The organism is Sphingobium sp. FG58 (assembly GCF_057809055.1).
In genome coordinates, this window is sequence record NZ_JBMDJF010000024.1 from 1 (window position 1) to 46772 (window position 46772).

A 46772-nucleotide genomic window follows, 5' to 3' on the forward strand; every position below is an offset into this window, starting at 1 on the left:
TTTCGCCGCTTTGGGAATCCCCCACGTGAGTCAGCATCACGGACGGATGGTATTACAAGACCTGACGACCCGGAAGGTATCCCTCTTTCCTGGGAGCGCGCCAGCATAGGGCCAAAGGGTATTACATGGTCCTTCGTCCCTTATGAACTTGGAGGATATTTGTCCGGTGGAAGCACGACAATCTCGTGGTCGACCTTACAGCCCTATCTTCGTAGCGACCTGCCGTTTTAGGCTGATACGATACGGCTTACTCCAGAATGAATATTCACATCTGCTACGTTAGTTGTCGCATGATCGATCGGCCTGATGCCCACCCTGCATCGCCGTTCCTGCGACGACCGAAAATCAGGCCCTTTGCGCCACCACAGACCCTCTGCATGGGGGCGTGATCTTTCCACGAAGCCAGATGCGCTCCGTAACCCGATTCAATCAGATGCGGGTGCTCGTTTGGGACCACCGCACTGCCGTCATGATCTACCACCATATCCGGCCCTTCAACCGCTGCCGCGAGCGCCCGCATTTCCAGCTCAAGGACATTATCCTTCAAGAAACGCTGGGCTCTAGCCGAACATGTATCTTTCGTTTTGCAGCTCAGAAAATACCGGCATGGTGAAGGTCGTCCGGGCGACAAACGCCTCGCGCGTCAGCAGCGCAGCGACATAGGGCGGTTGGCGACGGCAAGGATACCGCGCCGCTCCCCCCATTCCTTGACGCTGCCCCAGTCGGGCGGCCGCCATGGTCGCAGCGCCGGGCCGAGGTCAGGGGTGCCATAATGAAACGATCATCGACCGCATCAACACCATTGCCACGGCATGACGCTGCATCATATGGCTGAGGCCCTTTACCTGCGGTGTCCGGCCCTTGAGGGTCGGGTTGTCTTCCAAGGATCGGGAAATCCGGTGATGACGGTAGATTCCGACATTAGGGTGCCGTCGTCCAGTTCCATCAACGGGATCTTCATGATCGGGTTCTCGGCCCGAAAGCTCGATTGCTTCTGCTCGTTAGATATGGGGTCGATACTAACGAACTCGACCTTGTCCGTAAGCCCTTTCTCGGCCAGCACGATGCGAACCCGGGCGGGGCGCCTTCACGATCACGTATCTTCATCATAAAGTCCTAGAAATTGACCCCGGCGGTGAAGCCCCATGTCTTGGGTGCGGCCGGTAGATACGGATAGCCCGTCGCACCGACCTGCGTGCCGGCGTACGAGAGGATCTTTTCGTTGGCGATATTGCGGCTCCAGACCGATACACTGAAAGTGTCATTCGATTTCAGTGTCAGCTGGGCATTCACCATGTGATAGGCTGGCTGCCGCAGAAAGTTGTTCGGCTCGAAATAAATACCGCTGCTATAATTGTAATCGGCCGACGCCGTCACCTGCCCGATAGACGTGGAGGCGCTATATTGCGCGCCGACATGTCCGGTGAATTTGGCACCATATGGTGTTCGGTTACCGGATGCGTCGATGCTACGCAGCGGGCTGACCGAGCCGAAGGGGGGGAGGGGGTTGATTGGCCCGTCGGGCGCGCCGAGATAGCGGCGATAGGTCGAGTCGAGCACGGTCGCGCCAAAGTCGATCGTCAGACCCTGCGTAACGCGCACCAGACCGTCGAACTCGACACCCCGCGTGCGCGCCTTCTGCGCATTTGCCAGAACGGTTACGTTCCCAATGAGTAACTGCACCTGAGGGTTCGTGATGTCGTACCAGAATGCTGAAATGTTAAAGCGCACACGGCGATCAAATAGCTCGCTTTTGATACCGATTTCATATGCATCGACAACCTCGGCCTTTGTGGCGTTGGGATCGAAGCCGAGCAGGTTGAATACACCCGACTTGTACCCGCGACTGAACGACCCGAAGATCATCGCTTCGTCTGTAAACTGATAATCCACCGCTGCTCGGAACGTGAGCCTGTCATTGTCATACTTGCCAGGCATAATTGCGCTCGACAGTACCTGAACATTGCCCAACGTGATTGTCGTCGATCCGGTCCCCTTAAGATCATCCTTGGTGTAGCGGAGGCCGCCCGTCAGTTTGACGTTGGGTAAGACTTCGACATTGGCCTGGGCATAGCCAGCATAAGACTTTGCAGATTGTCGCGCACCCAGCCTGAGCTCGTTCAGGTTTCCGTCGCCGATAACGTCACCGGGAAAGAATTGCTGCCCCTGGAAATTCAAGGCATCGATCTTGGTCGTGGTGTCGTAGTAGAACAGACCCAAAATCCACTGGACCCCGCCAGGTGTGGAATTGGCAAGCTGAAACTCCTGCGTATACTGATCGATGCTGACCGGGAACCGCCCGTAACCATCCGGTCTCGGTCCATTGTCCAGGTCAAACCGCAGATCTTCCTTGTCATGCAGATATGCTGAGATACTGCTGAATTCTGCGAACCCGAGATCCTGCCGCACCTTGATCGAGCCGCCCCAGGACTGCTGGTGCGAATAGGGATCGATATCGGTGTTCAAGTCATAAAAGCGGTTGGGTGTTGCTCGATCGAACGGCGCCGACTGGAAGCCCTGAGACGTGCCCGGTACAAAACTGCCCTGTGCAGAAGAGTTCGAATAGGCATAGAAGCCGCTAAGGGTAATCTTGGTCCGATCGGTCGGCTCGATCAGCAGCTTGCTGCGGACGGTGAAGTCGTCGTGGTAGGCGGCGCGGTTGCCGGTCGCGCGATTGACACCATAACCATCATCCTGCCTGCGGCCGGCGACCGAAAGGTCGATCGCCGCGCCATCGCCAAGGCCGGCGGTCATGTACAGGTCGCCAGTCAGTGTGTCGAAGGCGCCGTATCCGAGATGTGCCTTGCCGCTGAATTCCTGCGAGGGATCCTGCGTGATGATCTGGACGACCCCTCCGCTGGCATTGCGGCCGAAGAGCGTACCTTGCGGGCCTTTCAGGACTTCGACCCGCTCGATGTTGCTGAGAGAGAAGAAGCCGGAGGATAGCCGTGTAAAATAGACGCCGTCGACGTACACCGCGACGCTGCCTTCATTACCGGGATTGTTTGCTGAATTTCCGATTCCACGGAGAAAGGGCAGAACCACACCATTCTGTACGGGAAGCGATAGGCTGGGAGCCAGGCCCGCGACGTCTAGAAGCGACGTCACGCCGCGCGCCTCGAGCGAGCCGGCTGTAAATGCGGTCACCGAAACAGGCACGGACTGAAGGTTCTCCGATCGTTTCTGTGCGGTGACGACGATATCTTCCAATTGGGTGGCATCTGCCTGGCCCGCTCCATCGCCCGTCGGCACTGCGGTTTGTGCAAAAGCCGGTTGTGAACCGAGAACGGCCAGCACCGAAGCACCAGCCAGCAAAAGACGACAAATCCGTCCGCTCATGATTTCCTCTCCCTTCAGTAGATCAGCATTTTTGCTGATTCCCAGTCGAGACACGCTAACGTCGTCGTTTCGCGACCGATCCGGTCCGTTTGACGAAGCGTTTCCCGACTCCCTACCTGTCGGCAGGTAGTGGCGGCGTATGACTTCCCGTATCCGATGTCAACGGCTATAGCGCGATCTTGAAGGGACCGATTTAAGCATGGCTGATACAAGAGACACGATTTTGGCGGCGGCGATGCCGATCGTCCAGGCACGTGGCTATAATGGCTTGAGTTTCCGGGAACTGGCGAAGGTCGTCGGGATCAAGAGCGCCAGCATTCATTATCATTTTCCTTCCAAGGCTGACCTCGGAGCGGCATTGGTCCGTCGATACCGAGAATATGTGCGCGACGGATTCAGAACGATAAGCGATCATTTGCCGGACCTCGCGGCCTGTTTGAATGCGTATGTAAACGGGTTTAGGCAGACGCTGGAAAACGGCAATCGCATGTGCCTCTGCGGTCTCCTTGGCGCAGAGTATGATGAATTGCCGGATCCCGTCAAAGACGAGATCGAAGGGTTCGTGGAAGACAATGTTACTTGGGTGGCAGGGATGATCTCTGCCTCACGAGCGGTGTCCCAAGAAAATGCTCGATCGCGCGCGTTGGCCATTTATGCCGCACTTTCCGGCGCGCAACTGATCGCACGGAGCAGAGGCGATATTTCGATATTCGATGCGGTCGCGCAGAGTTATAGGACGTGCGGTATTCTGGCGGATGGCGAGGCCGCGGAAGGACAATAGGGAAACACCGGTCACCTGGGTTGCCTTGAGCGCTGTACATCCAACGCGCAGCGGCACGGCGGATGAACGCGGTTCATTCAGCGTGCGGGCTGAGAGCGGATCCGATCGATGACGGGTTGGAGCAGATCGAGATAATCTCGCGCCAACTGGCGCAAGTCCTTGGTCGCTCCCTCGCTGCTCCATTCGGTAATTGCCTGAACGACGGCGATCACGAGGATCGTGCGCAGCAGTCGAACCTGGCCGTCGCCGGTCGGGCGGCCGAGGCGGCGGGCGAGTTCCTCATCCACAGTATCGGTGCGATGCTCGGCCGAAGGGACGAGGTATTGGCCGCGGATCGCGGGAACTTCCTCCAGCAGTCGCTGGGTCTGGCGGGCGTGCTCAGGACTCATCGACATGTCCGTTAACATTTCGTCTATCGCGTAACGATAAGTATCCAATAGTGGTTCGTTGCAAGGGCGTTCGGCTATTCTTTCGCCGATCCGGCGTTCGATGGCTTCGATCCCATGCGCGAGGATTGCGTCCTTCCCCTTGAAGTGACGGAAGAGCGTGCGAAGCGAAATCCCGGCCTCTTCGCAGATGTCCTTTAGGGACATTTCGTCATATCCCTGATCGCTGAACCTGCGCAGCGCGATGCGGTGTATTTCGGTGATCAGATCGGTCCGCCGACGATCTCGGATCCCGCCCGCGACTTGTCCGTATTCGATTCGCGCCACGATGCACCCCTTTGCCGCTCTTGTAGCACGAGACCTGCTTAGGGAAACCAGTGTGGTGGCCAGAGCCAAGGCCAGCATAAGGCGGCATCAACACGAATCTTCAAGCTGCTGCGGGCAGCGATGGGCGCGATGTCGTCGTCTCTACCGTGCTCGGTCCGGCTGAGGAGATTCAGCCGAATCGCTTAAATATTTCGAGCGAACAGCCCGCGCCCAATCTGCAGGACCACGGTAATAACGAGGTTATTGAGCCTGTCGATTGCGATACAAAATTCCGCAAGGGCGTCTTGGCGCTCAATGGACAGACGGCACCAATGCCCTGCTGATGTGCGCTCCGGTAGCCGAGGCAGAATGCGCCGGGACGTAGAACAGTTGGTCGACAAACTGCTCGGCCTCGACGAATGGCCTCCAAGACACGAAACCTGACGATGACGTTTGGAGCGACTTATCTGGATTCGAAGTATCGAAGCTATCTGGGCGCACCGAGCGGGCCACCTAATCCCGCCGCTCCGTTTGGTTCCGTATCGCCACAGATCGCGATCGACGCATCCGGCAATCGCACGCCGATGGCGGCCAAGTTTACCGCTGTCGCGGGTCTGCAATATACCATGGAAACTTCGGTCGGGACGTGGGACCTGTCGACCGATTACGCCTATAATGTTTTTTTTTGGGAACCGGACAACTTCCTGAAGCAAAAGCCCTACCACCTCGTCAATGCGCAGGTCCGTCTGCGTCCCGGGGACAAGCTCAGCATCGCAGCGTGGGTGAAAAACCTTGTTGACGAGAAAATAGCTGTCTTCGCGGCCACTCAAGAAGGGCCAGCAGGCTGGCTATCCCTCCGTGGCAGGCCCACCGCGTACCTACGGCTTCACCTTGGCCTTCGAATTCGGAACATCCCGCCAATGGGTCCGCGATGAGACGCCGGTTGGCCGTTCATCGACGTCGCGCGCATATTTCGGTGCTTCGCTGATGCATTTGCAACCGGCAAAAAAAGCCATCCGTCGCTTCGGCAATCCAAGGCAGATGGCGACGCTTGACCGAGTGTGGCAGACGAATGCGCTGCAATTGGCAAACACCGTTATCGTTACTCGGCGCGAACCCGGTCGATGACGGGCTGCAGAAGATCGAGATATCCATGCGCTAGCCGGTGCAGGTCGTTCGCTACGCCGTCGCTTGTCCACTCGGTCATCGCCTGTACGACGGCTATGACGAGGATCGTGCGTAGCAGTCGTACCTGCCCGTCGCCGGTCGTGCGACCAAGACGGTGGGCGAGCTCTTCATCTATGGCGTCGGTCCGATGTTCGTTCGACGGTACGAGATACTGGCCCCGTATCGCGGGAACTTCCTGGAGTAGCCGCTGGACAAGGCGCGCGTGATCCGGCCTCGCTGACATTTCGGTCAGCATTTCATCAATTGCGTAACGATACGCATCAATTAGTGGCTCGCTGCGGGGGCGTTCGGATATTCTTTCCCAGATTCGGCGTTCGATAGCCTCAATGCCGTGGGCGAGTATTGCGTCTTTGCCCTTGAAGTGACGGAAGAGGGTGCGAAGCGAAATACCAGCCTCTTCGCAGATATCTTTCAGAGCCATTTGGTCATAGCCTTGCTCGCTGAACTTGCGCAGCGCGATGCGGTGTATTTCGGCAATCAGGTCGGCGCGCCGACGATCTCTAATTCCGCCCGAGACATTTCCGTGTTCGATACCCACCACACTACGCCCCTTCACCGTTCCTTTAGCAAGAACGCCAGATTGTAAATGGGTTTGGTGCATAGGGTCCTCCCGCCCCAATGAGCAAGCTTGCCGCGTCGGTCGTATCCTGAATTGATAGGTCAGTGGAAACGCGGCGGATCTGATGCCGACCAAAAGCGTACTGTTTGGAGGCCTTTGGGTCCTCTTTCTAGGCGCTCTAAACCAACGGCGTCGCCTTTGGTCTGGATTCCAAGTTTGGCTGACGCGCTCGATCGGAACCACAAACCAAACAACGAAAACCTGCCATGTTTTGGCGACTTGACACGGATAGGCATATTTTGCATCAGTCATGGATTGCCGGGCTGGACACCAGAGGCGGTTTCTAATCAAGATGAACCTAATACAAGCTCACTTTGATAAAAATCCGATAGCCTGCATCTAAATATGTAAACCCGCTTTGAGTTTGTTGGCGCAATCACATCCTCGCCTACACGTCTTCCGGAGACATCGGTTCGCGAATTTCTTGCTAGTTCTATTAGATTGGTTTCAGGGTGGTGAGTTATGTTGTCTTCTCGTCGGATTAGGGTTGGGATTATAGGAGCGAGCGCGAACAAATTCGCTTGGGCTTCGACCGCGCATGTGCCCGCTCTAAAATCGCTGCCCGAATATGAGCTGGTCGCGGTCGCCTCGCGTAATCAGGCCAACGCGGACGCGGCGGCCGTTGCCCACGGGATTTCGCGCGCGTACGGCGACTATCTGGAAATGGTGCGCCAGCCCGATCTGGACATGATCTGTGTCAGTACCAGTTCGGTCGACCACCATGCGCTGATCATGCGGGCAATCGAGGCAGGCAAGCATGTATTCTGCGAGTGGCCATTCGGGACGAACATTGGTCAAGCGCTCGAGATGCGCGATTTCGCTCGGGCCAAGGGGGTGCGCACACTCGTGGGGCTGCAGACGCGCTACGCGCCGATCGTCCGCTACGTGCGCGACCTGATCGCTGAGGGTTTTATCGGCAAGCTTTACGCAGTCACTTTCGGCCGATCGAACGACCAGATGGCGCAGATGGATCTCACGCCCGAGTACCGCGATTTCCTTGAGTCAGCGAAAGCGGGTTTGCGCATCATGGGCGGGCACGGGTTCGACACGCTTGCCGCCTATGTCGGCGAATTGACCGACGTCCAATCCTATATGGAAACTGAGATGGATCGTGTCCGCCTGACCACGGGCGAGGTTGTCCCACTGACGGACAAGGATCATATCCTGGTGCAGGGGCGGCTTGCCGACAATGCTGTCGTCTCGGTTCTGCTTAAGCAGAACAGCCCGACCTACCAACCTTTTTTCCTGGAAATCAGTGGTTCTTCGGGGGCCATCATCATCACGGCGAGCAGCGACATAGACTATCGTGAACGCCACCCCGGAGTGCCGTTCGATTTCGAGATGTTCGGTACGTCGGCGCTTGGAAAGCCAACGCAGCCCATGGCCGTTCCAGCGCGATACCGACTGGTGCCAGACGAAACGCCGCCTGGTCCATCAATCGATGCCGCGCACATGTTTAGGCACTTTGCTGAGGCGCTTGTGACCGGCAGCAGATGCGATACCGACTTCGACCACGGCGTCCATCGGCACGAGTTGCTGGAAACAATCGTCCACGCCGCCGAAAAGGGTCAGCGTATGGTGTATGCGCCAACTTGACTTCAACTTGTTCCTGCTACTGACATAGCCGACGCCAAGGAGGTTCAGCCGGGGAAGGGCAAGCCATCCAATGGCCGCGTCAGCGCAGATCCAGCGATCACTTCTCTCTTCGCGGCGACGCTGTCAAAATCCGGGTATCCCTTGCCGTTCTTGAGCAAGAGATGCGTCATCGGCTACGGCAGCAGTTCCGATGTCTTTCGTACCAGGATCGCGGCGAGCCATGCCTCCGCGGCGAGGAGAGGGCCTAGCTGGATGCCAAAACCCGTCGATCCGAGCTCGCGATATCTTTGAAATCAACCGCGAGGAGGCCCGCGTCGGTGCGTTCATCAAACTGTAAGAGGTCGCGCGATCTTGACGCACGCTTCCGAAAACTCTCGCCCAAAAATTGAAAGCGTTGTCGCTGGCAAAGCTGGTTGGTCCGATTAGGGTTACCCTTTCGAAGGTGTCGCCAAATGCGAACAAGCGAGATCGGCGTCTTCGCAATACTCATCCGCTGCAATGCTCGAGGAAAATCCAGCGCGTAGCAAATGACTGGGTGGGCAATATACAGAAGGGGAGGATTTATGACGATGAAAATCTCGGCAGCAATGTTACTTACCGGAGTGACCATGTCTGCCATCACATCGGCAGCGGAGGCGCAAACCGCGCCGGCGCCGGTCACGAATGAGGCTGCGACGAACAACGATTTAGATGAAATTGTCGTCACGGCGCAGCGCCGCGAGCAGGCGCTGTCCGACGTTCCCCTCTCAATTGCGTCGGTCAGCGGCGCCGCATTGGCTACGCGCAATGTGACGTCGGTGGATGATCTGAGTAAGCTCGTCCCTGGGCTTTCAGTCAGCGATAGCGGCTTCTCGACACCAATATACACATTGCGCGGCGTCGGCGTGAACGAACCGTCGATTGGTTCGAACAGCTCTGTCGCGATATATGTCGATGAGATTCCGCTGGTATATCCGATAATGACGCAGGGCGTTGCGCTCGATCTGCAACGACTGGAAGTTCTTAAGGGACCGCAGGGCACGCTTTACGGACAGAACTCGACGGCGGGTGCGATCAATTACATCGCAAATAAGCCAACCAACAGTTTCGAGGCGGGCATTACCGGTACCTTCGGTCGGTTCGACCGCGGCACAGTCGAAGGCTTCGTCAGTGGTCCGCTGACTGACACGCTCAAGGCGCGGGTCGCTGCGCGGTACGAAACCGGCGGCAATTGGCAGGAGAGCCAGTCACGTGACGACGGGATCGGCAAGATCAGGCGCTTCACCGGCCGTGCAATCGTCGATTGGCAGCCAACTGATCGTCTAAAGGCTACCTTCAACGCCAACGGCTGGGTCGACAAGTCCGACACGGTTGTGCCGCAGTTCGTTGCGGCATATCCAGGCAACAGTTTCAACGTCGATCGCAATCTGGTGGTAACCGACGGCAATCCGCTGAGCTGCAAGACGGCAGGGACGGTTGCAGCGCTGCCAAGTTGCCCGATCAATGCATTGACGGGCACCCGGATCACAAATTCCAGCCCCGCAGTTCAGCCGGTCGTCACGAATCCTGCGTTAATTGCGCCGAACAACTCCCGTCTTGCAGATTGGGATCAGGGTCAGAATCTCCGTCGGAACGACAAGTTCTGGCAAGTATCAGGAAGGCTTGAATATGATTTGAGCGACGAAGTCACTCTCACGTCTCTTACTTCTTACGCGCACCTTGACCGCTACCAGAACTCCGAGAATGATGGCACCGCCATTTCGGAGACGCTCCGGAATGTCCAGGTAGGCTCGATTGAATCGTTCCAGCAAGAAATCCGCCTGGCAGCCGATTTTGGTCCAATTCATTGGGTTCTCGGCACCAATTATGGGCAAGATAAAACTATCGACGAAGTCAGCCAGTTTCTACGCAATTCCTCGCAAGTGCAAAATCTGTTTGGCGGCCTCGCATCGTCAGGCGCGCGGATCCTCGCGCGTCAGAGCATTAAAAATTGGGGGGTCTTCACCAACGTCGATGTCGACATCACGCCCCAGCTCACACTGAGCGGCGGCATCCGGCTGAGCCAGGACAAGCGCAAGTTCCAAGGTTGCGGGGCGGCGCTCGACGACGCATCCGGCCTTGCATATACCGCATTGTTCAATTTTTTTCGTGGCGGGGCCGGCCAGGCTCCGACCCGCCCGATCCAGGCTGGTGAATGCTTTAGTTTCTACTTTCAATCGAGCCCCGCGAGCGCTGCCGCGCAAGCACAGGATACAGCCAATCTTCCCTTCTACACTTTGGGATTTGCCAATCGAAAGCTCAAGCAGGATAACGTTCCCTGGAACGTCAATCTGAGCTACAAACCGACCGAAAGTTCGCTAATTTATGCGCGCGTTAGCCGCGGCTTCAAGGCAGGCAATTTTTCGTCTTTGAACACCGTCGACTCGGTAGCTTACAACCCGGTGGTTCAGGAGAAGCTGACCTCTTACGAACTTGGCGGTCGCGCGGGCATTGGTCGCTGGCTGCGTATCGAGGGTGCTGTGTTCCGATATGATTACGTTGATAAACAGGTCCGCGCGCGGATTTTCGTGGGACCGCCATTCGGAAATATCGGCGGACAAGACACAATCCCCAAATCGAGATTGCAAGGTGCAGAGGGGTCGCTCATTTTGCGACCGGTTTCTGGCCTGACGCTTTCGGGCAGCGCCACGTACATCAAGAGCAAGGTCTTGGAATATACCGGGCAGACCGTTCTCCAGACCAATAGCGTGCTGCGCGACTTCTCAGGCTCCCCTTTCAATTTTGCGCCTAAGTGGAGTCTGAACGGCGACGTGAACTACACGACGCCCATGTCCTCAATACTTGACGCATTCGTCGGCGCCAACGTCGCCTATCGCGGCAAGACCTCGTCGGCATTCGTTCCACCGAATCAGACGGCGGTCGAACAGGCGGGCCTGAAGGTATTCGAGATTTCCTCCTACACGCTGGTGGATGGTCAACTTGGCGTTCAGGCGCATGACGGCACGTGGCGCGCCTACATTTGGGGCAAAAATATTTTCAATAAATTCTATGTCTCTAACGTCGTCCGCGTCACGGATGTGATCGTGCGCTACCCAGGCCAGCCTGCCACATTTGGAGGCACCGTCGCGTATAAGTTCTGATTTTGAACCGAAATAGGGGGCGAAACGGATATAGCCATCCGTCCGCCCCCCGGTACGTCAATGCATGCTCGGTGTTTTCCGCGCATATTGCTGATGAGCGGATACCCACGATGTTGCGGCTCGTCACCGAAGGGCCGGGGCGCATTGCCAAACTTTACTGGATGGATCCTGAGCTTCGCAATCTGTCGCCCGAGGAACGTCGGACGGCGCAACATTGTGAGATCTGCCCCGTCGTCGAGGACCCGCACAGATTTCTCGATGCCACACTCTGGCAGATCAGCCGCAAGAGCACGTTCGCCGAAACCATCGGCTACGCTCTCACCCGTAAGGAAGGGGGCACCCGTTTCCTGGACGCCGGCCGCATCAAACTCGGTAGCAATTTCGTCGAACTCAGCATCCATCCATTGGCTTCTGAAACGCAATATGCCCTATTTCTCGGGCTTCGATGTCGGCCGCGATCATTGCGGTCATCGCCAGCTTGATCCGGAAGGCTGTGGGCAGACACCCTTCCGGATCACCCCATGATGCACATCGCGTCGACCCGCACGAGCATATCAACACAAAGGGTGGTTGCACATTTGCCGTCGCGGAACACCGGGATTAGATCGTGGGGGGGGCCGCCTTCTGCGGGGATCGGGAGCCCATATGAAACTTCGTCGTGTGAAAGATCGACTACTTATCAGGACGTAGCCGGCGCTAAATGAACAATTCAGCGAGCTGCTTGGCGGCAATTTTACACAGCGCCTAAGAGAGCGCTGAACGAGCATCTATAGATGTATGGCATATGTTCGCCCTGAGAACAGTTTGTGAAAGCGAGATTGTCATGAAGGGCGCGCCTGATTACCTAAAGGGACAGTGGTGGACATGACGCGGCAGATCTAACGCGGTGCATCACTCTAGGGCGGGCAGGGCGCAGCAGACGTCCCTTCCGCGTATCAATGCCAAGGGCTGTCGATGAGACAGTGCCGGGTATGTGGGCCGGTCGGGGGGAGGGGCATGTCGTTGCAAGGCAAAATCAATTCCCGGATCGACCTTCCCGGCGTCTGCGTCCAAATCGTCGATTATCGTTGGCATCGGGGCGCGGAGATCGTCGAGGTCGAGCCGCATCATCTGCTGCGCCGCCGAAGCAACCCAACGCAGCTCGGCGTGTCTGCTATGGTGGACAATTCGGAACGGCCTTTCGGCCAGCTGATGTTCTTTCCCGCGCATGTGCCCTTCAGCACGAGCGCAGCGGCGAACGACGAGTATGTTCAGACGATCACATGCCGCTTCGACCGCGACTGGTTTTCCGCCATGGCGAACATACCTGGTGAGTGGGATAAGGGCGACCTCACACGCTGCTGCGATGTCCGGAACAGTCGTATCGACCAGGCTATTCAATGGATGGGCAACGAGGTGGCGGCGCCTGGGCTAGCAAGCACGTTGCTGATCGAATCGCTTGCCTCAGCAGTGGCGGTCGAGATCGCGCGCCATTTCGGCGAGCCGGGCGAGCAACTGCGGGCACGCACCCGCGATGGCAAGCTGCAGCCGTCGCACCTGAACCGTGTGGTGGAATTCATCGAATCGACTATTCAGCGTTGTCCGACGATCGACGAGATTGCCGCGACTTGCAATGTTAGCCCCGCTCACCTGCGTCGAGCTTTCAAGAATTCGACCGGTCACACCATCCACGACTATGTCGAAAGTGTTCGGCTCACCAAAGCCAAGGCGCTGTTATCGGAGACCGATCTTCCCCTGAAGGAAATCAGCTTCCGGCTGGGCTTCGCCGTATCCAGCACCTTCTCCTCCGCATTTCGCAAGCTTCAAGGTGAGACTCCCAGCGGCTTCCGTTTTCGCACGCGGCAGTGACGGGCTGGACAAGAGGCAGCGTTCGTTTCGAGACCGGCGGAGGCGTGATGGCACATCGATCATCCGGGCGAGGCACGGTGATTGCACGACGCGCCTACGCACTGATGCTGGTGATGATCGGCGCGGCGCTGGTATGGCTGGGTGGGCAACTGCTCGTCGCCGGTGGCTCACCCTATTACATCATAGCGGGCGCCTTGACGTTCGCCGCCGGCGTGCTGCTGTGGCGCGACGATCGCCGGGGCGCGGGGCTGTATTGGCTGATGCTCGCGGGCACCTACGGCTGGGCGGCGTGGGAGGTGGGACTCGACGGCTGGGCGCTGGCGCCGCGGCTGATCGGGCCGAGCGTGCTGGCATTATGGCTCCTCACCCCTTGCGCCTACACCCGCTCGCCACGCTCGGCGGATCGGGCGCGCGGCGATCGGCGGCGCCGTCGTCGTCCTGGTCGCGCTGCCGTTGGCGGCGGGCCTTGCCGTTTCCGACGCCCGCGTCTCGGCGACACCGGCTGCGGCTTTCCCGACGATCGGCTCTGGCGATGACGGCGAATGGCCGGTTTGGGGACGTGATGCGGCGGGGACGCGCTTTTCGCCGCTGGCCCAGATCACACCGGGCAATGTCGGTCGACTGGAGGTAGCCTGGACCTATCGGACCGGGTTCGAGCAGAAGGGGCCGCCTGCACCGTTCGAGGCGACTCCGCTCAAGATCGGCGATCTCCTCTTCCTCTGCACGCCCGCCAACGACGTGGTCGCGCTTGAGGCGGAGACTGGCAAGGTGCGCTGGCGCTTCCAGGCCCGCAGCGACGAAACGCGCGTCGGCTTTTCGGTGTGCCGTGGCGTCGCTTACTACCGCGTGCCTGGCGCGGTCGCCGGTGATTGTGCGGAACGGATCTATACCGCGACGATCGACGCGCGATTGCTCGCCATCGATGCCCGGACAGGGCGTTCCTGCGCCGGCTTCTGTCAGTCCGGCGCGGTCGATCTGCGCGACGGCATGGGCAGGGTCGACAAAGGATATTACTACGTCACGTCCGCACCGCAGATCATCCGCGGCAAGATCGTTTTCGGCGGCTGGATATCCGACAACCAGCATCTCGGCGAGCCGGCCGGTGTGATCCGCGCATATGATGCCGTCACCGGCGCGTTCTCGTGGGCGTTCGATGTCGGCCGGCCGGACCGGCATGGCCGACCTGAGCTGGGAACGGCCTACACCGCCGGGACGCCCAACAGTTGGGCACCGATCAGCGCGGACGAGGGGCTGGGCCTCGTTTACCTGCCGACGGGCAACGCCGTGCCCGACTGGTATGGCGGCAAGCGGCGGCCGTTCGATGACGAATATTCGAGCTCGGTGGACGCACTCGATGCCGAGACCGGAGCGGTGCGCTGGTCGTTCCAGACCACGCATCATGATCTGTGGGATTATGACGTCGCTTCGCAGCCGACGCTTTACGACCTGCCGCTCGGCAACGGTCGCGTGCCCGCCCTGATCCAGCCGACCAAGCGCGGCGAGATCTTCGTGCTCGACCGTCGTACCGGCAAACCGCTGATGCCGGTGGAGGAGCGCCGGGTGCCGCGCTCGGACGTGCCCGGCGAGCGCGCCGCGCCCACCCAGCCGTTTTCGGTCGGTATGCCCAGCTTCGGCGGCCCGACGCTGACCGAAGCGATGATGTGGGGTCTGACGCCGATCGATCAGGCGTGGTGTCGGCTGGCGTTCCGCACGTCGAACTACGAAGGCACCATGACCCCTGCGACCGTGGGCAGGCCGACAATCATCTTCCCCGGCTATGTCGGCGGCAGCGACTGGGGCGGCATCTCGATTGACAAGGATCGTGATATCCTGATCGGCAATTCCAACCGCGTCGCGATGCGCGCTACCCTGATCCCCCGCGCGGAGGCCGACGCTTTGGGAATCAGGCCGATCGCGGCCAACGCCCACGGCAACGTGGGCGGTACGTCGGCCCAAGCCGGCACCCCCTTCGCGGTCCGCATTGCAGCCTTCATGTCGCCGCTCGCCGTGCCGTGCACGCAGCCACCCTACGGGATGATTTCGGGCATCGACATGAAAACGCGCAAGCTGTTGTGGAGCCATCCGTTCGGCTCCGCGCATGATAGCGGGCCACTCGGCCTCGAGTCGCACCTGCCCTTCACCATGGGTGTCCCGAACACCGCCGGTTCGCTGATCACGCGCAGCGGGCTGACGATGATCGGCGCGACGCAGGACCGGTATCTGCGGGCGCTGGAGACACGAACCGGCCGCCTGTTGTGGCAGGGGCGGCTCCCCGCCGGTGGCCAGGCGACGCCGATGACCTATCTCTCCGGGAGCGGCCGGCAGTTCGTCGTGATCGCGGCGGGCGGAAACTACACCCTGTGCAGCAAGACCGGCGATTATGTCGTGGCATATGCGCTGCCGACCCGTCGGTAGGAGACGGGCGATGAAGAAGTTCATGGCGCTGTTTGAGATGATGCCCCTTCACATTGGTGGCAGTGACATGGTCTTGCCGATCGTGGCGGAGAGCAGACGACCGCCGACACGCCCGCGAAGCGGTACCTTTATCGGCGATTTTTCATGCGACGGGCCTCAGCGGCGTGATTGCGCTCGACACCGCTATCTCCGGTCACAAGCAGCGCTACCAGTATAAGCAATGGTCGCGGCAGGGAAGTATCACAAGACCGAAGGTTTCTCTGAACCAACGGCTTCATGCCTGATCCTGGTTCAATGGCTGAATCGGGCGTCGATTGGACGCCTTTCGAAACGCATAATCCAGAAATGTGCCATATTATGTCAACTTGACACTGATAGGCATATTTGGCATTATTCGCAGTGTAGCAGGGGTGAACCCGCGAGACCCGTCAAGAGGAGAGTGCGCAATGACGCAGTGGCAAGAGCTGGACGATAACCTGACAACCTCTGCATATTTCACGACGGGCATGTTCTACGAAGACTTCCGCCGCCTGCGCGCCGAGGACCCGGTTCACTGGACGAACGGCTGCAACGGGGTTAAGCCCTTCTGGTCGATCACCCGCTACGCCGATTGCGTAACGGTGCTCGAAGACCCCCACGCCTTCAGTTCCGAATACGGCGGTATCATGCCGCTGACGGCGGAAGAGCCGACGCCGGAGCAACGCGAGGCGTTGGGTTTCGATGGCATTGCGACCTTCCTCGATCCGCCGCGCCACCTGCCTCTGCGGCAACCCTTCAACAAGCATTTCTCGGTACCGGCTATCGCCCGCTTGCGCACTGCGGTGCAGAGCATTGTCGACCAGCTCCTCTCGGAGGTATTGCCGAGGGGGGAGTGCGACTTGGTTGACGACATTGCCGGCCCGCTGCCAGCCCTGGTCGTGTGTGAGATGATGGGTGTCCCACGCGAAGACTGGGACAAGGTGCGGTATTATTGCACCGCCTTCATGGGCGCGCAGGATCCGGAGAACCAGATCGACGGAGACAGGGTGAAAACCCAGCGCACGATGGTCAAGGCGCTGTTCGACTATATGTTCGATCTCGCCATGCAGCGCCGCGCCAAGCCCGCTGATGATTTTACCAGCCTGGTCAGCAATATGGTGTTGGCCAATGGCGAACGCATGAGCGAACGCGACGTCGGCTGGTGGTGTTTTTCTCTGGTCGTGGCCGGTTTAGAAACTACGCGCGGTGCTTTGTCCGTTGGCTTCCTCGGGCTCATCCAGAATCCTGAGCAAGCCGCCCGGCTACGCACGGATCCTTCGCTTGCCCCGCAAGCAGCGGAAGAAGTCGTGCGCTGGGTAAGCCCATCGAAGCATAAGTTCAGGGTCGCCACCCGAGACTATGTGTTGCACGGCAAGCTGATTCGCAAGGGCGACTGGGTGGTGCCGTGGCTGGCTTCGGCTAATCGCGACGAAACCATTTTCGAGAACCCGAACAAGCTGGACATCACGCGTTCTCCTAACCCCCATCTGGGCTTCAGCATCGGAACCCATAATTGTCTCGGTCGCCATCTCACTCGCATGGAAATGCAGCTCATGCTGTCGGCGGTCGTCCAGCACATGCCCGACCTGGAACTGGCGGGCGGAATTTCCTGGCTGGAATCCGACAACACCAGCTCACTTACGAAGCTGCCCGTACGCTTTACCCAGAAGCGCTCGCTGGCGGCTTGAAATTTGAAAGAGGCGTGAAGTGCCGCAAGTGAAATTTCGTTATCCGGACGGTGAAGTACGGACGGTCGATGCTCTCGCGGGCAAAAGCGTGATGCGTGCTGCCGTTGAGAACGGACTGGCGGGCATCGAGGCTGAATGCGGCGGTGCGATGACGTGTGCGACCTGTCATGTCCATGTCGAGGATGGCTGGATCGACAGGCTCGTGCCGCCTGATTTCGCTGAGAGCGAGTTGCTGGAAATGGTCGAGGACTTTCGGCCCAACAGCCGCCTGAGCTGCCAGATCATGATCGATCTGCCATTGGACGGCATCGTCATTGCTATACCACAATCGAACCTTTGAGATCGCGTTTGGCGAGAGCATCTGCCTCCCTGCGAAATCAAGATCATTATGCCTCGATCGCCTTGAATATTGCTCACGACAGCCGCTGGGAGCCATGGCATGCGCCAGCTGGATCTTGCTGACTAAGAACTCGACCTTACTTTGCTTTTAATACCAGGATTATCAGTCTCGTTGGATCTTCCTCCTTGCGACAACGGTGACGTGCGCGCTCATTGATACTTTCCGCTATCAATCGAGCGACACGTTGTAGGACCGAGATCTTAGCTCGACTTTGTACGTTTTTGGTCAGGTCCAGGTCCAGAAGATGCTGTTTTCAGCGATGTGGTCGAGGGCTTGATCGAGGGGCAAGACGCATCCGCCCATATCGTCGATATCTTCCCATTTTCGCCGGTGTGACCAGTAGCTGAGCCTGACTTCGTCGCGCGTGCCGACAGGCTTAAGGCGGGCGATCGGTGCCTCGGTTTCCAGCAGATAGAGATGGTAAGCGCCCTTGTCCTCATACCATGCGCGCAGTCCTCGCAGGCCTCAAGGCCAACATTGAGCCGCGAACTACGAGCGCTTGGCTACCGCAAACTTTCGGCGCGGCCCAAACATCATGCTCAGGATCCAGAGGCAATCGAGGCCTTCAAAAGGGGGGCTTCGCCGCCGAGTTGGACAAAGTCAGAGCGTCCCTCCCGCGCGGTACATCTATAGAAATCTGGTTCACGGACGAGGCCCGTATCGGACAAAAGAACAAGATCACGCGGCGATGGGCGAAACGGGGGACACGCCCCTCGGCACCACAGGATCAGCGCACGAAATCCGCCTATATCTTTGGTGCAATCTGTCCCCGGGAGGGAAAGGCGGCAGGGCTCATCCTGCCATTTTGCAATACCGACACGATGAACCTTCACCTGACAGAAATTTCATTGGCGGTTGCGCCCGGCGCTCACGCGGGGCTCCTCATGGACCAGGCCGGTTGGCACCTGACCCCAAAACTCATGCTTCCGTCCAATATCTCCATCGTGCCAATCCCTTCGAAAAGCCCCGAACTCAATCCGCAGGAAAACATCTGGCAATTCATGCGTGACAATTGGCTGTCGAACCGGGTGTTCGGTTCCTACGAAGAGATTGTCGATCACTGCACCTACGCGTGGAAGCAACTCGTCGATCGGCCGTGGAAGATCATGTCCATCGGCCTCCGAGACTGGGCGCACGGGTTCTGATCAATGAATCTTGGTATAACCGCTGTTGTGGTATCAGCCATGGGGTGGTCTCCTGATCAGGGGTTGGTCTCAGCAACCAAACCTTCTCATCAGGAGGCCATTCCAGCCAATACCTACACATCTCCCGCGTCAGCGGGTTTGTTCAATCCCCGCGTGAGTCAGTACCGAAGCTCGTTAGTATTAAACGCGCCAAATGCCTAAATAGCTGGCGAGGGCGGGGCAGTGCAGCGCCAATTGTGATCTTGCACTCGCCGCAGTAAGGGCCTGCAAGGCCTTGGTTGCTGAGTTCTTTCATCTTGCGAGCATAGTTTGCGGTGGTCGGATGGCGTGGCGCTGTGTCGAAGTAAACGGCCGACGATGGCGACATGTAGGAAACGTCCAAGCTTCACGTCTGAACGGCGATCAATCGGCATCAACATGTGCGATGGCGGCTTTGAAGGGGCGCAGGATCGAGGCAAATAGCAGTACTGCGATAGCGCCAGCCGTAACCACCGTGATCGCGACCGACGTGCCGACCTTGTCGCGGTCGTGCAGAACATGTTCGGTGATCAGTGCCACAATCAACGGTCCACCCGCGGCACCGACGAAGTTCTGAACCACCATGAACGCTCCGGTGATCCGTCCCCGTAAGTCGGCAGGCGCGAGCAGTTGGAGGGAGGCGAATGCGCAGGGCGTGAGAGCGGAGACCGTGAACGCGATCACGCCCAGCATTCCTAGGAATGCGTACGGGGATGAGGCCTGAAACGCGAGCACCGCCATCACGGCGCCGACACTCATCAGCGCCATCGGAAGGAGAAGCAGGATGTCACGGCGCCCCGCCATGAAGAAGCGATCGACGATGGCCCCGCCAATGAGGAAACCGGATGCCGGGATAAGGCCCAGGCTGATGGCCAGTCCATATCCCACCGCTTGTGTATCCCAGCCGAATTGGCGATCGAGATAGACGGGCGTCCACGCAAACAGGCAATAGCTGCACAGAGTTGTCAACGCGAATCCCAGCATCAGGAGCGGGAGCATAGTGCCATACCGACGCGCGCACGCGACGAGCGGACTGAAAAATGGACCCCTGGCGGGTGCGCCGCCTCGACGAGCAGGCTCCCGGATGAGCAGGACGAGAAAGGCAAGGGCTACACCCGGCAAGCCGGCGAGGATCAGCGCGGACTGCCACGGCCGAAAATAATCCCCTAACGGGGCTAAAATGCTGTTCGGATCCATCAGGGAAGCGACGAGGCTGCCGCCGAATCCATAGGAGACCCCCACGCCCAGGCTTGATCCCATTCCGAAGACGCCGAATCCCGCGACGCGTCGTGCAGGAGGCAGGAGATCGCGGATCAGCGAGTAGCCCGCCGGCTGCATCACCGCCTCCCCGGCACCCACACCCAGCCGGCTTGCGAACAATTGCGCAAAACCAGACGCGAGCCCCCCCGCCGCGCAGCTCAGCGACCAAGTTATGATACCCCAGAAGATCACGATTCGGCGGCTGTAGCGGTCAACCGCCCAGCCTAGCAAAAGCGCCATCACTGCATGGAACAAGGCAAATGCGAGGCCTTGCAGGAGGCCGAGCTGCACATCTGAAAGCTTCAGGTCGTTCTGAACCGCAACTGCAAGGAGCGACAACAATTGCCGGTCCATCAGCGAGACAATGTTAAGAACAAGAAGTAGAGCGACAACAGACCAGGCCTCCCAGGAAGGAGGGTACGGATTGTCGGCTGGCTCGCTCATGCTGTGTTCTCCATTACTTGATAGTGCCGGGGTGGATTGTCCGCGTTGTTTTGCGCGGGCAGGTTTATGCTAACGCCTAAACACCTCAGGGCAGGCATTCATCCGCCGTTTCAGCGAAATCGCTGGCCAGATCTTCCACCATCTGCAGCACTGCGGCAAACTTGCCGAAGCCGCTGGCGGCCAGGCGGGCGTTGATCTTCACCACTTGCCCCTCGTCCAAATGATCGCACACCCTATCCAGGGTGGCGTCGTCGACCGAAAGGTGATTCGTCATGAACCCATCGGCGTATGCCAGCACCGCGCGTTCTGCTCCGGTCAGATAGGGCGCCTCCGCGGGCTTTTGCAGAGAACAGACGAGATCGTCGGTTGCCCCGTCGTCGAACCCGTCCTGGTAGCGGACCGCCATGCATGTGCGGCATTGATGTGGAAGGCCATGCGCAGCCGCCTGAGTTCCATCTGCCGGGAGGCAAGCGTCTGCTCCCCGTTCATGGCGCCAAAATACGCTGCGAGTGCTTTTGCAGTCGCTGGCCGATGCGCCAGCACGTCAAACGCCCCCGAGTGATCGCACGCAACCCGTCGGCCGAGATCATCCGACGCAGATCACGATCCCATTGCTCGACTTCTGTCTTGGTAATTCGCCCCATGGCTTCCTCCCTTTTCTATTATCCGCATTCTAAGCGTTGGCAGGCATCGGCAATAAGGTCGCTCGCGCCTTCACGGGTCACGAAATTGCCGGCTACCTGTTCCGGTATCGACGTGCGCTCGTGTTGCAGCTGCCTGTAGGAACATTCTTCGGACATAATGCCAATTCTGCTCCCGACCTATCCCCTTGAGCATCGGTGACGGGTGCGTCAGGGGATTCGGACAAAAATCTAACGTTTTCGACAATCTCCGTGAGCGTATCGGTCACGGATGTCTCTACTTGGAGGGAGGGACTTTCAACGGAGGCACATGGAACCCATGGCTGATTACAAGGAAATCGACCAAAATATCACGACGTCCGCCTATTTCGCGGGTCGTGATTTCCATGCGGACTTCGAGGTTTTACGCAAGGAAGACCCTGTCCATTGGACGGAGGGCAACTACGGCAGGCCATTCTGGTCGATCACCCGCCACGCGGATGTCATCCAGGTTTTACACGACGTCGACACGTTCAGTTCGCGTCTCGGGGGTCATCTGCCGCCCGATCCCGAGGAAGTCTTCAAGGTTGACCAGTACGAGGCCGGCTATAATTCGCTTCCAACTTATACGGATGCCCCGCGACATATGCAGTACCGGCGGCCTTTCAACCGGCACTTCACGACGCCGGTCGTCGCCAAGCTGACGACGGGGGTCCGAGAGCTTTGCCGGGAGATCATCGATGAGGTTGCACCACGTGGGAAATGCGACCTTGTAGAGGATGTGTCAGCCGAACTGCCTTCGCGCTTTGTCTGCGACCTCATGGGTGTGCCTCCCGAAGACATGGGGCGGATGCGCCGATATACCTCCGTCTTCCTTGGTTCGCAGGACCCCGACCATCGGATGGAGGGGATGACTGCCAGCGAAAGCCGGCTTCTCGCGCAGAAGGAAATGTTCGACTATCTTCTCGATCTCGCCATCCAGCGCCGGTCGGATCCGAAGGATGATTTGACCACGCTCATCGCGAACATGGCGACCGATGGGACGCCATGGGACGATCGCGATGTTGGCTGGTGGTGCTGGTCGATGGTGGCGGCCGGCCTGGATACCACGCGAAATGGTTTTTCTCTCACCATGCAGGCACTCTTGGAGAATCGCGAACAATTTGAGATGCTTCGTGCCGACCGCTCGCTTCTCGACAAGGCCGTCGAAGAGGGGTTGCGTTATGGTTGCCCTGCGAAGCACCGTTTCCGCGTTGTCGCCAAGGACATCGAATTCGGAGGAAAGCTGCTGAAGGAGGGTGACTGGGTGGTCGCATGGCTCGTATCGGCCAATCGCGACGAGACGGTGTTCGAATTCCCGCAGAGCTTCGACATCAAACGAAATCCCAACCCCCATCTGACCTTCGGTACGTCGCAGGGTGATCATTTCTGCCTGGGCCGCAATCTGGCCCGGTTGGAAATGAAATTGCTCCTCGACGAGGTTCTTACCCGACTGCCCGATATCGATCTCGACGGACCAGGAAGCTGGCTGGGGTCCACCAATGGCAGCGGACTGAAATACATGCCTGTAAAATTCACTCCGCAAACGAACGACGCGCAGGCCAAGTGAACCGCTGCGCTCACGGGCCGCCGATCACCGGCAGCTGATCGACCGCTCTCGGCTGCCTCTGGCGTCACAACTATAATTATAAGGAATGAAAAAATGAAAGAGCTTAAAGGAAAGGCCGCAGTCGTCACGGGAGCGGGAAGCGGCATCGGCAGGGCGATTGCTCAATCGCTTGCCGGCGCCGGGGTCGCCGTGGCGGTCGCCGACATCGAGTTGCACAATGCCGAAGCCGTGGCGGCGGAGATCGTTGCGGCCGGGGGTCGAGCGATCGGTGTACGAACGGACGTTGCCAAACTGGCTGACGTCGAGGCGCTTGCCGATGCGGCCTATGAGGCTTTCGGTGACATTCACATTTTGGTGAACAATGCTGGGGTCGCATTCCGACCATTTCGTGCCATTTGGGACACGAGCCATGCTGACTTCGAGTGGATGGTCGGCGTCAACATCTGGGGCGTGATCCACGGCATCGAGGTCTTCGTACCGCGCATGCGAGCAATTGCAGGTGAAAAGCATATCGTCAATACATCGTCGATCTCCACGCTGTTGAAGGTACCGGGCAACGCGACGTACACGATGACGAAATACGCCGTCGACGGGCTGTCGGAGATCATTCGCGAGGAACTCGAGGCCGACAATATCGGGGTCACGATCCTGTACCCGGGGCATATCATCACCAACGTATCGAAGAGTGGCCGACTGCGATCCGCCGAGGAACAGGCCCGCGACGCCGAACTTCGTTCATACGTCAGCTACGCTGAGGAACGCGGTGATGTTCCGAAAGGGGAAGCCTCGTCGTCTGCCGGCGGTGCGGTCAATCTGATCGGGGCAGGTGACGTGGCGCGCGGTATCGAGGCATCCGAAGTCGGCCCGATGGTTATCGCGGCGATCAAAGCCAATCGCCTCTACTGCATGACTCATCCAGCGCCCAGGGAGGGGATAGAAACTCGCACTAACGCGCTGCTCGACGGGTATATTCCGGCGTAACATGCACGAGGGGCGATAAGTGGCACTAAAAAAGCCGGTATTGCTAGGAGATGTTCGCATTGGGAACAAATTCAGCATATCTGTTGCAACTGCTATCAGCCGTATCTACCCGTAAAAGTAGCCAAGATGTCGAGACTTTGCACGGTGCATTCCACCGGAGGGTGTTTCGCGATTGGTTAGTTATCGCGCCACGCCTTTCGGTTTGAAAAACAACGTCGATCTGCAAACGACGCCGATTTAATTCCTGGGGAGGAAAAAATGATCAAGTTTAACAAATCGCGTTACCTTGGAGGATCGCTCGTTTCGTTGGGCATAGCGCTTGCCGCGCCAGCGTCTGCCCAGGTGGCTGCATCACCGGCAACGGCAACTGTCGCAAACGACAGTCAGCTTGAGGACATCGTCGTGACCGCGCAGCGACGGGAAGAAAATATCCAGAAAATCCCGATTGCAGTGACCGCGATTGGCGGGGCTGCCCTTGCCAACCGCGGTCTGGACAATCTCGAACAGATCAAGGCGGTTATCCCTGGCCTCAACCTCAGTTCGAACAACGGCGTGACCCTGCCGTTCCTGCGTGGGATCGGCAATCCCGGCACCTCCCTTGGCAACGAGGCGAGTGTCGGCGTCTATGTCGACGGCATCTATTATTCCCGCCTGCCAAGCGGCGTGTTTTCCCTGAATAATCTGAGCCGCATCGAGGTTCTCAAAGGGCCGCAGGGTACGCTCTTTGGGCGCAACTCGTCCGGCGGAGTCATTCAACTCGTCACGCTGGATCCCTCCCATGATGCTTCGCTGAAAGGGAGCATCGGCTATGGCAATTACGACACGTTCGAAGCCAATGCCTATGTCACTGCCGGTTTGTCAGAGACTGTCGCCGCGGACATCTCGCTGGCGGGACGCCGTCAGGGCGAAGGGTATGGCGAATTCGTGTCGACTGGCCACCGGACAAACTACCAGGATAATTTCTCCGCCCGTTCGAAGATTCTGTTCACGCCGTCCGATCTAACGACGATCACCTTGGGCGGCTTCTATACATATTCGAAAAACAACCTGGCCGGAAATGCTTTTCCGGGAACCCGTAGCGGCTATTCCTCGCTGCCGAATTCTCAACCGCTGCCGATCATCGGCTTCTACGACCAGGCGAACGACTCCATGTCCGAGTCCTATCAGAAGGCCACGACCTGGGGTGTATCTCTGACTACGGCGCAAGATACATCGTTTGCCGCGCTCAAGAGCATCACGGCCTATATGGACACCAATGCACAGATGCTTGCCGACAGCGATTACACCGATCGTGCGGACGGCCTTGCGACGCCTTCGGGCCACGTTCGTCAGTTTACGCAGGAACTGCAGGCGTCCTCGTTGAGCGGAAGCCCTGTCCAGTGGGTCGGCGGACTTTTCTATTATAACACTGTCAGCGCCTACGACAGTCGGACTCGTTTCTTTAGTCCGGCGGGTACACTTGCATCGCTGGGTGGGACGACAGGCTTCATTTCGCTCGGCAGACAGCACGCCAAATCCTACGCGGCATACGGCCAGGCCACCTACGAAATCCTGCCCAGACTGAAAGTGACCGGCGGTCTGCGGTACACGATCGACCGGATCGATGCGAATGGAGGACTATTCCGCCCCGACGGGACGGTATTCGGTCCCCCGAGGGAGCCGGGAAAATTCAAAACTGAAAAGCTGACGTTCCGCGTGGCGGCCGACTATCAGCTCACTGACGACGTCCTGGGCTATGTCTCATTCAATCGTGGTTTCAAGTCGGCCGTATTCGCCTTGCTGACCTACAACAGCACACCGGCCAAGCCGGAACAGGTGGATGCCTATGAGGTCGGTCTGAAAGGCGAGCTATTTGACCGGCATGTTCGCTTTAGCCTGGCGGCATTTCATTATAACGTCAAAGATCCGCAGGTCACAATCACGCGGGCACCGACGCTTATTTTGTCGAATGCCGGCAAGTCGACGGTCGATGGTCTGGAGGGCGATGTTCAGGTACGCGTGATGTCGGGCCTGACCCTGCGAGCATCGGCAGCGTACCTCGACTCGAAGTACAAAGACTTCGGCCAGATTATCAACGGTGTTTGCGTTGGTTGTGCACCGAGCGGGATTCCAAATCCGAACGCTCCATTCGGCGCTACAGCATCAGCTGTCGTGGCGAATGGCAACCAGACGCCCTATGTCTCGAAATTCACCGGATCATTAGGTGCTGACTATGAATTCCAGACAGGCATCGGCACTGTGCTGATTAGCACCGATTACCAGCATAATAGTGGGTTCTATTCGGAGCCGGACAACTTTCTCCGTCAGAAACCATTCGACTTGCTGAACGGGCAGGTGAAGATTTCGCTCAACGATAATCTGGCGCTACGTGTCTGGGGGCGCAATCTCCTCGACAAGAAATATGTCGACCGGATCAGCACCAATACGACGCCGGCCGGCTACATTTACACACCTGCAGCACCAATTACCTTCGGTGGTGCCATCGACTTCAAATTCTAGGATCTTGGGGACATAGAATCCCGCGTGTCGGCATCGAGGCGATACGCAATTCCAGATTGAACGGAGACATCACATGATGAATGACCAAGGCCAGCTGCTGATTGAAATTGATGCAAGGGCACAGATCCATGACGTATTGGTAAAATTGTGCCAGGGAGTAGATCGTCTCGATCGCGACCTGATAATATCCTGCTATCATTCGGACGCTATAGATAATCACGGTGCCTTTGTCGGAACTCCAGCGGATTTCGCCGATTGGGTCATAGGCCGACATACGGGGCATATACTTTCATGCATGCATTTCTTGAGTAATGAATACATCGTGGTTGATGGTGATGCCGCCAAGTGCGAGTCTTACGTCATAGCAATGTATCGCTTCATGAAAGAAGGGCAGCTCTACGATATGACCGCGCCCGGTCGCTATCTGGACAAGTTTGAAAAGCGCGATGGGCAGTGGAAGATCGTCGATCGGCTCGTGTTGTTCGAGAAGGACCGGCATGATCCTGTCATCGAGAAATCTATCGGACCGCTGACGGAAATGCTGGTCACGAGCCGCCGGGACGAGGGCGACGCGGCTTATGCGTTTTTCGATCGCGTTCGCGGCGCCGCATTGGCCGGAACCAATCCTGGAGGCTGAAGCCACGGCGAAAAGCGAAAAGGCGTTTTGGATGTGCGAGTGATCGAGGTGGATATGACAGGCGTCGTTGCCGGAATATCCGGACCTTGGCCCGACTGTCGAATCCAGGGGTGGCGCACTTCTAATACTTTGCCGTTCTGGACCAGGGCTTGGCCTGGGCAATGTGTGTTGCGTCGGGGGCAATCTGACGTGCGCGGTTAATACAGGCTATACTAGGAGGTTTCCTTGCCATTAGTTAAGTTCATCCTGCCGGGCGACGAGGTGAGTGAGGTCGACGGCACTGTCGGCGAATCTGTCATGGAAATGGGTAAGCGCGCCGGGATCGAGCAAATGATCGGCGAATGCGGCGGCTCGCTGAGTTGCGCGACGTGCCACGTCTACGTCGAGAAGGAATGGTGGGACCGGCTTCTGCCCGTGTCCTACGATGAAGCCGATTTGCTCGAGGTGTCCCACGAGCCCGGCCCGACCAGCCGGCTAAGCTGTCAGATCTTCATGACCGAAGAACTGGACGGGCTGACCGTGACAATGCCGCTGTCGCAAAGCTGACGAGGGGCTGTCTGCACCGGACATCCAAACGTCATGTTTGTCGATCCGTCAGGACACTGACTTGCAGGACTGCGGATCGGTGGACTGGCTAGGATAGCTTCGAGGGAAAAAGAGCATGAGTGTCTATCTCGTCATGGCGGTCGAAGTGAAGGACTCCGAACTGTATGCGAAATACGTTGCCGGCGCTGCAAAGGCGTTGAAGCCGTTCAACCTGACGCGCCTCTCAGCCGACAGCGAACCGACGGTCTATGAAGGCCGGCAGCCTGCCAACAGGCTGGCCATAATCGAATTCGAATCTCAGGAAAAGTTCGACGAATTCTACAGGTCGGACGCCTATCAAGAGGTCATAGGCCTGCGCCTTGCCGCGGCCGATACAAAATTCATCATGACGATGAAACCGCCTGCAGGCTGACGGTACCTAGGCAAGCCTAGCGATCATTTCACCGGGCCGGCGACATCTCCGGTCAAGGCGTAGAAGAGGAAACTGGTATGCAACGACTGCACGGCAAGACGGCGCTGATCACGGGGGGCACCACGGGCATCGGCTTCGCATCAGCACGGCGCTTCATCGCTGAAGGGGCCCGTGTCGCCATCACTGGGCAAAACGCCGATCGTCTTGCCGCCGCCGTCGACAAACTAGGCGGCGGAGTCATTGCCATCCAGGCGGATGCGTCGAAATTGGCCGACGTGCGTCGGATAACCGACGAAGTCGACGATGCATTCGGAGGCTTAGATATCGCTTTCCTCAATGCGGGTACGGGAAGGTTTCAGTCTCTCGCCGATATAGACGAAGAAACGTTCGACGCGGTGTTTGCGGTGAACGTGAAGGCTGTTTTGTTCGGTGCCCAGTCTCTCGCCCGGGTGATGCGGGATGGGGGTTCGATGATCGTCACGACATCGGTTAACAATCAAATGGGGATGCTTGCCTCGGCCGTTTATGCTGCCTCCAAGGGCGCCTCGTCAGCGCTGGTTCGGGTTCTGGCCGGTGAGTTCGCGGCGCGTGGTATCCGTGTCAACAGCGTCAGCCCAGGGCCGATCCAAACGGAGATGGGCCCCAAGCTTGGCATCCCGGATGATCTTCGGCCCACTTTCTTGCGCGTCCTCCAGGAGAGCGTTCCGATGAAGCGCATCGGCCAGGCGGAGGAACTTGCCGCTGCCGTTGCGTTCCTGGCGAGTGATGACGCTTCCTATATCAACGCCATTGAGCTTATCGTTGATGGAGGATGGACCGGGGTCAAGCGCTGATGAGATGGGCGGGAAGTATCCTGCTGCCTGTGGTGCCTCTGACCCGCGCTTGTCCCCCGCCCATGCCGTAGAGCCAGGAGTTCGAGCGCGGCGCCAGTCCTGCCCACTTGGGCGGTCATTGCACGCGTTGACCCATGACGCGCCGATATCGAGCGGGGTATCTTCCGTGACGCGCCGCTCGGTCTAGCCCTCCTATTAAAACTTAAAGTCCACCGCTCCACCGAACGTCAGCGGCGGTGCCGGGCTCCAGGGATACCCCGCATATCCGTATTGCGAAGCCGCGCCCGCGACGATTCTTTCATTCGCGAGGTTTCGGCCCCAGATGCGAAGCGCGACATTCTCACTGGCCTGTATCCGCACTTGCGCATTGACAAGATCGTACGCGCCCTGTCGCAGAAACTGATCGGGCTCGAACGTGTATCCGCTATTGTGGAACCAGTCCGCCGTGAGCGTTACCTTTCCCGCGGGTGTCTCTAAGGAAAAATCGCTTCCAATGTTGAAGCTCCATTTTGCTGCGAACGGCAGGCGATTGCCGGAAGCGTCGATGTTGGGTAGCTGGATCGAACCACCAACTACGAAATCCGGTCGACCTGCGGGCGCGTTCTTATAATCCGTATACTTCGCATCCATATAGGCGATACTGGTCCGAAAGGTCAGTCCTTGCGTGGCCTTGATGCTCAAATCGGCCTCAGCGCCCTTTACCCGTGCGGCCCCGGCGTTCGACAGAAAGGTGGTGCCGTTCTGAATGAGTTGCACCTGCGGGTTCTTGATGTCGTAGTAAAAAGCAGCAGCGTTTAGCCGGATCCGATTATCGAGGAATTGCGATTTGAAGCCGATCTCATAGTCGTCGAGTTGTTCCGGAGCGGTCGGCGTCGAACTGTAGGTCAGAATGTTGTAGGCGCCCGATTTGAAGCCGTGTGCGAACAGCCCATAGACCATCAAATCACGCGCTATCTGATAGTCCAGCGCGACCTTGTAGCTTGCCTTATCGACCTTGGTCGTGTCGGGCGCAAAGACTTGGATGCCGCCAACAGTGCCCTCGGCCGAAGTTTTATCCCACGTATAGCGGAAGCCGACAGTCAGATTCAGGCTCGGACTCAGGTGGTAACCTGCTTGGGCAAAGGCTGCGTAGGTTTCCACTTTTTGCTGCGCTGGCGCACTCAGTGGCGTGTTTCCATAGAACAATGGAATATCGAAGACGGTATCTTTGGTGTATTTTGTCTTATTATTCAGGTAGTAAAGTCCAATTATCCAATTAAGCGGCGACCCTGATTGGCTAACCATTTGAAGCTCTTGCGTATAAAGATCGACCCGCGCATATGCGGGAACAAGAAACTCCTTAACAGGAAGATATTCGGTATATTGACTGTCTTGGGACACATGCGAATATCCGGAGATGCTGACGATCTTGGCAAAGCCAACATCCTGATCAAGGTGGACAGACCCGCCATAGGTGTGGAATATATCTTGTTGGTCTGGATCGCTGATGGAATTATAAAATCCGATTTGATCAGAGGTGTAAACGCCATTGTCGCTTCGGTCGACGTAGTAGTGCGTAAGCGTCGTGCTTGAGGTGCCGGGGAAGGCTGCCTTGTTTCCTGAGTTCTTCGACCAGGAATAAAACCCGGCGATCGTGATTTCTGTATTGCTCGATGGCTCCCATAGGACTTTGGCGTTGGTAAGCACACTGTCCTCATAGCCGTAGCGATGGCCATTAGCGGTGTTTTTGCCAAATCCGTCGCTCGTCTTCCCAACGATGGATAGTGAAATCGCCGCGCTGTCGCCGAGACCGGTCGTGGCATACAGGTTGCCGTCAACGGCATCAAAGCGGCCATAACCGAGCGTGCCGCTGACCTCGGTATCATGTGAGGGCTTTCGCGTGATCACGTTGATAACGCCGCCGGTCGAATTCCGACCGAACAAAGTGCCTTGAGGCCCCTTAAGAACCTCCACGCGTTCGACGCTCGCCAAATCAAAAAAGCTAGACGGGAGGCGGGAGAAATAGACGCCGTCGACATAAACAGCGACACTCGATTCGACACCTGCCGTCGATGTGCTGGAGCCGATCCCACGCAGAAATGGTTGAACAATGCCATTGAACTTTTGAACCGTGAGGCCAGGTACCTTTCCGCCCAGATCGGCCACCGACCGAATGCCCTGCGTCGCTAATTGCTCCGAGTTCAACGCCGTAATGGACAGGGGAACCCTCTGCACATTCTCCGCGCGACGTTGCGCCGTCACAATGATGTCACCCTGGCCTTGTTCGGCGCCGGGCGCCGTCGCAGGATCTAGAGTGCTCTTTGCTTCGTCCGGCACCGATGTGATGCCTGCATCCTGCTCTAACGCAGGCGATCGGGAGGCAACCGCTGCAGCCGCTATCTGCGCTGTCGCCGGATCGCAATGAGCGCCTATCGCGATACCCGCTACCGAAGTCGTTAACATGAACGGTGATAGTCTCATCGAATGGTCCCTCCCATCGCTTTGCTCTGAAACAAGCGTCAGCAGCCCGGCGTCTTTATTGGCCAACGTCCTCGATCGATGACGGCGGCAGCGGTCACAATCCAAAGCATCCGATCAGTTTGCAACGCGTGTCACCAGAATGTTCGCAAGGAGAACGGCTGCTATTAGTGCGGGGCTTTGGCATCGGGGCGCATCGCTGCCCCGCAAATTGGACGGTTGTTGTTCCCATAGGCCGCGCGCGTTGCGTGTTTTTCGTATGACGGGGGCGCGGAGTGAAGGTGGGATAGACGCAGGCCAGCGATTGCGAACAAAGCGCAATGTCAGGCGAAGGAGTGCCCTTTAGTTTTAGGAGTTTCGGATATTAGTTCATCAATCCGATCATTAGGTACATCTTGGTGGCACACCCCGCTGCTAACGAATTCCGTAATCCAACCCGCGTCCCGGTATGTTCCGCCGCTCTCCGGGCCGTTTTGCGCGTCAGCGCGCCAGTTGCCCGCGACATCTTGTCGAGTTGCGTTTGCACGAGGCCGGTGGCACACTTTCTCAAAACATAAGATTGATGGAGAGAAAGCTCATGGCAAGCGGCTGGATGCAGGAAGTGGTCGGTGAAGTCGCCTTCCCAGGCGTTGTGGCTCAGGTGGTCGATAGTCATTACGAAGCAGGTGCCACCGCTTCGCAATGCGATCCGGAGATTGTCCTACGCTGGCGGAGCGCCCCTAAGGGGCGCATCCGCGCGTGGACAGAAGGACGGGATCCCAGGTCAGTAGGGCAGATGATGTTGATTCCATCGCGTGTGCAAACCAGCGCGATGGCTTGCGACGGCGCGGTTGACACGCGCAGCCTCGCGCTTCGTATCAAACCGGAATGGCTCCAGGATGTCGTCGGGGAGACAGCCAGGTCGCTCGACTATCCCGCGCTGGCGCTTTTCCAGTTCAAAGAGACCAACATTGAATATGCGATGAGGCGGATGTTTAACGAAGTGCTTTCGCCCGGCCCGCTTACGCCATCCATAATCAAGTCGTGCAGTACGCTTGTGGCGTTCGATCTCGTGTCTCGGCTGAAGCAAGGCACTACGGAGTTACGAATACGCGATCCGCTGTCCGAACTCAGGACTCGGCACGTCGAAGAGTTCGTGATGAGCTACGAGGGTGGTTGGCCGTCGCTCCAGGAGATTGCTGACAGCCTGGGAATCGGTGTCGGCCACATGAGGCAGGTGTACAAGAACTGCACGGGCCGGAACCTCTTTGACTATATGGATGAAGTTCGAATTTCACGAGCGAAGGTGCTATTACATGAAGGGGCGATACCGCTTAAAGTTATTGCCCACCGTCTCGGTTTCAGCACGCCTAGTGCCTTTTCCTATGCGTTTCGACACAAAGCCGGATTGACGCCCCGCGAATATCGCATTGCCTCGCTTCGGCGATCTCATACCAAGTCTTGTTGATGCTGACCGGGGACTCCGGCCGACGAATTTCTGCCTCGCCATCGGGGCTGGATGGAGTCTCGCGAGACGGGTGCGAAAAGAAGCTCGATCCGGCAGCATTATGCCTTCGCGAAGCGCGGGATTAGCTCGCGGCTGAAGAGCTCGATCTGGTTACGAAGATTCTCGTAATGCGCTCCGTGCGCACCGCGACCGAAGTCGACGACGATGTAATCAGGTTCTGTGGCCTCAATGCAGAGCTGCAAGCCGTCGGCGCATTCGTCGGGCGTTCCCGCGATGATCTGGCCGGGCGGCAGGTCCGCGATCGCCAGTGACACTCCCGAACGCAGCTTGTCGGCAAATTCATCGTCGAACGGCACGCCCAGCTTCAGATAGTCGCGATAGGTGTCGAGGATGGGCGGCAGCCATTCGCGCTCCAGTCTCGCCTTGTCGCGATCGATCCCGACCTTGCGGTTGAGCACAACCATTCCGGCGCGACCGGCCGCGCGCGATTTCGTCCGGAAGCGCGCGACCTTGGGACCGAGCAGCGCCGCGCTCTCGATATTATCCGTCAGCCAGCCGTCGCCCAGCCTGGCCGCGCGATCGATCGCCGCATCAATCTGCGCACCGATGAAGATCGGCGGCCCGGGCTTCTGGACGGGCTTGGGCGTCACGTTTGCGCCCTTCACGGTGAAATGCTTGCCTGCGAAGTGGATGGGGTCATTGCTCCATGCGCTTCGAAGCAGCGTGATCGCTTCTTCGAAGCGGCTGACCCGTTCCTTGAACACCAGGCCGACCTGCTCGAACTCATAGGGGCGGTATCCGATGGCGACGCCGAGCATCACGCGTCCGTCGGACAGTTCGTCGACCATCGCGACCTGTTCGGCGACGTCGATCGGGTTGTGCGAGGGCAGGATCAGGATGTTCGTCATGAAGCGCATCGTGGTGGAGCGTGCGGCGAGCGCTGCGATCGCGACCATCGGCTGGGAAGAGTCTATCCGATCCGCCGTGAAACGATGATGACCAACCGTACCCAGTTCGAACCCGAGTTCCTCTGCCAGGGCGACGATTTCGAAGCTCCGTGCCCAGCGGGTGCGCCATCCACCGTCCTCCGGCTCCGTGGCGCGAGGGAACCCCGTGAGCGTGGGGATCGACAGGCCGAACTTCATGTACGTGGCTCCTCAGGCTTTAGCGGCGTGTCTCGCCGATCCGGCGGGCAGGTGAGGGTGTCGGGTACAGTCTCGACGAGCACGACAGATCCTCGAAGCGGCGGCGTATGAACGGCTACGAAGATCGCACTTCGTCGAAATCAGGATCTCGGCCGGTGAGCTTTTTGTAACGCTGTATGTCGAGTGCTCTCAGGGGCTCAAAATGGGCTTCGATAATGGGAAGATGAAGGTCCTTCTGCCGGATGGTCTTTCGTATTTCCGCGGCCTGCATCGGCTGTTTCCGGACGATATGGCCCTGACGAGCAAGTCCATCGAAAAAGCTCCAGTTCTGGACCACAAAACTGCTCCCGCTCCCAACACTCAGCACCTCGAGCAGATCTGCTTCGGCAACGCCATATGCCTGAGCGAGCTCAATGGCTTCCATTAATCCGGAGCGCGTAATGCTTGACACAGCATTGTTAGCAAGCTTGGCGATCTCGCCGCCGCCCACTGCCTTGAGGTAAATAGGCTGCCCAATCAGTTCGAGCAGCACGGCGAGATTCCCTATATCCTCTCGCTCTGCACCTGTCGGCACAGCCAGAGTTCCGTTCCGCCGATCCGCGTAGGTTCCGCTCACAGGCGCATCGAATAGCCTCACGCCCTTCACCTTTGCCTTTTCAGATGCGTCGATAACGATTTGGGGAGAAACCGAAGACTGAACGATCAGAGTCTGACCAGGGCGCATGAACTCGAAAATCTCGTCGATCACCTTCGACACCGCTGGCTCCGGATCCACGCAGATGAAGATGACTTCAGTCTCTTGGACAAGTTTGCCAAGCGAGACCGCGGCCCGAGCGCCCTCGGCGACCAACCGAGTGACGGCGTCACAATCGAGATCGAACACGATGAGGTTAATACCAGCAGAAACAAGCCGGCTAGCAATTCCACCCCCCATGTCTCCGAGGCCAACATAGCCAACAGATCCCGTGAACTTGCTGTTCGACACGGAGTTTCCTTTCCTTAACGCTTATGGGACTGGCGGCTATATTGGCGTAGGTGGCTGTAGTTATTAATCAGGGAAGGGTGACGCGCGACACCCGTGTCACCTTGTAGTCCAGAACATATTCGCCGACGATTTCGAGCGCCTTTCGCTCTGGGTCGGCGTAATAGCGTTCAGCTACCTGATCGATATCGTCGTCATGTCGAACGGCCCAGGTGAAGATATTCGCTTCCCTGTCTTCCAAGGCAAAAAGTACCTCAAAACCGAACCGGCGCCGTACGGCGACGATACGCCGCCAGACGTCCAGGAATGGCTCCCATCCGTCGGGTTTGATGCTGTAGATGCGCAGAAGTGTATCAAGCTTGGGTAGCGGAATCTCGGGCATCTGATGTCTCTCTGGTTGTTGGTGTTCGGCTGCTGCATGGCTCCCGCATTTCATAGCGAAGCATCTTTGAACCGACGCGTCACCAGACGATGCGGATTTCGCCAAAGAGATGCACATTTCGACAATCATCGCGGTGTCGTGCTTGTGCTTTGGGGCTTCTAACTAATGAGGTTGAACGAGAGTCGATGGGAGAGAGTGTGTGGCGCAAACGATGGCGCAAAAGATTCTGGCTCGCGCCGCAGGCATGGACCGGGTCGCGATAGGCGAGGCCGTTCTGGCGAAGGTGAGCCACATGACCAACCTCGACGGAACCACCTTCATCGACAGTTTCCAGGAGCTGGGGCTGAAAGTCTGGGATCCGAAGCGGATCATTTTTTGCTTCGATCACATGTTTCAGCCTGACTGGTTCCCGCAGGTCGCGGGTAAGGAACACCCAAAAATCCGGGCCTTCGCCAAGGCTCAAGGAATACCGGCTGAGAATATTTATGATCTCGGCCGCAACGGGATCTCTCACCAGATTCCGGTGGAGCAGGGGTGGGCGCTGCCCGGCACGGTGGTGATTGGCGCAGATACCCAGAGCGCGACGATGGGCGCGGCAAATTGCTTTGCCTTGCCCGCACTGTTCGGTGTCGATCCGATCATCATGACCGGCGACATTTGGATGATTGTGCCCGAAAGCGTCCGGATCGATCTGTCTGGTGCGCTGCCGTTGGGCATGACGGGCAAGGACGTGGTCTATCGGCTGATCGCCGATCTCGCCGGGGTTCTGGACGGAAAGGTTATCGAATTTGCGGGGCCTGGGGTGGGGACGCTTTCGATGGACGTTCGTATGGCGATCGCCAACGGCGCGGTACAAATTGGCGCGCTCACCGTGATCTTTCCCGCAGACCGCATCCTGCTCGACTATTTCGATGGCCGCGCGCGGGAGGCTTTCGAGCCGGTAACCGCCGATTCAGACGCCAACTATGCGGCGACCTACAGATATGACCTGTCAACGATGGGGCATTTGGTTGCAGGGCCACACGACATCGAAAAGGTCCGCTCGCTGGCTGATGTTGTTGGCCTGCCCGTAAACGCCGCCTATGTAGGCTCTTGCGCCGGTGGCCGGTTGTCGGATCTTGCGCTTGCCGCCAAGGTCCTGCGCGGACGTCGAGTGCACCCGTCAGTTCGCCTGATCGTGACGCCGATCTCCGCAGACACCGCCCGCGAGGCATCGGCTGCCGGTATTTACCAGGATTTACTCGATGCTGGAGCGGCGATCACCCAACCGGGCTGTGGTGCGTGCTATTCCGGAAATTTGTCGCCGCTAAAGCTCGGCGATGGTGAGCGCTGCATTTCGACTTCAGTGGAGACGCTCCGCGGGCGGATGGGGAGCGAAAATTCCGAAGTGCTGCTCGCGGATGCTGCCGTGGTGGCAGCCTCGGCCATAGAGGGGCGGATTGCCGATCCCGCGCAGTATCTCATCCGTGAACTGGAGGTTTTGGCATGAAGCTTCGTGGGAAGGTCTGGAAGTTTGCCGATGGGATTGGCGCGATGGATATCGTGCCGGCGCGCTACGACAAGCAAGGCATGAGCCGCCAGTGGAAAGAATGCGCCCGACACTTGTTCGAGGACGTGGCGCCGGGCGTCGCGGAACAGATCGCGCCTGGCGATATCCTCGTGGCGGGTACGGGCTTCGGCACCGGACACGCGCACTACTATACGGCCGCGATCATGGGCAGCGTCGAAGCTGGCCTGTCCGCTTATCTGGTCGAGGGTATTGGAGGCTTGTTCCAACGTGGCTCGATCGACTTCGGGATGCCGGCCTGCGTTGTTCCTGGCATCACGAGACTGGTCGAGCATGGTGACGAACTGGAGGTCGACCTTGCCGTAGGTCATGCGGTCAACGTCACCAGCGGCGCGACGATCGACTTCGAACCGGTATCACCGCTCATTCTTGATATTCTGACGGCGGGCGGCAGCCGAAACTGGGCAATGGGCCGCATTGGCGCGCTTCCCGTCGAAAGCCGGAAGGAAAACGCATGAGGATGACGACGCGTTTGCGCGCGCTGCTGCGCGATAAAATGGTGGTCGCGCCCGGTTGCTTCGATCCGCTTTCAGCGCGCCTGGCGCAATTTGCCGGATTTGAGGCTATCCACATGACCGGCCTGGGTGTCGAGGCATCGCAGCTGGCCGCACCTGATCTCGGTCTGTTGAGCATGCGGGAGATTGCGGACCATGCAGCGCGGATGACGGCGGCGCTCGACATTCCGGTTATCGCGGACATCGACACCGGCTTCGGCGGCGTGCTGAACGTCCAGCGGACGATCCGCGAGATGGAGCGTGCCGGCGTCGCTGGCGTCCACATCGAAGATCAAATCATGCCGAAGCATTGTCCGCTTCTGGCCGGGCGCAGCGTCGTGTCGCGCGCGGCTGCACTGGATCGGCTTAAGGCGGCACTGGATGCGCGCACCGACCCCGACTTCGTCATCGCCGCTCGGAGCGATGCCGATACGATCTCGTTCGATGAACTGGTGGAACGGTCGAACCTTTACCTCGAGGCGGGGGCGGATCTCGCCATGCCTGTGCTGATGTCGGTAGAAGGCCGGTCCTTTTTTGCCCTCTCGCCCGACGAGCAGATGGAATGGAATCGGAAACTCGTAGCTGCGATCGATGGTCCCGTCATGGGCATGGGTTCCGGACCGCCACTGGGCTACACCGAAGCCGATCTGGCGGACGCGGGCTTCAGGCTGATAATGTACGCGGCGACTGCCCTCGGCGTGGCGGCGAACGCGATGGCCGCACTTTTCCGCGACATGAAAGAGCGTGGGACGGACAGTCCGTTCGTCGCCGCGAACCCTGGCCCCTATCACGATCCCCTAGAGCTTATGCGTGCAGCCCGGCTGGACGAATATGCTGATGCGGAAAGGCGCTACATGAGCGCAGAGGACTGACGCGCCAATCGGTAACAGCCATGATTTGGCGATTGTCCAAGGCCGACAGTTTGAACGGGTGCGAAACGCCATGCAGACAATTGCGCGTTCAAAAGGAGAAAGTTTATGAAGACAAAGTTCATGGTCCTGCTGAAACGCAAGGAAGGACTGACGCCCGAACAGTTTCGGGATCATTACGAGAACAATCACGTTCCCCTCGGCGAAAAGTTCATCGGTCATTTGCTGACTAGCTTCAGCCGTCATTATCCTGGAACGATGGCCGATTTCACTTCAGACGACTGGACGACGGGCCGGATGGGCGACGGGGATGCCGGGTGCGCATACGACGCCATCAGCATTTATGAGTTCCGCGATGAAGGGGCAATCGCTGAAATGGCAACCATCCTGGCCCGACCCGAAGTCTGCGGCGCTCTCAGCGAGGACGAGCGACGGTTTCTCGATCGGTCAGCCTGCCGAATGGGTCTGTGCGACGTTATGGAGGGAGAGGGCATGACCGCCCACGCGTGAGGGCGGTGGGTCCTGCTGCGGTGTTTAACCCGTGAAAGCCAACGCCCCGCTGAGATCTCGACACTCAGCAGCGCTGAGGCTGCGGTCCGGCTTTGGGTCGACCAGAATTCATCGCGCCACCTCATAGAACAACGATTAAAGGATCGGGGCGGACGGCTTCAAGCTCCAGATCCGTCCCGGTGGGGCACAGCCGATCCTACCAACAGCATTGTTGGGCGGTAGGTGCACCAGGTAATTTATGCTTGCGGTCGTCCGGAACCTATCGGGGCCGGTTTGACAACAGGAGTATCAGTGTGAGCCGAAACATACCCGTTGTCAAGATGAACGATGGCTTCACGATCCCACAAGTGGGACTCGGCATGATGTTCATGCCGCGCGACATCCTTGGGGAGCTGATGCTGCAGGCTATGCGGATGGGCTATCGCCAGTTTGATACCGCCACCCATTATGACAATGAGGCGTTGATTGGTGACGCGCTGAAACGCTCGGAAGTGGACCGCGAGGAACTGTTCCTAACCACAAAATTGCCTGATGGCCAACATGGCTATGACGCGGCGATGCGGGCGTTCGACCGGAGCGAAAGAGCGATAGGGCGCATCGACCTGTACCTGATCCACTGGCCGCAACCCTCGAAGGGACTTTATCGAGAGACCTGGCGGGCGCTGGTAAGGCTTCACAAGGAAGGAAGAGTGCGATCAATCGGCGTTGCCAACTTTACGCCGCCCCTCATCGACGAACTGATCGACGACACGGGCACGGTGCCCGCGGTAAATCAAATCCAACTCCACCCACGGTATCAACAACGCGATGTGCGCGACTACCATGTCCATCGACGGATCATCACGCAGGCCTGGAGTCCGCTGGAACATGGCCGTGCGCTGACAGACCCTATAATCGGGCAGATCGCCAAGCGTCTTGGCCGCTCGCCTGCTCAGATCGTCCTCCGATGGCACGTGCAGAACGAGCTGGTTGTAATACCCAAGGCCGCGAGCAGCCGCCATCTCGCTGATAATGTCGAGATATACGATTTCGCGCTCGAAAAGGGCGATATGGCATTGATAAAGGGCTTGGACAGTGTGTCTGGCCGCATCGGCCCAGATCCTCTGATGCACGTAAGTGACCGGGGCGTTGACTAGACGCTCCAATAGGCGAGCAGATCAAAAGAGCCAAATCAGCTGGCTGATCCTCGGAATGATGGCGGACAAGCCTTTATTTTGGATCCTGCTCTGAGCCCAATTCCTTCGGACATTTCGTTTCATCGAGCAAATTTACAGTGGAGGCTGAATAGCGATGCAGGGAACTGAAAAAGGCTCCCTAATCACTTCCCAGCGGCACCAACATGCCGGACTGATCATCATGATCGCAACGATGAGCCTGTTCGGGCCGCTTGCGATCAATATGAGCCTGCCTGGCATCGTCCAGACGGGCCAGGATCTCGGCACCACCACTGCCGCTATCCAGGCGACCATGGCGGCCTTCATGTTTGGTTTCGCTGCGGGCCAGTTGATCTGGGGCGCGATGGCCGATCGCTGGGGTCGCCGATCCCCAGTGCTGCTTGGTCTCAGCATATTTCTCGTTTCCTCGGTGGTATGCGCATTGGCGCAATCGGAGGACCTGTTGTTCGCGGCGCGCCTTATGCAGGGGTTCGGATCGTGCGCGGGCGTTGTGCTGGCGCGCGCTATCGTCTCGGATAATTTCGCCGGTAAAGATGCCGCCGTGGTCTTTAGCTGGCAGCATCTCATCATGGGGATAGCGCCAGTAATCGCACCGCTGCTCGGCGGCGCGCTGCTGTTGATCTCCAGCTGGCGCTCGATCTTCTGGACGCTGGCCGGCCTCGTGGCGCTTACAATTCCTTTCCTGATCGCCAAGTTGCCCGAAAGCCAATCGCGCGAAGCGGCGGAACATGCCCAGAGCGAAGGACGAATTGCGGCGTATATGGCGTTGATCGGCAATCGGCCCCTGCTCGCGCATATGCTGACCAGCGGGCTGTCCGCGTCGGCGCTGATAGTCTGGTACAGCGCTGCTAGCCCGCTGTTCCAGGAAGATTTCGGTTGGACCCCGCGGATCACCTCGCTCGTCATCGGCACGCTCGGCATCACCCTTATCAGCGCGACTCAAATCAACCGACGGCTGCTTAACCATTTCACGCCTCGCCAGATTATCGAAGCCGCCTTGCTCGGCGGCATCACGGTACTGGTCGCCGGTCTGCTGCTCACGCTTGCCCACGTGCCTGGGGCCAAGGTTTTCGCAACTATCAGCGTTGTTCTAGGCGTTTCGACCTATGGAATGCTTTCGGCTAACAATCAGGCGTGCGCGCTGGCGCTGGATCGTCGGCGCGCGGGATCGGTGGGTGCACTGATCGGCGCGTCCAACTATGGCATTGGCGGGATCTTCGCCTGGCTAGTGAGCTGCCTCCCCTCGGCGCATGGAATCACCATGCTGACGATGATGGCGGCGCTGTTCATAGCGGCGCGGCTGGCGTTGGGCCTGCTGAACCCGCATGGGTCGCTATGACATCAAGCTGAGGAACAATCCTAACTGTTCCAAACTGGCGCTTCGGCACTGCTCCTTTTCAGCATAAGAAACGAGATTGTGCGGGCTGATACAGATTGAAAAGGACCGGAACGAGCACGGTAACCGGGACACCACAGCAAAAATTGCGCGGTATCAACGCGCACGTTCGATCTTGAGGGCGGCCTTTTTTCGCAATAGCAAAGCATAGACGGGGAGAAGCGTCTTGCGAGCCTATCATTTAGTCAACACTGGGTCCGATTTGGCTTCCGGCTTAAACCACCTCCGCATCGTCGATCTCGAGATACCGCGTCCGGCTCGGGGAGAAGCGCTCGTGCGACAACATGCGGCGAGCCTGAACTATGTCGATCTACTTGCCGTCAATGGCCAATATCCACCGCCGGTTCTGCCACAAATTCCCTTGATGGACTCAACTGGAGTAGTTGAGGAGCTGGGTGAAGGTACAGATGGTCCGCCCGTCGGCACGCGCGTCGCCATCCATATGTTGCCCGATTGGCCGTCGGGACCGACGCCACAGTTCGGAACGCCACGCGCCCGGGGTTTCAACATGCCCGGAGCTCTCTCGGAATATGCCGTGGTCCCCTCAGCCGCACTGGCACGGCTTCCCGATACGATGAGCTTTGCGGCCGGCGCGACTTTCTCAACTGCTGGAACGACGGCCTGGAACGTCGTACGAGAGGCCAATGTCATGCCCGGGTCAACCGTGCTGATCCTGGGCACCGGGTACATCAGCCTTTTCGCCCTTCAATTCGCCAAGGCTCAAGGCGCGCGCGTCATCATCACTTCGTCCTCCAACAAAAAACTGGCTCTGGCGCGCGACATGGGAGCGGACTGCGGGATCAATTATGCTGCAACACCCGACTGGGACCGGGCTGGGCACGATTGGAGCGAAGGCGGTCATCCAAACGGACCAAGCGCGATGCGCGCTCGCGCGCAGAATGGACGCTCGACGATTGATCCCGTATCTGGGCTGCAGGTTGCCGCGACAGTGAGACGGTCCGACTGAGGTTTTTGATATTTGGATGCCCGTGACAGGCGTGATGATATTTCGCTCGGGATAATCGGCTATCGCTCCCGAATGACCGCCAGCCGGCAGACGGTCCTCTCCCAGCACAGAGTGTCGTTGCTCCTGTCGAAAGCGTGGAATATCCGCTCCCGCGTTGCAGCGACGAACATCCGGCCGGAGCGCGTGACCAGAGGTCCGCCGAGATCTTACCGTTCATGTGCCGGTCTATGATGTTGGGAACGTCTGTGCGGCCCTTGGCTGCGGCCTTCGCCCATTAAATTGGCGAAGGCCTGCGACCATGTGCGATTAGCGCGGATCAAAAGTCATCCATAATTGTGTCAAGCCATAGGCAACATAAGTCGAGGTATAGCTGTAGCTCTCCTCTCCACGCGTCACTCGGAAATTGTGCATCCGGTCCACCAGCTGGCGAAAGGACGCGCGCATCTCGCCGCGCGCAAGCTGGTTGCCGATACAATTATGGATACCACTTCCGAAAGTCAGGTGATACTTCGCGTTCGGACGATCGAGGTCGAGGGTCTCGGGGTCTGGGAATACTTCCGGATCGAGGTTCGCAGCGCCGAAGCGCGTCTCTATGATCGACCCGGCCGGAATCGCCACACCGCCGATCTCGGTATCGGCGGTAGCCCGGCGGAACATCGTCGTCGCGGGCGTCTTGATCCGCAGCACTTCCTCGATGAACACATCCAGCTTTTTGGCGTCGCCCCGGATTTCGTCGACCAGCTCTGGCCGATCGATCAGGATTGCCATGCCGCCTGCGATCGCATTCGCGGTGGTCTCGCCGCCGGCAAGGAACAACAGCCACAGCATGCTGACGAGTTCCTGCATATTGAGCGTCCGACCGTCTACCTCGGTGTGCACGATCGTGCTGAGCAAGCTATCGTCAGGGGCAGCGCGAACGCGCTCGACATTCTTTGCCAGATACTGCTGAAGCTCGATAACGGCAGGCACCAGTTCAAGTTCGCGCTCTGGAGCCAGCGCCGGATTCGACGTCTCCAGCGACATGTCGTTCCACCGCTTGAATTTATCGATGTCGCGATCAGTCACGCCCAGGATTTCTGTGAACACCGTCAGCGGCAGCCGCATCGCGAATTCGTCGAAGAAGTCTATCTCCTTCTGGTCGATGAAGCCGTCGATCATCTCCTTTACCGCTGCTTCGATTTGCGGCTCAAGGCCGATCACTTTATCGCGGGAAAAGGCTTTGTCGACGACCGATCGATAGGTGCGGTGATCGGGGGGGTCATTGGTCACAAGCGTGTCGACCGGCAGGTAGCCCTGTTCTTCGAACATCTTATTAACCTGGGCGCTGATAGGCGTTTCCCGCGTCTGGATCACCCCGGTCTTGCATGAAAGAACCTTGACATCCATTGCCGCCTTACGGACGTCGCGATACTTCGTGAGCACGTAATTGCCGCTCACGGGATCCTTGTAGACCGGCTGCTCTTCCCGGAGCTTATGATAAGCGGGGAAGGGGCATCGGCGCGTCTCGGGATTCGTAAAGGTGATGGGGACCCCGTCAAGTTCGACCGGGCAGGTCGCCGATACGTTGGCGGCGTTTTCGCTCGCATCCATGAATCTTCTCCAAGTTTTGAATTGGCCTGGATCGATCCTTACGCGCTCGCGCGGTTTAGACTCAAAGCTAGCGGATTTGCCATTCCGCACATTGTAAAGCCGGACCGTGCAAGTACCTGCTTCGGGAGGAATTTCCTTTTGCCCGAGCCGCCGTCCGGCCTCGTCTCACACGGCGCGTAGGCGCACACGACCCATGTTGTTATCGCGGTCGACCTACCCTATATTCGCAGCAGATAAATAAGGCATTCTGCGACGAATGGGTCGGAGCAAAAGCGTGCTGGGAGCCGGTGTCCGGTGAACCATTTCGTTCCGCTACTGTGCTCGGATCATGAAGCCGGCAGAAGGGATGGCCGGACCGCGGTTAGTAGGAGAGCGCTTCCATGTTTGCGAGCCCATGCGATGTTTTGGCAGAGATGGACCTGTCAGGAGTAAACGTTCAGATCCTTGATTATCGGTGGAGTGCAAACGAGCGCATTTGGGATCGCCAGGATCTGTTCGTGCTCCGGTATCGCCCCGAACTAGCGCCGATCAGCCTTTCCGCGCATCTGGACGACGGGCGGGTTCAGGATTTTGGGAGGGTAATGTTCTTTCCCGCACGGACCAAAGTGGAAACGACTTCGGCGAAGGTAACCGAGCGGACGCGCAACGTGATGTGTGCCTTTACCGACCAGTGGTTCCGGCAGATATGGCCGGAGCGGCCCGACTGGAGCGCAGCCGACTTGGCGCGATGCTATGATCTACGGAACGTGCGCATAGAACAGGCCATGCGGCAGCTGGGCGAGGAAGTCGCCAGCCCAGGCTTCGCGAGCCAGCTCATGGCGGAATCTCTCACCCGGATGATTGCGATCGACGTCGCTCGTCATTTCAGGCCCGACGATCGCCCGCGGCGGGTCCGCACATCGGAGGGACGGCTGTCGGAGCGTGAACTCGGTCGCATCTATGATATTGTCGATAGCGCGAGCAACAGGACGCCGACGACGGAGGAGCTGTCGAACGAGTGCGGGATAAGTTCGGCGCATCTGCGTCGCACCTTCAAGCGAACGACCGGGATGACGCTTCACCGCTACGTCGCCGACGTCCGCCTCGGCAAGGCCAGGGCACTGCTCGCAGAGAGCGACCTATCACTAAAGGAAATAGCCTTTAAACTTGGTTTCTCCGGCCCGTGCACATTTTCCTCCACATTCAAAAAGGCATCGGGCGAGACGCCGGACGGTTATCGGCAGCGGCTGAGGTCGCTGTCATGACCATAGCTAAACTACACGGAAGCAAGGGCCGGTGAATTGGCCCATTGCTGTTGAGAGGTCATTGAGTCGGCTATGATCCCTATTCGAGCCCGAAAACCTTTTGGGATCCGTGCAATGGATAAAAGGTAAGCGCCAACGGAACGCGATATCGGCTTCCCGGAAAAGCTCACACGAAATCTTCCAGATTAGAGTAAGCGGGGCCTGAGGCTTTCAATTACCCACAATGTGGTCTGACGCCAGATTCCACTGATCGCAGCGGTATTGCTGCGATGGAATCAGCTATGATTCATGTTCCCGCAAAGGCTCGCTTTTGCGGAGTGCACGATGGTCGAGGATGGCTCGGAATCTCAGGCTTGGATCGATGATGAATTTGCTGCGTCGCGATTTAGCGATGTGCGTCTTGGGCGTCGTCTGCGCCAGTTGGTGACGCAGATGGCAGGTGCGGTGGGCGGTCCAATTCCACTCGCCTGCCAGGACTGGGCCAACACCAAAGCTGCCTACCGCTTTCTCTCAAATTCAGATGTTTGCGAAGGTAAAATTCTGCAAGGCCATTTCCAATCCACGGCGTCGCGTGTCGCAGCTATTGATGTACCCATTCTGGTTCTGCAAGATACCACCGAATTTTCATATGAACGCAAAAAGCCCGAACAGGTTGGAATCATCGGCTATGCCCCGAGCAAGCGCGAGACTGTGGGGATTGCTCGGCGACACACCATTTGCGGGCTGTTGATGCATAGCAGCCTGGTGGTAACGACAGAGGGGCTGCCGCTCGGCTTGGCGGCGATCAAATTCTGGTCCCGCAGCAAATTCAAGGGTACCTCGGCACTTAAGCGTCATATAAATCCGACGAGGGTGCCGATCGAAGCCAAGGAAAGTATCCGCTGGTTGGAGAATATGCGCGCCTCCACGGCTCTGCTGGGGAAAGGCCAGCGTCTGATCCACATCGGCGATCGCGAAAACGACATCTATGAGTTCTTCTGCGCTGCGGGCGAAGCTGGCACCCATTTCTTGGTACGGACATGCGTTGATCGCTTGGCGGGCGATGGCAAACACACCATTGCTGCTGAAATGGCGGACTCGCCCATTGCAGGTCGCCACATGGTTGAAATTGCCGAGGGCGTGACCGCCAGCCTGGCACTGAAATATAAGAAGATTCGGGTCTTGCCGCCGATTGGCAAGCAAAAACGCTACCCTGCGCTCGATCTTACCATAGTCCACGCTCAGGAACAGGAAGTCCCGGAAAACCGCTCTCCTATCGACTGGAAGCTTATCACTGACCTTCCCATTACGTCGCTGGAGGAGGCGATCGAAAAGCTTCAATGGTATGCTTTGCGCTGGAAGATAGAGGTTTTTCACAAGATCCTTAAATCTGGATGTCACGCAGAAGAAGCCAAATTACGTACCGCTGAGCGGCTCGTGAACTTGCTTGCGATTTACTGCGTTCTGAGCTTGCGCATATTCTGGATGACTATGATAACCCGTACTGCGCCTACGGCTTCGCCAAATATCGTACTGACCAAAGATGAAATAAACCTCATCGACCGCATTGTGATAAGCCGCACCGGCCAACCGCCGCCGCAACAATTATCATGTTACCTGACACAGATCGCAAGACTCGGCGGCTATCTCGCTCGCGAGCGAGACCCGCCTCCCGGCAACACCGTCATATGGCGTGGATGGTCCCGTCTTATGGACATGAAACTTGGTATTGATCTCGCTGGGCGCACTTATGGGTAATTGAAAGGGCCTGAGGGCCGCCTTGCGTGGTGCCCATTGGCCGGGATGATTGTAAGCGCCGACGGAAGGCGGCCTTGTTGCCGGCACCGGAATAGGAAAGCTC

Annotated in this window: 39 protein-coding genes and 2 pseudogenes; 29 read left to right on the top strand and 12 right to left on the bottom strand. The window is 58.2% G+C overall.

Features of this window, described 5'->3' with window-relative positions; translation table 11 throughout:
- Positions 1-841: 841 nt before the first annotated feature.
- Both ACODR8_RS18105 and ACODR8_RS18110 read right to left on the bottom strand, forming a co-directional pair.
- Positions 842-1072 (bottom strand): annotated as a pseudogene (locus ACODR8_RS18105) (glutathione S-transferase N-terminal domain-containing protein); the annotation flags it as partial.
- A gap of 44 nt (positions 1073-1116) precedes the next feature.
- Complete coding sequence (locus ACODR8_RS18110) at positions 1117-3339, bottom strand: TonB-dependent receptor (protein ID WP_489008549.1); 2223 nt, start codon at positions 3337-3339, stop codon at positions 1117-1119.
- 199 nt (positions 3340-3538) lie between these two features.
- Between ACODR8_RS18110 and ACODR8_RS18115 the strand changes: the two genes are divergently transcribed.
- A complete protein-coding gene (locus ACODR8_RS18115) occupies positions 3539-4120 on the top strand; it encodes a TetR/AcrR family transcriptional regulator (RefSeq protein WP_489008550.1) in 582 nt (193 codons plus the stop codon).
- 77 nt (positions 4121-4197) lie between these two features.
- Here the strand turns inward: ACODR8_RS18115 and ACODR8_RS18120 are convergent, their stop codons facing one another.
- A complete protein-coding gene (locus ACODR8_RS18120; protein ID WP_489008551.1) occupies positions 4198-4833 on the bottom strand; it encodes a TetR/AcrR family transcriptional regulator in 636 nt (211 codons plus the stop codon).
- Between the two features lie 398 nt (positions 4834-5231).
- Here ACODR8_RS18120 and ACODR8_RS18125 point away from each other — a divergent pair, with 398 nt between their 5' ends.
- Positions 5232-5747, top strand: a complete 516-nt coding sequence (locus tag ACODR8_RS18125; RefSeq protein ID WP_489008552.1) for a TonB-dependent receptor domain-containing protein — start codon at positions 5232-5234, stop codon at positions 5745-5747.
- A 167-nt stretch (positions 5748-5914) separates the two neighbouring features.
- Here ACODR8_RS18125 and ACODR8_RS18130 read toward each other — a convergent pair whose 3' ends face one another.
- The gene (locus ACODR8_RS18130; protein WP_489008553.1) at positions 5915-6601 is read right to left on the bottom strand and encodes a TetR/AcrR family transcriptional regulator; all 687 of its coding nucleotides are present in this window, start codon (positions 6599-6601) and stop codon (positions 5915-5917) included.
- 480 nt (positions 6602-7081) lie between these two features.
- Between ACODR8_RS18130 and ACODR8_RS18135 the strand changes: the two genes are divergently transcribed.
- Positions 7082-8215: a Gfo/Idh/MocA family protein gene (locus ACODR8_RS18135; protein ID WP_489008554.1), complete on the top strand. Its 1134-nt coding sequence runs from the start codon at positions 7082-7084 to the stop codon at positions 8213-8215.
- A gap of 44 nt (positions 8216-8259) precedes the next feature.
- On the opposite strand, the gene ACODR8_RS18140 is transcribed toward ACODR8_RS18135, so the two are convergent.
- Positions 8260-8385 carry a hypothetical protein gene (locus ACODR8_RS18140; protein ID WP_489008555.1) on the bottom strand — a complete coding sequence of 42 codons (126 nt, stop codon included), beginning with the start codon at positions 8383-8385 and terminating at the stop codon, positions 8260-8262.
- 393 nt (positions 8386-8778) lie between these two features.
- Between ACODR8_RS18140 and ACODR8_RS18145 the strand changes: the two genes are divergently transcribed.
- The 9 genes and pseudogenes from ACODR8_RS18145 (at position 8779) to ACODR8_RS18185 (ending at position 18848) form a co-directional block, all read left to right on the top strand.
- Complete coding sequence (locus ACODR8_RS18145; RefSeq protein WP_489008556.1) at positions 8779-11334, top strand: TonB-dependent receptor; 2556 nt, start codon at positions 8779-8781, stop codon at positions 11332-11334.
- Positions 11335-11444: 110 nt separating this feature from the next.
- Complete coding sequence (locus ACODR8_RS18150) at positions 11445-11816, top strand: IS66 family transposase (protein ID WP_489008557.1); 372 nt, start codon at positions 11445-11447, stop codon at positions 11814-11816.
- 514 nt (positions 11817-12330) lie between these two features.
- Entirely contained in the window at positions 12331-13182 is an 852-nt protein-coding gene (locus ACODR8_RS18155) for a helix-turn-helix transcriptional regulator (RefSeq protein WP_489008558.1), read from the top strand.
- Positions 13183-13286: 104 nt separating this feature from the next.
- On the top strand, positions 13287-13718 hold the full coding sequence (locus ACODR8_RS18160; protein WP_489008559.1) for a hypothetical protein: 432 nt from the start codon (positions 13287-13289) through the stop codon (positions 13716-13718).
- Complete coding sequence (locus tag ACODR8_RS18165) at positions 13636-15597, top strand: pyrroloquinoline quinone-dependent dehydrogenase (RefSeq protein ID WP_489008560.1); 1962 nt, start codon at positions 13636-13638, stop codon at positions 15595-15597. Before ACODR8_RS18160 ends, ACODR8_RS18165 begins: the two co-directional genes overlap by 83 nt.
- A gap of 446 nt (positions 15598-16043) precedes the next feature.
- On the top strand, positions 16044-17303 hold the full coding sequence (locus tag ACODR8_RS18170; protein WP_489008561.1) for a cytochrome P450: 1260 nt from the start codon (positions 16044-16046) through the stop codon (positions 17301-17303).
- A gap of 28 nt (positions 17304-17331) precedes the next feature.
- Positions 17332-17643, top strand: a complete 312-nt coding sequence (locus tag ACODR8_RS18175; protein ID WP_489008562.1) for a 2Fe-2S iron-sulfur cluster-binding protein — start codon at positions 17332-17334, stop codon at positions 17641-17643.
- Positions 17644-18120: 477 nt separating this feature from the next.
- Positions 18121-18225, top strand: a pseudogene (locus ACODR8_RS18180) (hypothetical protein); the annotation flags it as partial.
- The gene (locus ACODR8_RS18185) at positions 18180-18848 is read left to right on the top strand and encodes an IS630 family transposase (protein ID WP_489008587.1); all 669 of its coding nucleotides are present in this window, start codon (positions 18180-18182) and stop codon (positions 18846-18848) included. The pseudogene ACODR8_RS18180 and the gene ACODR8_RS18185, both read left to right, overlap by 46 nt.
- Before the next feature lie 402 nt (positions 18849-19250).
- On the opposite strand, the gene ACODR8_RS18190 is transcribed toward ACODR8_RS18185, so the two are convergent.
- Positions 19251-20570: an MFS transporter gene (locus ACODR8_RS18190; protein WP_489008563.1), complete on the bottom strand. Its 1320-nt coding sequence runs from the start codon at positions 20568-20570 to the stop codon at positions 19251-19253.
- An 85-nt stretch (positions 20571-20655) separates the two neighbouring features.
- Positions 20656-20976 carry a carboxymuconolactone decarboxylase family protein gene (locus tag ACODR8_RS18195; RefSeq protein WP_489008564.1) on the bottom strand — a complete coding sequence of 107 codons (321 nt, stop codon included), beginning with the start codon at positions 20974-20976 and terminating at the stop codon, positions 20656-20658.
- Positions 20977-21530: 554 nt separating this feature from the next.
- On the opposite strand from ACODR8_RS18195, the gene ACODR8_RS18200 reads away from it, so the two are divergent.
- The 7 genes from ACODR8_RS18200 (at position 21531) to ACODR8_RS18230 (ending at position 28707) form a co-directional block, all read left to right on the top strand.
- Positions 21531-22799 (top strand): cytochrome P450, encoded by a 1269-nt coding sequence (locus ACODR8_RS18200; protein WP_489008565.1) that lies wholly within the window; start codon positions 21531-21533, stop codon positions 22797-22799.
- A 93-nt stretch (positions 22800-22892) separates the two neighbouring features.
- Positions 22893-23780, top strand: a complete 888-nt coding sequence (locus ACODR8_RS18205; RefSeq protein ID WP_489008566.1) for an SDR family NAD(P)-dependent oxidoreductase — start codon at positions 22893-22895, stop codon at positions 23778-23780.
- A gap of 258 nt (positions 23781-24038) precedes the next feature.
- Positions 24039-26279, top strand: coding sequence for a TonB-dependent receptor (locus tag ACODR8_RS18210; protein ID WP_489008567.1), 2241 nt, complete (start codon positions 24039-24041; stop codon positions 26277-26279).
- Between the two features lie 73 nt (positions 26280-26352).
- Positions 26353-26916, top strand: a complete 564-nt coding sequence (locus tag ACODR8_RS18215; RefSeq protein WP_489008568.1) for a nuclear transport factor 2 family protein — start codon at positions 26353-26355, stop codon at positions 26914-26916.
- A gap of 225 nt (positions 26917-27141) precedes the next feature.
- The gene (locus ACODR8_RS18220) at positions 27142-27462 is read left to right on the top strand and encodes a 2Fe-2S iron-sulfur cluster-binding protein (protein ID WP_489008569.1); all 321 of its coding nucleotides are present in this window, start codon (positions 27142-27144) and stop codon (positions 27460-27462) included.
- A gap of 115 nt (positions 27463-27577) precedes the next feature.
- Positions 27578-27874, top strand: coding sequence for a DUF1330 domain-containing protein (locus ACODR8_RS18225; protein ID WP_489008570.1), 297 nt, complete (start codon positions 27578-27580; stop codon positions 27872-27874).
- 77 nt (positions 27875-27951) lie between these two features.
- Entirely contained in the window at positions 27952-28707 is a 756-nt protein-coding gene (locus ACODR8_RS18230) for an SDR family oxidoreductase (RefSeq protein WP_489008571.1), read from the top strand.
- Between the two features lie 195 nt (positions 28708-28902).
- Here the strand turns inward: ACODR8_RS18230 and ACODR8_RS18235 are convergent, their stop codons facing one another.
- Positions 28903-31233 carry a TonB-dependent receptor gene (locus ACODR8_RS18235; RefSeq protein WP_489008572.1) on the bottom strand — a complete coding sequence of 777 codons (2331 nt, stop codon included), beginning with the start codon at positions 31231-31233 and terminating at the stop codon, positions 28903-28905.
- A 379-nt stretch (positions 31234-31612) separates the two neighbouring features.
- Between ACODR8_RS18235 and ACODR8_RS18240 the strand changes: the two genes are divergently transcribed.
- Positions 31613-32611: a helix-turn-helix domain-containing protein gene (locus ACODR8_RS18240; RefSeq protein ID WP_489008573.1), complete on the top strand. Its 999-nt coding sequence runs from the start codon at positions 31613-31615 to the stop codon at positions 32609-32611.
- Positions 32612-32709: 98 nt separating this feature from the next.
- Here ACODR8_RS18240 and ACODR8_RS18245 read toward each other — a convergent pair whose 3' ends face one another.
- The 3 genes from ACODR8_RS18245 to ACODR8_RS18255 form a co-directional block, all read right to left on the bottom strand.
- Entirely contained in the window at positions 32710-33756 is a 1047-nt protein-coding gene (locus ACODR8_RS18245; protein ID WP_489008574.1) for an LLM class flavin-dependent oxidoreductase, read from the bottom strand.
- Between the two features lie 115 nt (positions 33757-33871).
- Positions 33872-34741, bottom strand: coding sequence for an NAD(P)-dependent oxidoreductase (locus tag ACODR8_RS18250; protein ID WP_489008575.1), 870 nt, complete (start codon positions 34739-34741; stop codon positions 33872-33874).
- A 67-nt stretch (positions 34742-34808) separates the two neighbouring features.
- Entirely contained in the window at positions 34809-35120 is a 312-nt protein-coding gene (locus ACODR8_RS18255) for a hypothetical protein (RefSeq protein WP_489008576.1), read from the bottom strand.
- 199 nt (positions 35121-35319) lie between these two features.
- Between ACODR8_RS18255 and ACODR8_RS18260 the strand changes: the two genes are divergently transcribed.
- The 7 genes from ACODR8_RS18260 (at position 35320) to ACODR8_RS18290 (ending at position 42098) form a co-directional block, all read left to right on the top strand.
- Positions 35320-36609, top strand: a complete 1290-nt coding sequence (locus tag ACODR8_RS18260; protein WP_489008577.1) for a 3-isopropylmalate dehydratase large subunit — start codon at positions 35320-35322, stop codon at positions 36607-36609.
- Entirely contained in the window at positions 36606-37145 is a 540-nt protein-coding gene (locus tag ACODR8_RS18265) for a 3-isopropylmalate dehydratase small subunit (RefSeq protein WP_489008578.1), read from the top strand. The genes ACODR8_RS18260 and ACODR8_RS18265 overlap by 4 nt, the downstream gene beginning before the upstream one ends.
- On the top strand, positions 37142-38053 hold the full coding sequence (locus tag ACODR8_RS18270) for an isocitrate lyase/PEP mutase family protein (RefSeq protein WP_489008579.1): 912 nt from the start codon (positions 37142-37144) through the stop codon (positions 38051-38053). The genes ACODR8_RS18265 and ACODR8_RS18270 overlap by 4 nt, the downstream gene beginning before the upstream one ends.
- A 105-nt stretch (positions 38054-38158) precedes the next feature.
- Entirely contained in the window at positions 38159-38560 is a 402-nt protein-coding gene (locus ACODR8_RS18275) for an EthD domain-containing protein (protein ID WP_489008580.1), read from the top strand.
- Positions 38561-38880: 320 nt separating this feature from the next.
- Positions 38881-39696 (top strand): aldo/keto reductase, encoded by an 816-nt coding sequence (locus tag ACODR8_RS18280; RefSeq protein ID WP_489008581.1) that lies wholly within the window; start codon positions 38881-38883, stop codon positions 39694-39696.
- Between the two features lie 154 nt (positions 39697-39850).
- A complete protein-coding gene (locus ACODR8_RS18285) occupies positions 39851-41074 on the top strand; it encodes a multidrug effflux MFS transporter (protein WP_489008582.1) in 1224 nt (407 codons plus the stop codon).
- Positions 41075-41297: 223 nt separating this feature from the next.
- Positions 41298-42098, top strand: coding sequence for a zinc-dependent alcohol dehydrogenase family protein (locus ACODR8_RS18290; RefSeq protein ID WP_489008583.1), 801 nt, complete (start codon positions 41298-41300; stop codon positions 42096-42098).
- 306 nt (positions 42099-42404) lie between these two features.
- Here ACODR8_RS18290 and ACODR8_RS18295 read toward each other — a convergent pair whose 3' ends face one another.
- A complete protein-coding gene (locus tag ACODR8_RS18295) occupies positions 42405-43688 on the bottom strand; it encodes a cytochrome P450 (protein ID WP_489008584.1) in 1284 nt (427 codons plus the stop codon).
- Positions 43689-44068: 380 nt separating this feature from the next.
- Here ACODR8_RS18295 and ACODR8_RS18300 point away from each other — a divergent pair, with 380 nt between their 5' ends.
- Positions 44069-44932 carry a helix-turn-helix domain-containing protein gene (locus ACODR8_RS18300; protein ID WP_489008585.1) on the top strand — a complete coding sequence of 288 codons (864 nt, stop codon included), beginning with the start codon at positions 44069-44071 and terminating at the stop codon, positions 44930-44932.
- A 324-nt stretch (positions 44933-45256) separates the two neighbouring features.
- The gene (locus tag ACODR8_RS18305) at positions 45257-46669 is read left to right on the top strand and encodes an IS4 family transposase (RefSeq protein ID WP_489008586.1); all 1413 of its coding nucleotides are present in this window, start codon (positions 45257-45259) and stop codon (positions 46667-46669) included.
- Positions 46670-46772: the final 103 nt, after the last annotated feature.

Bases quoted from the DNA above. Each gene is read 5' to 3' on its own strand.
- ACODR8_RS18110 (WP_489008549.1), bottom strand. From the start codon at position 3,339: ATGAGCGGACGGATTTGTCGTCTTTTGCTGGCTGGTGCTTCGGTGCTG.
- ACODR8_RS18115 (WP_489008550.1), top strand. From the start codon at position 3,539: ATGGCTGATACAAGAGACACGATTTTGGCGGCGGCGATGCCGATCGTC.
- ACODR8_RS18125 (WP_489008552.1), top strand. From the start codon at position 5,232: ATGGCCTCCAAGACACGAAACCTGACGATGACGTTTGGAGCGACTTAT.
- ACODR8_RS18130 (WP_489008553.1), bottom strand. From the start codon at position 6,601: ATGCACCAAACCCATTTACAATCTGGCGTTCTTGCTAAAGGAACGGTG.
- ACODR8_RS18135 (WP_489008554.1), top strand. From the start codon at position 7,082: ATGTTGTCTTCTCGTCGGATTAGGGTTGGGATTATAGGAGCGAGCGCG.
- ACODR8_RS18140 (WP_489008555.1), bottom strand. From the start codon at position 8,385: ATGACGCATCTCTTGCTCAAGAACGGCAAGGGATACCCGGATTTTGAC.
- ACODR8_RS18145 (WP_489008556.1), top strand. From the start codon at position 8,779: ATGACGATGAAAATCTCGGCAGCAATGTTACTTACCGGAGTGACCATG.
- ACODR8_RS18150 (WP_489008557.1), top strand. From the start codon at position 11,445: ATGTTGCGGCTCGTCACCGAAGGGCCGGGGCGCATTGCCAAACTTTAC.
- ACODR8_RS18155 (WP_489008558.1), top strand. From the start codon at position 12,331: ATGTCGTTGCAAGGCAAAATCAATTCCCGGATCGACCTTCCCGGCGTC.
- ACODR8_RS18160 (WP_489008559.1), top strand. From the start codon at position 13,287: ATGCTGGTGATGATCGGCGCGGCGCTGGTATGGCTGGGTGGGCAACTG.
- ACODR8_RS18170 (WP_489008561.1), top strand. From the start codon at position 16,044: ATGACGCAGTGGCAAGAGCTGGACGATAACCTGACAACCTCTGCATAT.
- ACODR8_RS18190 (WP_489008563.1), bottom strand. From the start codon at position 20,570: ATGAGCGAGCCAGCCGACAATCCGTACCCTCCTTCCTGGGAGGCCTGG.
- ACODR8_RS18195 (WP_489008564.1), bottom strand. From the start codon at position 20,976: ATGGCGGTCCGCTACCAGGACGGGTTCGACGACGGGGCAACCGACGAT.
- ACODR8_RS18200 (WP_489008565.1), top strand. From the start codon at position 21,531: ATGGCTGATTACAAGGAAATCGACCAAAATATCACGACGTCCGCCTAT.
- ACODR8_RS18205 (WP_489008566.1), top strand. From the start codon at position 22,893: ATGAAAGAGCTTAAAGGAAAGGCCGCAGTCGTCACGGGAGCGGGAAGC.
- ACODR8_RS18210 (WP_489008567.1), top strand. From the start codon at position 24,039: ATGATCAAGTTTAACAAATCGCGTTACCTTGGAGGATCGCTCGTTTCG.
- ACODR8_RS18215 (WP_489008568.1), top strand. From the start codon at position 26,353: ATGATGAATGACCAAGGCCAGCTGCTGATTGAAATTGATGCAAGGGCA.
- ACODR8_RS18225 (WP_489008570.1), top strand. From the start codon at position 27,578: ATGAGTGTCTATCTCGTCATGGCGGTCGAAGTGAAGGACTCCGAACTG.
- ACODR8_RS18230 (WP_489008571.1), top strand. From the start codon at position 27,952: ATGCAACGACTGCACGGCAAGACGGCGCTGATCACGGGGGGCACCACG.
- ACODR8_RS18240 (WP_489008573.1), top strand. From the start codon at position 31,613: ATGTTCCGCCGCTCTCCGGGCCGTTTTGCGCGTCAGCGCGCCAGTTGC.
- ACODR8_RS18245 (WP_489008574.1), bottom strand. From the start codon at position 33,756: ATGAAGTTCGGCCTGTCGATCCCCACGCTCACGGGGTTCCCTCGCGCC.
- ACODR8_RS18255 (WP_489008576.1), bottom strand. From the start codon at position 35,120: ATGCCCGAGATTCCGCTACCCAAGCTTGATACACTTCTGCGCATCTAC.
- ACODR8_RS18265 (WP_489008578.1), top strand. From the start codon at position 36,606: ATGAAGCTTCGTGGGAAGGTCTGGAAGTTTGCCGATGGGATTGGCGCG.
- ACODR8_RS18270 (WP_489008579.1), top strand. From the start codon at position 37,142: ATGAGGATGACGACGCGTTTGCGCGCGCTGCTGCGCGATAAAATGGTG.
- ACODR8_RS18275 (WP_489008580.1), top strand. From the start codon at position 38,159: ATGAAGACAAAGTTCATGGTCCTGCTGAAACGCAAGGAAGGACTGACG.
- ACODR8_RS18280 (WP_489008581.1), top strand. From the start codon at position 38,881: ATGAACGATGGCTTCACGATCCCACAAGTGGGACTCGGCATGATGTTC.
- ACODR8_RS18285 (WP_489008582.1), top strand. From the start codon at position 39,851: ATGCAGGGAACTGAAAAAGGCTCCCTAATCACTTCCCAGCGGCACCAA.
- ACODR8_RS18295 (WP_489008584.1), bottom strand. From the start codon at position 43,688: ATGGATGCGAGCGAAAACGCCGCCAACGTATCGGCGACCTGCCCGGTC.
- ACODR8_RS18300 (WP_489008585.1), top strand. From the start codon at position 44,069: ATGTTTGCGAGCCCATGCGATGTTTTGGCAGAGATGGACCTGTCAGGA.
- ACODR8_RS18305 (WP_489008586.1), top strand. From the start codon at position 45,257: ATGGTCGAGGATGGCTCGGAATCTCAGGCTTGGATCGATGATGAATTT.